Source organism: Priestia sp. TGN 0903 (assembly GCF_050846855.1).
Classification (GTDB): domain Bacteria; phylum Bacillota; class Bacilli; order Bacillales; family Bacillaceae_H; genus Priestia; species Priestia zanthoxyli.
In genome coordinates, this window is sequence record NZ_JBOZGL010000002.1 from 402485 (window position 1) to 459808 (window position 57324).

The following is a 57324-nucleotide window of genomic DNA, read 5'->3' on the forward strand; positions in this document are numbered from 1 at the left end:
AGAAGTTCTAACATGAAATATGGAACTTTGTAGAAAGTGCGAATTTCAGAAGACGCAAATTAGAGAATATACCAATAAAAAAATTTAAAAAAGCGCTTCCTAAATAAATTTAAACGTGATATAATTTTCCAAGACGCTGGTGTAGCTCAGTAGGTAGAGCACTTGCATGGTAAGCAAGAGGTCGCAGGTTCGATCCCTGTCGCTAGCATAAACTATACGTATCAAGGGTTGAAGGCACTTTTGAAACTTCATATTCTGATGTGGTCGCTGCTAAAATTAGTACGACTGAACAAAACCTCTTCATGGTTCTCATGGGGAGGTTTTTTTGTTTGCTCTTAAAATTTGCTCTACAAGATTTTATAGACGATAGAGAATTTAAAAATTTATCGCCTAAGACAATTATTGGCTATAAAGATATTCTTGGACAGTTTGTAAACTACTGTAACGATAATGAAGTAGTTAATGTTCAAGATATTACCCAAAACACCATAAAGAAATATCTCATGTACTGTAAGAATGATCTTGGAAACAATCCAACGAGTTTGAATCACAAATTAAACCGTTTAAATGCTTTCTTAAATTATTTAGTGGAGATTGAGGTACTTGATAAGAATCCTGCAAAGAAGGTTCAAAGGGTAAAAGAGGACATTCGTATAGAAGTTTTTACGGATTATCATATCAAACAAATGTTGAACTACTACAGGCGGATAAAGCAACGTGAGAAGGCGTTTTATGCTTATAGGGACTATTCAATTATTGTCACGTTTATTTCAACAGGAATTCGATTAAGTGAATTATGCTCTTTAAAATGGTCAGATATTAACTTTAAAGATAAAAGCATTAGCATCTATTCCACTAAAGCACGTAAAAACGAAACTATTCCTGCTACCGATAAATTGATTAAGGAATTAGCTAGTTATAAGGTTTATTGTGAGCAAGAATTTCAAAAGCTAAATAGTCATGTATACACTAACCGATTAAATCAACCATTAACGACTAATGCGGTTCAAAATGTATTCAAACGTTTGGCAAAGGTGATGAATTTTAAGGATGTAAGGTTAACTGCACACACTTTTAGACATTCTTTTTGTCAACGCTGTATTCAATCTGGTATGAGTACATTTGCTGTTCAACGACTTATGAGACATTCATCAATCAAAATGACAGAAAAGTATGCTGCTATGTGGGGAAATGATCTACGTGAACAAAACGAAAAGCATAATCCACTAAACGAATTAGAAATTTAAGGAGGAATTCATTATGAAATTATCATCCATTAATCAAAAGAAATTAAAAGAGATTACGGATCACCACAATAAAAAACTTCATATGCCAGAAGAGGGGTTTACGGAAGAACAGATGTTGAATTTTTGTGTTAACTTAGCACATCAAATTTTTGTTACTGAAGAATTTAATTTGCAATCAAAAAAATAAATTTAAGCACAAAAATGGGGAGTAAGATGTTGCGAGCATCCTACTCCCCGATATGGCATAGCAAATACACCATACAACTAGATAGATTAAGTATAGGATACCTATAGAAAAAATTCAAGGGTTCTGTACTTGTGTTTGTTATGCCCTCAAATATACTGAGTGGGGGTATATAAATGAAAACGGGGAAAATTGAACAATTTAAGAAGTTGAGTCAGTTTAAGAGTTTAAAGGAGTTCAATAATCACGTAGAACAACATCTTCTTGATCTGAAATCAAAATTAACTAAATCAGAACGTATCGCTATAAAGGTTATTGTCCGTCATGCTGCTAAGGTATATGGCGTTGCTAATGCTTCAATTAAGAAGTTTGTTGTGGCTTCGCAGAAGTATGATGGAATAGGTGTAAGTAGAAGTACGTTTAAAAGAGCCATTAAGAAAGCAATTTCTTATGGTTTATTTGTCGTATATGAAACTGAAAGAGACAATGGTTCACAGTCAACCAACGTGTATGTATTTAATCGTATTGAAATTGTTTCTTTTTCTTCTTCAAATGAACCACGCCCTGAAAATAGAAAAGTGGAACAAAGCCCAATAAAACAACAAAAAGAAGTTGAGCAATTGAACCTCCTTAAAACTGATAACCAAACTAAAACTAACAATATTATAGATATACGTAAAGACAACGCTATTAAGGATATTCCACTTGATTATCAAAACTGGTTAAAAGCATATGGATACACTGGCAAGCAGATTGTTGAGTTCTATAAGTGTTTAAAGTATACAACTAAATATTTAACTTTCTACGATGAGCAGGATAAAGTACAACTAGGCATACGTGCTTTTAAGCAAATGGTCATTAACAAAAAGTTGGGATATAAGGTGAGAAATATGTTTGGCTATTACACACAGGTTCTTAATAATTTTCTTGATATGGACTACTTAGAACTTGTTAGAGAAGGTTAGGTTCAATGTGAACCAGACCCCGTACTACGCTTATATTGGAATAACGATAGACGTTCGCCTGTAATGTCCTAATTTTCGCCCTATCATCGCCGATGTCTCCGAAAATCATCGCCCAAACGCTCTGGTGACAATCTGGCGACAATAATCGTCGCCCACAATATCAGGCGAAGTTTTTGGGAGACCATTAAAAGTGGGAGATTATCCTTTGAGATTTATTTTTCTCTAAAAATTTCTCCTATAAAAATGAGTTTTATTTTAATTGAATTTTAGAGGATAATTCAACAGAATAAATCACCAAAATTTAATCAGCTTTTCTAATTGCTTTTATCATCAATTCTTAGCTTAGAAACATAATAAATAATTAATGAAAAATAGTACTCCTATGCTAACAGAAGTATTTGTATTTAAAATGAGTCATATATAGTTTTATAGTTATTATATATAGTAATTTTTTAAAGAGTATTTAAAGGAGACAATGTAATTTTGGTAGCGAAATAGAATTTCTGTTGTTTGATTTAGCTTTTTTTTTGAATTTAAAAACGTGTATAATTGAATTTTTCTTTGTGTAATAAGGGTTCAAAGTGTCGATAAAATAGAAAAAGTTACTGTTTTTACTAGGGGAAAGATAAGCTAATTTAAAAAAAACGAACTCTCGTAAACTGCATGGTTAAAGGTTTTACTATTTATTGTTAAAAAGTTCCGTGGTCTCTAAAGGGGATGTGTTTATTTTCCTAAATATAGGTAATTTATGTTCGAAGCAGCGAGAAAGCTGTAGAAACAGTATCTATGACTGACTTCGTGGCATGTTGAAGAAAAAACTGAGCGTTCTAAAAAATTGCTGTAAGCATTGTTATTAGAGGATTTCTTAAAATTAAATGTAAAAGTTGGAACGTATTATAGGGAAGTTGGAGCGTATATAAAGGAGACACACCTTAAATTATAAAAAATGTCCTAAAAATAAGAAAATCTTGAAAGCTAGTCATAGCAAGGGATACGGAGTTGGAAAAAATATGTCAAATCGCTATAAGTAGTATGGTTATAACATTTACCATATTTTACCGATGGTATTATAGGGCGCATGCCTATTTTGAAAAATGTTAAGGGTTTGGAATTTTTTCTGAACACCGCATAAATACTGGACTCATAAAACACTAAAAAACTCAGCGTTCCAGTCACATGTCTTGAACATGCTTAAAATGGGCGTTTTTAAAAAATTAGAAAAATAATTGAATGGTCTCTAAGGGAAACAAAGAATGTTAAGAAAATAGAAAACTCTCGAATCCCTTGTGGCTCTAAGGTTCAAGAGGTGTCCTGCAAAATGCTTATTATGATAAAGTGAAATCCCTTATTATGAAGGAAGAAAAATAGAAATTAAATGTCCAACTTTAGAAACCCTTGATGCGACTAGTATTCACAAGGCATTCAGGACATGACTGCAAATTCCTTATTATGAATGTAAACACTGCTACCGTTTTAGAAATTAAACTTTACCACTTAGAAACCCTTGTGAAATCTACATTTATCAAGGTGTCTGGAAGATGAGTGCAAAATGCTTATTATGAGAGAAAATAAATGTTACGTTTTTTGGAACTCTCGAATCGCTTGGGGGAGTAAGGGTGAGAGCATCCCCTGCAAAATACTTATTATGAGAAGAAAATAAAATGTCACGCTGAGATGACGATGAGTTTCAATTAAACAATTGACGAAGCCCATTATAGTCATGCTTTCAGTAATTGGAGATAATCGTCTTTAAGGGAAGCAGTATGCGTGGACAGTAGTAGAAGTTTTTGTGAAGGTTTAGAAACCCTTATAAACACTAGTGTTATCAAGGCATACAGAAACCTTCTGTAAAATGGTTATTATGAAAGAGAGTAATTATAAAATAGAAAATGGTCACTAGCGTTTTAGAAACACGATGAAACCTTAGCTATTATGAGGTGTTCAAGAAAAAATTTAAAAATTGTACTATATGTAGAAAGAAAAATATTAAGTTTTTCATTGATCGTCAATTAGATATTGGCTATGAATGAAGGATTTAATTAACCCTTCAAAACCTTTTTAGATTTTTTGTCATTTTTACTAAGGTTTCATATAACAATCCTCCTAATTGTTATTCTAAACTTCAGAACGGTAAGAGTTGTTCACTTTTACCACCATCCTACTTTGGAGTGAGCTATATGCTTGCTCCTTTCTTCTTTAAAAAAATAGTCATATTTTTGACTGTATTATATCTATTGCCAATGAAAGGAGTTGAGAAAATGGATATAACAGCTATACCAATTGAGCAAATAGTATCACAAGGTATCTTTTGTTTATTATTTGTATGGTTATTATTTGATACACGTTCAGAAGCCAAGAAACGTGAAGAGAAATTAACTACACAGATTGAAAAACAAAATGAAGCACAAGACAGAATCGTTCATTCATTAGAACGTCTTGAAACTCAAATTAGCCAATTGAAGGAGGTAAAATAATGGATATTAGCACACAAGGTTATGATAATCTACGCTCATACATTCAAACAAATTGGAAATACCTCGAATTACAATCCTCTACAGGTACTCCTATTCTACGTATCACAACTACTGACAGTAGAGTAACCATTACTAATGCCAATGGGAAAATCACTTATACGCTAGTTTTAAAGGGTTCTGACAGTGGTATCACAGTTGGAAGTACTGAAGTAGGTAAAAGTGCTATTTTTAATGCGGCAAGTGGTGGAACTGCATTCTCTACAGAAACATTCACATCATTTACATTTGCAGGAACACAAGATGAATTAACTGTTACTCATGAATTACAAGTTCCAAAGGTGAACTAATATGCTAGGGCTAGGTACAGTTGAAATTCCTTATATCATTGAGAATATACAGGATTTACAGAATGTACAAAACAACTTAACAGCAAACTATGAATTAGCAGGAGATATAGACGCAAAAGGATTTAATTTTGTTCCTATTGGTGGAACTTCATTAATAGTGGATCAATCTTTTAGAGGTGCGTTTGATGGTAAAGGTTATAAAATTATAAATCTTAAAATCAATCAAACGGTAAACTATGCAGGGTTATTTACTTATTTGAATGGTGCTACTGTTAGTGGTTTAGGGTTAGAAAATGTAGATGTTACAGGCGGTCAATATACTGGGGCATTGGCTAGTTATGTGGGAACAGGTTCAACTGTTCAACAATGTTATGCAACAGGTAAAGTAACTTCACTACAATATATCGTTGGTGGGCTGATTGGCGGTACATCTACTGCAATAGTTCAAGATTGTTGGACTAATGTATCTGTAGTAGCCAATACGACTAATACAACATACATGAAGTATACAGGTGGATTTGTAGGGCGTGACGCTTCCAGTACTAAATTTAAACAATGCTACTCTTTAGGTACTTCTAAGAATAATAGCACAGCAGCCAAAGGATTTATCGGATTTCCTAACACTAATACAGGTACAGCAAAAACAAGTTTTTATGCTTGTTTTTACAATAAAATAACAAGTGGATGTACAACAGATGGTGAAGCAGGTTTAGGAGCAACAGGGTACATTACATCACAGATGCAAACTGCTTCTACTTACTTTGCTTATGATAAGGTAATTATTTGGTATGTATCAGATGGCTCTTATCCATCATTACAAGCATTTGACCATACAGTTATTCAAATTGTATCTGCAAATGTTCAGAGTTCAGTCGAAACCATTTTCGGACAGTCGAACACAGTTAGAACTAGTCGAAGACAGCCGAGCACATCCTTAAATATCGGTTCTTCTAATTACGTTGTAAGAAACGTTAAAAGGTTTGGTAATGGTTTTATATCTAAATTGTATTCAATATCTACACAGGAGAATAGAAGTGTAAGAAGCATATATGTAAATGTTTTGTCTGGAATAAGCCCTATCTTTGCTACAAACACGCGTAAAGCAAAAGTAAAGAGGGTTAATGTATCTAGTGTAAATAGTATAGCAGTAATTTCCTCATATATCTCCAATCAGAAACCTAAACAAATAACTATTGATGTGTTCTATAAAGACAATCCTTCTAACATCAATTCTAAGGTCAGAAACGTTAATAATTTATTAAAAGAAAATACCTCACATGTTTCCCTAGACCTAAACTGTTCAGATTCATTTTTAATTGAAAATTACTCTTTTGTGGAGGTGATTTGATGGCTTTTAGTGGTGATACAGTTCGCCTTCAAGTGAACTTTAAAGATTTTGATGATATTGCAGTTAACCCATCTAATATCAAGTTAACTATCTTTGATGTTAATAAAAATCAAATAGATCAATATGATATTGACGACACCAACAAAGTAAAAGAGGGTGTCTATTTTTATGACTATGTTTTACCAGATAATAAGACAGAGATTGTCTTTGAGTTTAAAGGAGTACATAAGGAAAAACCAATATTAACAAGAGGTATCATACCCATCAAATTTTAAGGAGCGATAACATGGAAGAAAATAATCAGAATCAACAAGAAGAACAAGTTGAAACTGTTTCAAAGGCAGAGTATGACGTTATTTTGGCAGAGCGTGACGACCTTCTTCAATATAAACCTAAAGAGTTATCAGAAGAAGAAAAGGTGTTTCAAACTAAACAAGAAGCGTTTAATAAGCAAGTATTAGAGTTTGCTATTAAAGAAGCAGGTCTAAGTGATTTCGCTGACTTTATTCAGAATCAAGAAGAAATTGAAGCATTCAAAGGGCTTGTTAAGAAGATTGAAGATAAGGTTAAGAAAGACCTTGCCTATAAGCCAGAGAATCATAAACAAACAGATGAATACTCACAATTTGAACAAAAAGGTGACACAAAAGGCATGATTGGTTCAAAATTAGCAAGTTTATTTAAGTAAGATCTGTCTTTATGACAGTTAATATAAAATAACTCAAACCTAAAGGAGAAATGAAAACATGTTTAAATCTACTAACTTCACAAAATTAGAGCAAGTATCATTAGCGAAAGAAATTGCAGTAATTGGTATCCAAGATACGCCTTTAACGTCTATGCTTATGGCAAAAGGAAATATTGAGAAAGCATTATCTACTGTGTACACATGGAGAGAAAAAACTCTTGATACTACCAATGATTTAAGTGCTGTTGAGGGTTCAGACGAAATTCAATACTTTGAAACAGCAAGAGCAGAATTAAGCAATATCCTTGAGATTTTCAAAAAAGGTGCTCAAATTTCTGGTACAGCTGTTGCAATGAAATCAGGTCAATTTGCTGAAGAGGTTGCTGACAGATTGCTAGAACTAAAAGTGAATATGGAAAAGAAATTCATCGTTGGTATTAAAGCAGACGGTTCTACAGCACCTTACAAACGTCAATTATCAGGTTTATTAGAGTTTGCTGACCCTACAAATGCAGTACCAGTAACAGGTGCAGTAACAGAAGCAGACATTAAGAAAGTAATGCGTAACCTATGGGAAAAAGATTTAGCAGCAGGAAATTACTATGCATTTGTTAATGCTGATATTAAAGAACAAATTGATGAAATCTACAAAGATCGTTACGGTTATAACCACGTAACAACTTCTTTCGGACTATTAGTAGATGAAATTGCTACTAACTACGGTAAAGTACAATTCGTATTATCTAAACATATTCCAGCAGATAAAATGGTTGTATTCAACGATGCGTACCTTGATATTGTTCACCTGCGTGCTCCACACTTCGAGCCACTTGCTAAAACTGGTGATAATGTGAAGGGGCAAGTTATTGCCGAATCTACCTTGAAATTTGCTTCTAAGAAAGCATTCGCAGTCGTAACAGTTTCAGAATAATACATAATCCAATAAGGGGGGGGCATTTGCGTAGTGCAGTGTCCCCTTATTTACTTTAATTAAAAGGAGAGAAAGATGGTGATTACAAAAAAAGAAAAATACTTCCTAAAACGGAAACAGCTAAAAATTAGAATGAATAAAATAGCACAATATGTTGGTTGTTCTCAGTCGCTAATTAGTAGGTATGAGAACAATGAGCGTGGAATGACAAAAGAAAAGATAAAGAGATATAGAGAATTTATTGATAACTATAAAATTTAAAAATTAATCAAAGGATGGTGTCAAAAAGTGAATAAGACGTAAATCGTCTCCTTGCTTACCCTAAGTATAAATAGGGTTTCAAGGAGATTTTTTTATGCAAAAAAATCGACAGTACTTGAATCAAGGAGCGAATTAACGATATTCGCTTCTATTATGAAAAAAGAAATCAAAGAATTATTCCCAACATGGATTGATGAAACTCATTTAGAGTACGATTTAATGTTAGGTAACGATGTAGATTCATTATTAAGTTGTAATTTGTTAGAGGAGATAACAGATGGTAAGTGGAAAACAAACTACTTTTATGATTTCAAAAACTTCTATAGATATGAAAAAACAGGATTAAAACCAATAGGAGTAGATATGGCATTCACTAAAAAAGCTAGGTGTTTTGATAATCACCTTACAAAAATGAGTCATGATGATTCATACAACAAACTTTGTGCAAATCCAAATCTTCCTTTCAACATTAGTCGTGATAATTATAGTAAGAAGTACGGCATGAGTACACTCCTATTAATAATGTCCCTTTATGATATTCCTCTACCCCAAGATCCACATGCAAGAGAAATCCTCTTAGCTGTAGATACAGCATTCAAAGGTCACTTTGTTTCAGCGTTTAATAAAACTCACACAGATTGGTTAGAAAGATTAGGTTACACAGAACTAATTGATACATTAAAAAGTCGTGATATGGACTACTACTATAAAGTCCTAACTTATTATGGCTTACAGAATGAAATTACTATTAAAAAAGGTGGCGAATTATTTTCCATGATTAATTATGAAGTTTTACAAGAAAAGTTTGATTGGAAGATTTATTTGCCTGAGCAAGATTTTAAATTAATTAAAAAGTGTAAGAGAAAAGGAAGTAAGTTAGAACAGGGATTACCGCCTAAAGATAAACTTATTTCCTTAGCTTTTACAGGGAAAAATTATGCTTCATATACATATGTCGACTGAGGGCTACGTGCAAACGTGGCTCTTTTATTTTAAGGAGGAATTTAATATGGCAACAAATAAAAATTATTTCTTTTGCTATTCGAAAAAGGTTTCAGATTTTCTAAGTTACAAAGGCATTCGTTTTATTACAGTGGCTCAAGATATGAAAACTCAAAAACCATTTAGCTTATATGAAATTAGTGCTGATTTACAAAAGGCACTTGATGAGTACAAAACCCTAAATAGTAAGTGAAAACCTTATTTTATATAAAAAATCATACCCAAAATAAAATCTAAAAGTTAATCGGAGGTATTCCTTATGCTAACATACGAGGAAATTAAAAATTATTTAAAATATCACGGCAAGGAGAGCAATATTTACTTACCAAATAATATTTTTGAAGAACTAAAAGTGATAGAAAACGTACAACATAGAGCATTTGCTTACTCATATATCTATTTAACAACGTGGATTTGGAGAAATGGTAAGTATGGTGAAGTTAAGCCGAGTGAGCTATCACAATCTAATATTATGAACTTATTAGGCAAGAAAGGTAATACACGTTTAAGATACATAACTGCTAAAGGTGGGCTACTTGAAGAGATAAAGTATCTTGAAACAAGTAAGGATTACCCTTTACATAGTTCTCTTACAGAAGAAGGACTTGAATTTACATATCTCAGTGACTATAGCAATGATAGCGAGGTCTATGAGTACCTTCGACCACCCAGTAATTTTGAAGCTAAACGTCCAATTAGAGGGCATCATAGAAATATACTTGATCCTGAATGGAAAGTTGAATATGAGAATGGTTATGAAGATGGTACATTCTTTGAAATTGAAAATACGTTTGAAGTTCCTTTTGAAGTATTTATGTATTGCATGTCCAATAAAAACGTTGGTGAAAAAGGGTTCTATATTTATTCATTCTTAAAAATGAAAAATCAGATGTTCAATGGATATGATGTACCGATGAAAGGTCTAGCTGAACAATTAAAAATGCCTGAGAAAACGGCTTTCACATGGCTGAAAACTGTAAGACAGTACAATATGGTTCAAGGAATACATAATCAAGATGCTTTCGTGGTAGGGCTACCAAAAGAGCAGCGTAAAAGTAATACTTACATAACAAATGACATTGAACATTTTACTAATAACCCCATTGAATACGCAAAAATGACAGTTGTGAAACGTTCAGTATATTTGGAAAAAGTTAAAAAAGAACAAGAAAAACGTGAACAAGAAGGCATTAAAAAATATGGTGTAACTATAACACTTGACCAATTACCATTTTAACAAAATTCAAAAGGTGACAGAATGACTATACATATAATATAGATTAATTAACCTTTGATTAATAATTAAATATATACATATGAAAATAACTATCTATATTATATATACGGTCAAATTGTCACCTTTTAAGAAATGTATCTTTAACATTATTCCTGGAGGTAATCATATGCAAAATACAATTAATCAATTACAAGAAAATATATCAAAACTACAATCCCTCATTGATGATATGAACGAAAGTCGCAAACAAGCAAGGATACAAGAGGAACTACATAATGAGCGTACAAAATTACTATGTGATTCGGCTATTAGTTTAATTAATGATAAAAGAACTTTAAATGAAATATTGGATGATATTGAAAAATCATTAGTTAAGAGAGGAGAAATAGCATGAATATTTATGACGCATTGAAACAGGTAGAAGACAAGAAAGCAGAATACTTCAAATGGAAGCATGATTTAAGGTTTGACCGTACAGCACTTAAGAAAACAGAGGGAGAATTTTTGAAAGCTGTAGAACGTAAAACAATGAATGGATTCATTAAATGGGAAAAGTCACAGGAGTATAAGGCATTGTTATTGTTAATGTTAGGTACTCAAACAGCTAACGATTTACATGAAGTGTATCAAGCAGTATTGGAGAAAGCGAAGCAGGGTGAGGATGTAAATAACTTTATCAAACTACATAAGGAAATTAATGAGAGTGCTAAGATTGCAAATGAGGTATTCAAACCTATGGTGAAAGAGGAAGGGACGAAACCTAGTAGAAAATTAATTCTTGATTAAGACATCCTTTTGGGTGTCTTTTTCTTTTTAGAAAGGAGTAATAGCATGTTTCGCGGACTTAAAAAGATTCTCGGTGACTTTCGGTTATTTTCAAAGAATTTCATTGAGATAATTGATAATGAAAATAATTCAATACCATTCGTATTAAATGCAGAGCAAGAACAGTTTTTAAATGATAAACAGAAATTTAATATTATCCTAAAGGGACGTCAAATTGGATTCACAACCTTCTCATTGGCGTACATGCTTTATCTAGCGTGTACTAAGCCCAATACATCATACATAATCGTTACTCACCATAATAACGTTACAAAATCATTGTTCACTAAGTTAAAGAAAATGTATAGATCATTACCGCATAAAGATTTTGTAGATGAAGGAATTTTTCCAGGCATTGAGATAAATAACAGGGATGAATTGTCATTAGATAATGGGAGTCGTATTGTAGTGGCTACAGCACAAGGAGAAGACAGTTTTCGTGGTAACACTTTTCAATTAATTCACTTCTCGGAAATGGCTTTCTATCCAGAGAGTAAGCAAGCAGAAATTATTGGTGCTGCTATACCTGCACTGGCAAAGAATCCAGATTCAGCAATTATTATTGAATCCACAGCCAATGGTTTAAATGAGTACCAGAAAATGTTTACAAAAGCATTTAGAAGTAAGGAATCAGTATGGAAAGCACATTTCTATAGTTGGTTAGCAGAAGCGTACCATAAACAATTTAAACACCAGTTTGATGAAGCTGAAGCATGGTATAAGTCACATAATGGTGGAAGACGTTTAAGTAAGAATGATTTAGAGTTTGAAGAACTATATCTACATGAGCAACAAGAAGCGTCATTCAAACAATTAATGTTTAGACGACATTATATTGAATTAAACTCATTGGATAAGTTCAAACAGGAATTTCCTTCTAATCCAGACGAAGCATTCTTAACTACTCATAAATCTATCTTTGACATGGAAAAGATTATGCAACGTATACAGAGTGCTATCCCCCCTATGGCTACGAGAGAAGCAAAACTAAAGATCCCTCATAAATTACATAAATACCTCAATAAAAACTTATTTATCTTCCAATTACCGAAAGAAAAAGCAAGACATTATGCAGGAATCGACGTTGCAGCGGGTGTTAAAGGTGATAATTCAACATGCGTAATCTTTGATAATGATGGACAGCAAGTGTGTTCTTGGTATTCAAATGATATTCCTACTTATCAGTTTGCAGAATTAATGGATGAACTATGTCGGTATTACAACTATGCCTTTACTTGTGTGGAGCGTAATAGTTATGGTCTACCTGTATTAGAGAAAATGCGTAAAGATCATGACTATATGAATCTATATAGACAACGTTTATTTAATGAACAAGGTAAAAAAACATCACAATTTGGCTTTCAAACGACTAATGTATCTAAACCTATTGCCATCGAAGATTTTAAAGAACAATTTGAGCTAGGTTTCATTAATCTTGAATGTATTACATTGTTAGAAGAAATGAAAATATATCAAGACAATGGCGGTAAGATGGGTAACAAGAAAGGCGATGGTCTACATGATGATTTAGTAATCGCTACAGCTATGGCAGTACAAGCAATGAAACGAAACATTTATTATGTAGAAATTTGATAAGGAGTTGAAACAATGAACTTAAGAGAATATGCAAACACCTATTATGAAGGTGAGCCACATTGGTACATTGATGAAGTGTCAAAGTATCAACATCAACAAAGAATACATAAGGTAAATAACTTAAAAGAGTATTTGAATGGAGACCATAAGATTAACTATCTACCGTCATATAAGTACAATGGTAAAGATATTGAGCCAAAGAAGATTATTCTCCAATATGCAAAAACTATCCTCAATTTTCAATCCTCATTTCTTTTGAAGAATCCAATCAGCTTAACAGGTGATAAGGAAGTAGTTGAAGAATTCCAGAAGGTTAATAAAAAAGCGAAGTACAACCGACTGAATAAGAAGATACTTGAAAAGGTTGCTAAGTTTGGTGAAGTATATGAGTATCTGTATTTAGATGGTGATGATGTTAAGTCATATATTATTGATCCATCGGAAGGTTATCCAATCTATAATCATGAGAATACGTTAATTGGTTTTATTGAAGCATATGTGCATGATAATATCTCGTACTATACTGTTTATTCTGGGGAATATGTAGAGCAATATAGCAATGAAGGAGGGGAACATCATTTAGTTAGTCGTAAGATTAATTTAAGTGGGCTACCTGTTGTATATCGCAATGATAATAATGAATTGAGTGAGATTGAAGGACGCTCTGACCTAGAAGATTATATTACTATTTTGGATAACATGGAGGAACTAATTAGCAAGTTCACAGATAGTGTACATAAGTTCCACAATCCTATTCCTGTAGTAATTGGTCAAGATTTGAAAGGTGAAGGTATAGATAAGAATATAGTAGGTGGCGGTATTCGTCTGGACTTAGACGGAGATTTTAAATTCGTCACAGGTGAGGTGGATACGGAATCATTCGAGTCAGTGTATAAGACATTACTACAATCCTTATTAGATGTGAGTAGTACACCTGCTGTATCAATGAATAAGACAGATATATCTAATCTTAGTGAAGTATCTATTAAGTTATTGTACTCATTGGCTGAGTTGAAAGCTGGATTGAATGAATCATTTATGAGAGATGGTATTGAAGAACGTCATGAGAAGGTACGTGTGTTGTTATCTTATGTTGGTGTTGTGTTCAGTGATGATGTGTATGAGTCGCTTGATATGGTGTTCCACTATGCAATGCCACAAAATGAAGGTGAAATTATAAATAACCTTAAAACGTTAAGAGAGATTAAAGGTATCAGTCAAGAGTCAATGCTTGAACAATCTCCTTATACTGCTAATGCTAAACAAGAGTTAAAAAGGTTAAATAGTGAAAAGGACAAAGAAGATAAAGTAAATATGGTAAATGGGGAAAGTGGTAAAGCAGATAATAGCCAGAGTAATAATGAGGATAATGTGACTAATAAAGATACTGCATAAGTGGTATTGTGATGATTAGGTAAATAAAGGTAGTCGTGAGCGTGTAGGATTTAATAAGAATGCTGATATGATGAGAATTGTGTTAGATAGTATTATGTTGTCTTGCACGTTCATGTTACCTAGTAGGATATATTAATAACAAGAAAGAGAGTCACAAGATGAAACTCACTTTTTGAATTTTTTTTAATAAATTATCCCTGTTTATCGTTTATGCATTGTTTTATTCATCGTATTCAATCAAATGTATGTAATGTGTAGCAAAGGGTAAAAGTTTGGTGTTAGAGGTAATATACAGTTAGGAACGCTGTTATATCAATGCTCGTAAGGTATATTGTATAAATCTTATGAAGAGTTAGAAATGATGTGTATTAGTGTCAAGGTAATATACTGTACATGAAAATGTTGTAATATCAAGGGTTCAAATAGCATTTTATTAACTATTAGTTTACATAATGCATCTTATCGGAAGCAATTGTGGGATGGAATGCATATTCCATTTGATTTATAGAGAGTACATATACATCATTATTCATAATACGATACCCCTTTTTGAAAATAAATCGCCATAGCACATCGTTTTACACACCCACGAAAAATCTCCTAGTATTGTCCTAGATAATATTTTACAATTTAATAGGGTGATAAAAATGAAACAGTTGGGAAAAAAAGTTTATTGTTCGATGTGTAAACAGAAAACGAAACATAATATTGTTCAAACCTATGAAGAAAGATCAAATCCTGATGATGATTTTCAATGGTATGAACGTTATCACATAGTGAAATGTGCGGGATGTGATAATGCGGCATTTGTAAAACAATATAGTGATGAAGATACTTGGGAATATATTAATAATGACATAGAATGGACAGAAACCATTGAAGTTTATCCAGAAGAACCTCCAAAAACCAGTGAAAAAGATATACTGTATAAAATGTGGCAGACAGGAGAAGCAAAGAAGAAAGCTTTTAAAAATTTGCCTGAAAATCTTTCAGCATTATATAAGCAAATTATCCACTCTTTTTCTATGGGATATAATATTCTTTGTGCATCTGGATTAAGGACGCTTATAGAAGGTATCTGTAAACACTTAGGTATCAACCAAGGTTACATATACAATCAAGATGGAACAAAAAAACTTAATCCAAAAAACAACCAAGAAATCTTAGCCAAAAACCTTGCAGGCAGTATATTTGGGTTATTTGAATCTGGGCACATAACATTTACACATGCCTTAATACTACAAAAGATAAAAGTGATAGGTAATGATGCTATTCATGATATCGTGACGCCTTTATCCAGTACTCTTGAAGAGGTCATAAAAATAGTTGAAAGAATAATTTATGATATCTATGAATTGAGAAACCACAAATTGTTACAAGAATAGGTATTTATTAGCAGGGAATTACTCCTTTCTGTCGAATTGTGTTGGGTAGAAAGGAGTGTTTTTTTATGGGCTTTTTTGACGAACTTGAACAAAAGGAAAAAGAATTTAAGGGATTTAGTGAGTTAAAGTTAGAAGAAAAGAAATTATATGAGGAACGTTTAGAACTGTTCGAAAAACTAAAAACTCAAACCTTGGAAATAAGAGAACATTTAAGAAACGAAGCTTTTTCAGAAACAAAAAATTATTTTGAGGCAATCCATCTTTATACTTTAAAAGAATATGAAGAGAAGAAAGTTTTATTTGAGTCCTTAAGTACAATTTTTAAAGCGGAAGTTAGAGCGGGAGATGAATTGTATTGTTCTCTACAATTTAAAGAACCTGCTGAATTTCATAAAAGTAAGTTTTTCTCTATCTATATAGAGGAAGCAGATGAAGACCAATATAAGTGTCAATACTCTGGTTTTATCCATGAAAATGGAGAATTCACTTATGGGGGTACTCAAAGAGGAGATACCCTGTTTTCTGTTAAACAACAGGTAGAAAAATTAAAACAAGATATAAACGTTTTAGTGAAGAAAATAGAGAATGCAGATGCAATAGTTTACCGTTACAAATTATATGATGGCAAGGGATACTATTTGGACAAACAATTTAAAAATGCTACGGCGTTACTTAATGATGTTTTTAAATAAAAATGTTTTTGATATTATTTTATTTCTAAAGGGGAATGAAAATTATGATGTTACAAGAATTTAAAAACAAAATTATTGAATCTGCACCACAAGAATGGACTTATGATGATGAAATGGGGTTATATGTATTCGAAGGTGATATTTCGATTACGATTGAAGCTGTTAGAAACAATGATGAAGATGATAGCTTCTTTGAACCTTGGGTAGAAACATATCCTGATACTCAAGCTTATAGAAAGATATTTAATTTGCGATATAATGGCTCAACAATTGAACAATTTTATACAGCTGCTGTAGACGGATATAGAATGTATATACCTTATCCCAGAAGAGCAGACATGACTATTTCTCAAGAACAGTATAGAATTGGTCTTGTAATTAATCAAATTAATACAGGATATAGTATGGAAGATTATTTAAGTACAGGTGGAATTACTGTTAGACCTGAATTAACAGTAAATAATTAATTTTAATTAAATGTATCAAAGCGTTCATTGAATTGAGCGCTTTTTATTTTGATAAAAAGGAGTGTGTTTTATATGATTACAAACTTACAACGCTTAGAAATGGAAACCAAAGGTATTAATATCGAACAGAATGAGTTAACTGTACATTTGTTAGAGAACGGGTTGCAGCCACATGACGAATACAATGCTACATCATCTACATCTAAGCGTAATATCTACAAATCAGCATTATCTATACTAGAAGGTATTGCTAATAACCCTCAAACTATGAAGAACTACACTATTGATGATACCTCTGTATCTTATTTCCACAATAACCTAATCACACGTATCCATGACTTAGAACGTAAAATTAGAGTGATGCAAGATGATGATACTAAAGACAGTGGTAACTTCTTCTTGCTGTTTAGTAATTAAGGGGTGAGTATATGTTTAATTTATTCGATTTCCAAGATGAAGATTTATCATTTCTGATTAACGAAACAGGTCAATCAGTAATAGTCAACGGTATTGCAGATAAAGTATTAATTACTAATAAGTCAATTGGGGAATTTGAAGAGCGTTACATACATTCACCTGAATTAATTAGTCGAGGTTCGTTAGTAGAATGGAATACTAATAAATATCTGGTAACCAGTGAAGCATTAGAAAAACGTGGTGGCAAGTATAAGGTTATTATGAGGAATTGCAATGGTTATATTGAAATCCCTAAATTTGAACAAGTATTAATTGGAGCTGATCCATACACAGGAAGACCAGTGTACGAAGAACAAGTAGTTGGAACTGACTATATATCAGCAATTGTAGATAAGAAAACATTATCCGTTTCAACAGATGAAGCAATTAATACAATTGATAATCAATTTATTATAAAGGTACAGGATAATGAAACTAATCGGGAGAAGTTTGTTTTAAACAGTGAATTTACTATGTATGATGAAACATGGACAGTTATGAATCTTAATTATTCAAAAGTTGGTATATTAGAAGTTAACATCAAATCTTAAGATAATAAATAAACCTCTTTACTTCCTAAAACAACCATATTATACTTGAATTAATCAAATTGAATCGTGAAGAGGTTAGTGAGTTTTAGGACTGCTAAACTTCTTGATACATAAGTATTTATGCTCGTCCTTGCATGGTAAGCAAGAGGTCGCAGGTTCGATCCCTGTCGCTAGCATACTCAAAAACCTTCTTTCTTGTTGAAAGAAGGTTTTTTTATTTGGATTGGCTTTAAATTTATTCTCCGAATTATTCTTCCCCGCCTTGTGAAAACTTTAACAGTTTGATAGCCTTATTAGGAGGCTGTTAGAAAACATGTGTATCTTTTCCACTATGTCTTATGAATCATATTTAGAAATATTCTTAAAAGAATGTTTATTGCCTCTAAGTATTGGGTACACGAAACTAGGGGTTAAATTTCAACAGGGAGTGTGAACGATAATTTGATTACGTTTAAGAATGTGTCAAAGCAATATCCAGACGGTACGACCGCCGTGAAAAATATTAATCTAGAAATAAAAGAAGGAGAGTTTTTCGTTTTAATTGGTCCGAGTGGATGTGGGAAAACAACCACCTTAAAAATGATTAACCGTCTTCATGATATTACCGAAGGAGAACTATACATAAAAGATAAGCTCGTATCGGACCACAACATACATGAGCTACGCTGGAACATTGGTTATGTGCTACAGCAGATTGCTCTTTTTCCTCATATGACCATTGCTGAGAATATAGCCATTGTACCGGAGATGAAGCATTGGAAGAAAAACAAAATCAAAACGCGTATTGATGAACTGCTTACCTTGGTAGGACTAGACCCAAAGCAATATCGAAACCGAAAGCCGTCTGAGCTCTCAGGTGGCCAGCAGCAACGTGTAGGTGTAGCACGTGCCCTCGCAGCTGATCCCCCCGTTATTTTAATGGACGAACCCTTTAGTGCCCTCGATCCGTTAAGCCGCGAACAGCTTCAACAAGATGTTATTAGCTTAAAAGAAAAAATCAAAAAAACATTTGTGTTTGTTACGCATGATATGAGCGAAGCCATGACGCTTGGAGATCGTATCTGCCTGATGAAAGATGGGGAAATTGTTCAAGTTGGCACCCCGGAGGAATTCATTCAAAAGCCTAAAAATGAGTTTGTAAAAACATTTATTGGAAATCAAGGAAATGCTTTATTTGAGACATTGGATATGTTTGTCAAAGAAAGTGAACAGCCAGACGTAGAACCTACTGAAGAGCTAGCTTCAACCGCCACTGTTCAGCAGGCAATGGACGCCCTTTACAACCATGAAGCAATAGCTGTGAAAAAAGGGAGCAAACGCATTGGCGTTGTAACGCGCAAAACTCTATTAGCGTTTCTTTCTGATAAAACGAAAGAAGGAGGAACGCTGTAATGAATGCACTAAGCACATTATTAGATCAACGAGGAGATGCCCTGTTTCAAGCTCTTCTTGAACACATTCAAATTTCAGTACTGGCTCTTGTGATCGCCGTATTAATTTCAGTGCCGCTTGGACTGTACTTAACGAGGCATGACCGCATTGCTGAACCGATCATTGGCGTAACAGCCGTACTGCAAACCATTCCTTCACTCGCTTTATTAGGATTACTGATTCCTCTTGTCGGAATTGGAACCTTTCCCGCGGTTATTGCACTGTTTTTATATTCGCTTCTTCCTATTGTACGAAATACATATACCGGAATTAAAGAAGTGGACCCATCTTTAATTGAAGCATCCAAAGCCATGGGGATGAACTCGTGGAGACGATTAATCAAAGTAGAACTTCCTCTAGCGCTTCCTGTCATTATGGCCGGAATTCGCACAGCGATGGTACTCATTATTGGTACAGCGACAATCGTGGCTCTTATCGGAGCGGGCGGACTCGGAAGCTTAATTTTGCTTGGTATTGACCGAAGCGATAATAGTTTGATTTTATTAGGAGCTATTCCAGCAGCATTATTAGCGCTTATTTTTGATGGAATTCTGCGAACGATTGAACACTCAGCAAAAAAAGGGTCCAAAAAACGCTCGTTCATTATGATTATCGTATTAATACTCATTCTTGTTTCTCCGTTTGCAGCGATGAGCGCAACAAAACCAGACCTTGTTATCGGAGGGAAAATTGGCGCAGAACAAGATATTTTAATTAATATGTACAAAGAATTAATTGAAGATCAAACCGACATGAAAGTAAATCTTCGTTCGTCGCTTGGAAAAACGGTATTTGTATTTGAGGCTCTGCGTAACAAGGAAATTGATTTGTACCCTGAATATACGGGTACAGCCATTGTGACGCATCTAAAGGAACAGCCGGACAGCAAAGATGAAACACAGGTGTACAAGCAGGCAAAAGAAGGATTTCAAAAGAAATTCGGCCTTGTCTATTTAGATCCAATGAAGTTTAATAATACGTACACATTGACCGTTACAAAAGAATTTGCTAAAGAAAATAATCTAACGACCATTTCAGATTTGGCAAATGCAACAGATAAAGTAAAAGCAGGATTTACGCTTGAGTTTAAAGATCGTGAAGACGGCTACGTAGGCCTTCAAAAAGAATATGGCCTTACCTTCCCGAATATTAAGACGATGGAGCCGAAGCTTCGCTATCGCGCTGTAGAAAAAGGCGATATTAACATGCTTGATGCTTATGCAACGGATCCTGAAATCAAACAGTTTGGTTTAAAAGTCTTAAAAGACGACCAGCAGTTCTTCCCACCGTATCAAGGAGCGCCTGTGCTTCGTGAAGATACGCTAAAAGAGCACCCTGAACTGAAAAAAATCTTAAATCAACTGGGTGGTAAAATCAGTGACGACGAAATGCGTGAAATGAACTATCAAGTAAACGCAAAAGGAAAAACGGCTGAAGAAGTCGCTCATCAATTCTTAGTGAAAAAAGGATTAATTAAAAAATAAAAATGAAGACAAAAAGATCCGAACGATTTATCGTTCGGATCTTTTTTTAGGCGTGATTTCGTTATGTTTCAATCTCTTTTTAATGTGAGAGAAGCGTTAATGAAAATGAGGTCTTATGAACAAGCTAAAGGTACCAAATTTGTTTTCTGATGGAGAGGAGGCGCCGTTATGAATTCATTTTTTACGTGTCATCCTGTACAACATTCTTTTCAGCTTTTTTCAGTTGAACATCTTGTAACTTTAGCCATTATTGTGATCATAGGAGCATTTATTTTTTTATGTCGAAAGCAGCTGCGAAAAAAGAGGTTTGCGTTCGTTTTGCTTTCACTCGTTCTAATTGCTTCAGAAACGGCCTACCAGGCTTGGGAAATCGGATGTCATCAGTGGTCCGTTGAAACTTCTTTGCCTCTTCAGCTGAGTGATATAGTCGTGCTGCTGGCTGCTGTTATGCTGATAACCAAAAGCAGATTTCTTTTTTATTTTGTGTACTTCGCAGGAATCAGCAGCTCTGTTCAAGCGATGATTACCCCAGACCTTGGCGGCTATGCGTATGCCCAGTTTCGCTATGTGCAGTTCTATGTATCGCATGGCGGTGTGGTACTTGCTTGCTGTATGCTAATTGCTGCCTGCAGATATGAGCCGACGTTTCGTTCTTTATGGGTAAGCGTAGTATTTGTTAATCTGTACGGAGGTTTTGTCTATGTCATGAATCGTTTACTTGGTGCGAATTATTTATACATGATGAAAAAGCCAGAGCACGCTTCCTTGCTGGATGTTCTTGGACCTCATCCTTGGTATTTAGTATGGATTGAAGGAATCATGATTCTTAGTTTTCTTGTCCTTTATCTTCCGTTTTGGGTACATAAAAAAATTAAAGGTGATAAAAGCAAAGTCAATTTTATTGAAGCAGAATGATAATACTGGTAATTTATAAGTGTAAACGAACTCGGATTTCCTGAAGGAAAAGGAAAGAATGAGTGAACAAGCCGTGAGAGGCAAGCGTAAAAAATAGAAAAGAAAAAAGCAAGCACAGACATCAGAAGGAGAGTATCAAAATGAAAACACTGGTTATTTTAGCGCATCCAAATCTAGCATCTTCTCGTATTAATAAAGCGTGGGCAGAGCGAGTAAAAAAAGAGGAGGATGTGTACGTTCATGATTTATACGCAAACTATCCCGATTTCAAAATTGATGTAGAAAAAGAGCAGGAGTTAGCTGTTCAATTCGATCGTATTGTTTTTCAATTTCCATTTTACTGGTACAGCTCACCAGCACTCTTAAAAGAGTGGCAAGATGTTGTTTTAACATACGGATGGGCTTATGGAAGCAAAGGTACTAAACTTCAGGGAAAAGAGTTTGTCGTAGCTACTTCGACAGGAGGCCCTGCAGAAGCTTATCAAGAAGGGGGATACAACCGTTACCCAATGAATCATCTGCTTCTTCCTTTTCAAGCTATGGCAAATTTAACAGGTATGAAGTTCCAAACTCCATTTTTATTTCAAGGAGCAGGCGGTGACCTGAGTGACAAAGTTATTCAAGATAGCGCAGAAAACTACGCTCAATTACTAAGATAATAAAAAAAGCCGCGTCAAAGCGGCTTTTTAATTTGCGTTTGTTCGTGAGAAAGAAGTAAGCAGCTTTTGAGGAGCAATATCTAATCCTTCAATCAGTAGTCCTGTCATAGCCGTTAGACTCCCGACTTCAAAAGATTCCCCAGCTCTCCAAAATGCTGATTCACCTTGTTTGATATAAATTTTCAGTCCGTTATCGCCAGCTACCCAGCCTTCCCCGTGAACGACTAAAAGAAGCTGTGGAATCGTAGCTTCTTGACGGGGGGTATAATCATTTTCTTGAAAAGATAAAAAGCTGATTTTGACATCTCCAGTATGAGAAAGTAATGGGTTTACTTTATAGGTAGAATGAAGAAAGGAACGCTCTTCTTCAGATTGAAAACCATATAATTTCATCATTTCATCTCCTTGACTAAAAAATATAAAAAAGAAGTCCTTCTCTTTTCATATACGCATACAGGAGAAAAAATAGAACTCCAAAGAAACAGCTGTTTTCTAGAAAACAACTCCATTTTATCTCCATTTTTTGTCGAAGCTGAAAATTTTTTGAAGGATAGGGAGGAAAAACAGAAGTTTTTTTGAATAGTATAAAAAAAGGTGTCCTCTAATGGACACCTTTTCCTAATTTAAAAATGACTGTAACGCTTGTTTGTTTTCTTCAAGGTCGATGCTTAAAACAGCACCAATACCGGATATTCGTTCATTTGAATAGGAACCTTCAACCGGTAAACGAAGAGATTTTAAATCTGGCTGATTTCCAACTAAAAAATCTTTTCCTATCACAATAAATGTTTTTGGCGGAATATTTGTATCCACATATGGATCAATGACACCCCATAGCTTAGGAGCTTTCGCCAGTGTCTTTACTTGAAGAGCTTCATCCATTAATTTACCAATCACTTCTTGTTGACGCTTCACGCGCCCGAAATCACTTTGGCTATCATGGCGGAATCGCACGTATCCTAGTAATTTATCTCCGTGAAGAGTTTGTTTTCCAGGTTTTAGCGTCATGCCAATTCCTGACGACATTTCATGTGGCACGGTAACCGTAATTCCCTCAGGGGCAATCGTATCGGCAACTTTAGAAAAACCTTTAAAATCAACAACGGCATAATAGTTTACATCTACGCCGAAATTTTCTTTAATTGTCTTACGCATTAATTCGGGCCCGCCAAATGCATAGGCTGAATTTAATTTGTTTTTGCCATGTCCAGGAATATCCACATATGAATCACGCATCAAAGAAACAATTTTAGGCTGATTGCTGTCTTTGTCATAATGAGCAATCATGATTGTATCGGCACGCGAATGTTCTTCACCGCGAGAGTCAATTCCGAGAAGCAGCACATTCATGCTATCTAAATTGGCACTTGCACCATTAAAATCAAACTGTCCATCTTTCCCAAAAGCTCCGTCTGCTTCTGCTAATCCTTGTTGGTATTGATAATACACATATGCACCAGCGGCGATTACAAGAATGAGAAAGAAAAGAAGTAGCTTTCTAAAGCGTTTCTTTTTTCTTTGCTTTTTTCTTTGCTTTTTTCTTTTATGTTGTTTACGTTCTGTACGTTCTTCCAAATGTCTCACCATCGCATTCAAAAATATTAATACTTTTTTGTCTAAAACCAATTATGCAAAAAATTATAAAACGACATAATAAAATTAACACTAAGGAATTAGATTAGCAAGTACGTTCACTAGTAAATCTGCGAAGACAGCTAAAATAAGAGAAGTGTACAAATAGAAGAAAGAGGAAATAAAGGTTATTTTTTTCGAGGATATTTGTTATAATCTATCATAGTTAGGGAAAAAGTTCTGTCTTTTAAGAAGGGTATAAGAGAAAAGTCTCTGTTTGTTGAGAATTAAATATAGGTCTAAGTGTAGAAAAAAGGAGTGAAGCGAATGAGTATATATGTGTCATCTTCGAACCTTGTGCTGATTCCAGAAGCGGCGTTAAGTCATTGGAAACCTTATGGCGCGGGGGAATTGACCGGAGCTATTATTTCAGGTAAGGATAGTGCTGAAATAATTAGAGAGCTTAATCAATCGTCTATTCTGCCTTTTACAAGTTTTTTCTATCGAAAGCATTTTGTTATTCTATTTGATAAAGAACAAGTGAAAAATCATTTTGAACAGCTGCTTTTATTATATAAATCTCAGGGCTATATTTTTTATTCTTCTACTTTATACGATGATCATTGGTCCCAGGTCCTTGAAGGAACCAAGCAGCTGCTAACGGTAAATGGACAAGTGGTACCGGTGCTTGAGCTTGAACAAAACGGTGAATTTGACGTTGTGCGTGATGAAGGTGGTCTTCACATTGTGATAGATGATGACGAAGACGAAGAGAAGCAGCTAGAAAAAAAAGTTCATGAGCTCCCGCTTGAAGAAGGTAGCTATTTTATTGGCGATCCGGGATTTGTTGAAAACCGAGACATGCTGGTAAAAGAATATTTTCCTAAAGGTACGTACGAATTTATTTATAGATACGGAGAAAATGGCTGGCTGATGAAAGTAAGTATTCAGCGAAAAGCGATTAAAGAGCAGCTTACTACTCTTCACGCGGCTTTGTCTTAACCTCTATTCATTGTACAATATTGCTAAATAACTATGTTATAATAGTAATATTGCACAATGAAAGGGGTTTTTTTAATGGAAGCACGTTTGCAAAAAGTCGTATCATGGCTGAAGGAAAAGAATGTAGAAACGGCCTTTATTTCGTCAACTGAAAACGTATTTTATTTAACTGGATTTCACACGGATCCGCATGAGCGTCTGCTTGGTTTATTTTTATTTAATGAAGCGGAGCCGATGCTTGTTTGTCCATCAATGGAAGTGGGTCAAGCAAAAGAAGCCGGCTGGAAATTTGACGTGATCGGATATGAAGACCATCAAAATCCTTGGGAACTTATTAAAGAAGCTTTACATAAACGAAACGTAATGGATGTGAAAAAAGTTGCTGTAGAGAAAGAGCAGCTGCTGTATGCGAGAGCTGAAGAACTGCTTAATTTATATCCAAATGCTGAGCTAGTCGGAGCAGAAGAGAAATTAAATCAGCTGCGTTTAATTAAAGATGAGCGTGAAGTTGAGATTCTGCAAAAGGCAGCTGCATTAGCTGATTTTGGCGTGGAAGTAGGCGTAGCTGCCTTAAAAGAAGGCGTTACGGAAATGGATGTTCTGGCTAAAATTGAATACGAGCTAAAGCGAAAAGGAATTCGTGAGATGTCGTTTTCAACGATGGTGTTATTTGGTGAAAAAACGGGAGAAGCGCACGGGAACCCAGGTCTTCGCACGTTAAAGCCAGGAGATATGGTTCTCTTCGATTTAGGTGTAGTGCTAGATGGATACTGTTCAGATATTACGCGTACAGTCGCGTACAAGTCGATTAATGATAAGCAAAAAGAAATCTATGAAACGGTACAGCGCGCCGAGCAGGCAGCTCTTGAAGCTTCCAAGCCTGGCACTCGCATTGGCGACTTGGACATGGTAGCACGCAATATTATTACAGAAGCAGGGTATGGAGAGTATTTCTTGCATCGTCTTGGTCATGGCCTTGGTATCAGCGTGCATGAGTTTCCTTCAATGAGCCGCAACAATGATGATGTGCTTCAAGAAGGCATGGTGTATACGATTGAACCGGGTATCTATATTCCAGGACTCGGAGGCGTGCGTATTGAAGATGATGTAATCATCACAAAAGATGGATACGAAACGTTAACGAAGTACCCAAAAGAATTACAAATTATTTCATAATAATGTCATGAAAAATAGAGGCTGCCATGGTGCAGGCTCTATTTTTTTATGGGAAAAGAAAAAATTGGTTAAGGTTTCTTGTTTGCTTCTTGAGACAATTTCATAGTATGTTACGAAACGATAACATTTCTATCACATTTTCTAAAAACTATATCGTAAGCGAGTGCGGTAGTATATGCTGTACAGTAGGGGACTTTTTAAGGTCGCAAGCAAGGAGGTTTTTTATGAGTAATTTTACAAAAGATGAAGAATTAATTATACATAAAGCAATAGATGTATTTGGTCAAAAGGACCGAATTGAAGATTATTCAGATGAACGAAAAAAGCATGGTATTCACGTTGTGGCATGTGAAAATCATCCGCGTCAAGACGTAACCGCGTATGCAACGCTCGGTGGATATCAATGTCCGACAGGTTATACAGTTGGAGGAATCCCGCTTCGAATTGAAATCGTTGGGGCTTGTCATGAGGAGTTCGGTATTTATTCTGCTATTTTAGCAAACTGTATTTTCCATATGATGAAATCTCATGTCTCCATTTTCCCAGGAGCTATTTATAAAGACGTTATTGCAGTCCTTGATGACAGCTTTCATATGCAGCACATTTTGCTGATTCCGCCGTTTTTATGGGATAATTTTTCAACGATTGAACTATCTGATAAAAAAGTAACGTTCCTGCAGGCCGTTCCGATTTCAGAAAATGAACGTGCTTTTGCACTTGAGTACGGAGTAGATTCGTTGCTAAGCCGCTTTGATGCTGAGCAGGTTAATGTCTTCAATTTAGAAAGAAGATCTGTTGTATAAACGAAAAGAGCGCCGACTGAGACGCTCTTTTTTGTTATTGATTAGTAGGTCAATTCTTTTTGAGGTATAGCTTTTTTATGACTCGTTTGGTAGCTGTGAAGCACCATGCCTGATACGATAACTCCCATTCCAACCCAAGAAAGAATCGATGGCAAAGGACTTGATAGAAGGAAGACCTCTCCTAGCAGGGCAAATAAAACTTCCATCGATTGTGTAGCTTCAACTGCACCTAACTTGTGAGAATCTTTTTTCACAAGGTCAGTTGCCGCAAAAAATAAAACCGTTGCACACACTCCTGAAAGTAAAGCAACTAAACTGCTTTGATACATCTGAGTTGGTTTTGGTAGTCCATCGGTCAAGTAGGCATAGACAGAAAGAATAATCCAAAACGGCAGGCTTGAAAGCGTCATTCCAAGCACGCGCTGAAACGTATTAAGCGACGACAGCTCCATCATCTTACGGTTGCCAAGCGGATACGCAAAAGACGCAATTAAAATGGGAATCGTACAAAGCAAGGCAGTAGCCGCCGACAGTTCAGTCGCATGCTCAAGCTGCATGAGCACAACTCCTATTAAAATAATAAACGAAAAACCTAGCTGCTTGAAAGGAATGGCTCCTCGCTTTTTTCCTTCCTTGTAAAACAAAGGAGCTAGGAGAGACCCCGATAAAATCGTGATTTGCCAAGTTCCTGCAATAAGCCAGCCGGGACCGTAGGCGGAAGCAAAACAAAGAGGAGCGTAAAATAAGCCAAATCCGACCGTGCTCCATAGCAGCCATTTTTGCGGCTGGGCTTTTATTTCTGCCACCACAGGTTTGATGCCACCCCAAAAATAAACAAGCATAAGCAAAAGAGGTACCATAAAAAAATAGCGCAGAGATGCGCTCCACGCCCAGCTGCCTCCAGATAAATCCATCGCTCGATTTAAAACGAATGTAAAAGCAAAAAAGAATGATGCAGCAACGCCTAATAAAAGAGGCTTCACTTTGCTTCCTCCTCACTTGTCAGCGCTTCACCTAGTGTCAGCCAGTTTGTTTCGACAAGCTGTGATGTCAGTGCGGAATCTTTTTGACGGCAAGCATTTATGATTTCTTTGTGCTGATCAACGGAAGCAAGGCTAGCAAGAGAAGAAAAGCGAGCGATTTCCAGACGTTGAATTTTGGCGCTTGTTTGTTTTACAACACGTTCTAGCTCTAAATTATTCGCTCGGTTTAAAAAAACGGAATGAAATGCTTCATCCGCTTCGATCGCTTTCAGTACATTTCTTGTTTTGATTGCATGTTCTAGAGATTGATTATGTTTGATTAGTTCGCCCATATCTTCTTCTTGCAATGAAGTACAAGCCAGCTTAGCAGCAAGTGCATGAAGAGCTGCGACGACAATAAAGGATTGTTTTGCCTCCTCAAGGTTTAATGGAGCCACTTTTGTAGAAGAACCAGGTGTCGTTTGTACAAGGCCTTCATCTTCGAGCCTTTTTAATGCTTCTCGAACAGGAGTGCGGCTAACTCCAAATTGCTCAGCCAGTTCTTTATCCTGAAGCTTTTGTTCCGGCTGAAATTCAAGCATAACGATATTGTGTTTAAGTGTTTGATAGACTTCCTCCCGTAGGGAAAGTCGTTTGAGAGGTTGAATGTTATTTTTCATAAAACCAATATATCGCATATCACATTAAATAACAATGTGAAATCTAAAAAACTTCGTCTAAAAAGCAGACAGCTGCTTTTTAGATGAAGAGCTTAATTACTGCTGCGCAAAGATTTAGATAAGATGCGCGCAATTGCTTTGCTGTGCTCAACCTGCGTTTTTTTGGACTCTTTTCGTTCAAGAGCTACTTTTTGAAGGCTTTTTTCTTCTTCAGTTTGAGCAATAACTTGAGGAACGGGAGCAGGCTTCCCATTTTCTAATGCGACGAAGGTAAGAAAAGAAGTAGCAGCAATACGTTTAATGCCCGTTAACAAATTTTCGGCAATGACTTTAACAAAAATAATCATGGAACTTTTTCCTGTGACAACAACGAATGCCTCATATGAAATAAAATCTTCTTCTGTGACGGGCTCGATAAAGTCAACATGATCAATGGAAGCTGTAACACACGACTTTCTGGAATGTTTAGCTGCTGAAAGAGAAGCCGTCATGTCCATGTCAGCGACAATTTTGCCGCCAAAAAGGGTGTGGTGATTGTTTAGGTCATTTGGAAAAATGTGCTGTGATTTGACTACTCGTGAGACGCTGCAAAGTACTGCTTTTTCACTCATTGAAAACACTCCTTCAAACTGTTTATATGGTTTAATGTATGTTGACTACTTGTTCTTATGTATACAAGTTATAGAAAGCCCTTTCGTAAAAAGCTCTTCAAAAGCTTCTATATGGTAAAATAGAACAAATATGAAAGAGAGGATGAGAGCATGAACTTAACGCAATTTTCTAGAAGAAAATATACGGATTCCCCTACACCTTTAGAAAAGCTATCGGTTTTATCTCAGCAGTTAAACGGACCTTCAATTTATATGAAGCGCGATGATATGCTTGGACTGACAGGGGGCGGAAATAAGACGCGTAAGCTTGAATATCTAGTAGCTGATGCAAAAGCACAAGGGGCAGACGTGCTTGTAACGTGCGGTGCGATACAATCCAATCACTGTCGTTTGACGCTTGCTGCTGCCGTAAAAGAGCAAATGAAATGCGTGCTCGTATTAGAAGAAGGGGAAAATAAAGCAAGTGATCAGCCGACGGGAAACTATTTTCTTTATCATTTATTAGGAGCTCATGACATGCGGTTTGTCGCTGAAGGTTCGGATTTGACAGCGGAAATGGAAAAAGTAGCGCGCGAGCTAAGTGAAAAAGGTCATAAGCCGTACCTAATCCCCGTAGGAGGTTCAAATGTTATCGGTGCAACAGGCTATGCTGCCTGCGCACAGGAGCTGCTTATGCAAAGCTATGAGCAACAAATAAAGCTTAGCCACGTAGTTTGCACAAGCGGAAGCGGAGGCATGCACGCAGGGCTAGTGGCAGGCTTTCAAGGCCTTCAAAGCGGGGTGTCTGTTATTGGAATGAATGTGAGTCGTGCTAAAGAAGAGCAAGAGATGAAAGTTGCCAAGCTGACGAGTGAACTTTATGATCATTTACATAGCAAAACGCCTTTTAAAAAAGAAGATATTGTTTGTATGGATGAATATGTCGGTCCAGGCTATGCTGTTCCAACAGAAGAGATGGTGGAAGCAGTCAAACTTGTGGCCGGTACGGAAGGAATTTTATTGGATCCTGTGTATACGGGAAAAGCGATGGCCGGCCTGATTGATTTAATTCGAAAAGGTTATTTTAAAAAAGATGAGAATGTGGTGTTCATTCACTCGGGGGGTTCACCAGCTCTTTATGCATATACATCGGTTTTTTCATAAAAAAGCAAGGGAGTCGACTCCCTTGCCTTTTTAGTTTATATAGGAATAGTAAGTGAAAACGTCACTCCGGCGTCTGTGTTTTCAGCCGTAATGGCTGCATCGTGCATCGTAACAATACGCTTTACGATACTTAGGCCAATACCGAATTCACCGTTTGCTCCTTTTTTAAACGGTTCAAACAAGTGTTGAAGCACGCTTTGATCAATCGGCGGACCATCGTTGCTGATGGTACATTGAACGTTCGTTTGGTGTTTAGCAAGTGAAAGTGAAACCTTCGTATCAGCATAGCGCAGCTGATTGTCGAGTACATTTTCAAGGACTTTTGTCCACAGCTCTTTGTCTCCTTTAATCGTTGCATTTACGTCGTCAAATTCCCACTGTATTTCAGGGCGCCTCCACCGCAAGCGATCCACTACTTCATGAAGAAGTGCAGTAAAATCAAAGTCGTCTTGTGCAAGCTGGTGAGTGGACATATAGTCAAGCTTGGTCAAGTAAAGCAAATCGCGGATTTTTTTCTCAAGATTTTTGGATTCATCTTCAATGACTTTTACCGTTTGGGATAAATCACCTTTTGGATAAATGCCGTCTTGAATCGACTGAGCGTAGCTTTGAATAACCATTACCGGTGTTTTTAAATCATGTGAAATATTTTGAAGCAGCGTTTGCTGTGCTTCATCTTTAGATACGAGCCTTTTGCGCATTTGCTCGATGGACGCGCCTAGCTTGCCGATTTCATCGGAACGGTTGACTGTAACAGGTTCATGCCAATTTTGTTCAGCGATTTTTTTTACATCTTTTTCAAGCGATACAAGCGGCTTGCTTAAGTATCTTGATAGCCAAATAGATGGAAGCCAGCTGAATAGAAATACAATTGAAATGACAAGAAGCAGCTGTTTAAAAAGAGTAGAAGTGAGCGCGTTGCGATACGTATCCCACGAAAATGAAAGTAAAAAAGCAGGCTGTCCGTTTACGCTTACTTTTCGAATCACATAAAAAAGCGTCCGGTTGCCGAGATCTTTTTCATAGCGAGCGACGATTTTCCGCTGACTGATTGCATCTTCCTGTGCTTTTCTCAAAAAGTCTTGAGGCAACACCCGTGATGAAAAATAAGAGATATCCGCATGTTCAGGCAATAAAATATGATCCACGGTTCGATTGCCAAGCGTTGGTTCACTGTCTTCATTGCTAAAGTAGTATTCACCTGAGCGGCTTGGCAGGCCGTATTCTTTTAAAATATGCTGTTCATTTTCAATAGTGGTATAAATTTCATTCGTGAAGAACTGCCTGAGCGTCGTTGGGAATAAAATAGCGAGCAAAATTGAAATGAGCAGTAAAATACCCGAGATGACGAGCCAAATTTGAAATGCAAGCGACTTGTTTTTCATGCTTTCATCATCCGGTATCCGTATCCGTAAATCGTTTCAATTCGTGCTTGCGGCATTTTTTTACGCACGCGCCTCACTAAATCATCCACCACTCGGTCTGTGCCGAAATAATCTTCTCCCCAAATGAGATTCAACAGCTGCTCCCTTGAAAAAGCCTGTCCAAGGTCTTTTGAGATAGTGACAAGAAAATCAAATTCTTTAGACGTCAAATCAATCGGCTTTCCATTTTCACTGACTGTACGCGTATGTAAATCGATTTCATAAGGAGTCAGCGTAATGGTATCGGTTTTCTTTTGATTGGAACCATATACGAGGTTTAGCAGTTTGTTTGCTCGAATAACTAGTTCACGAGGCAAAAAAGGCTTTGATAAATAGTCGTCGCTGCCCATTTCAAGTCCAAGAACCCGGTCAATATCGGCATCGCGTGCTGAAATGAAAATAACAGGCACATGTGGCGTTTGCTGCTTGATTTCGCGAATGAGCTGATACCCGTCAATATCAGGCAGCATAATATCTAAAATCCACAGGTGCGGAGGAGTTGCAATCATTTCTTTTGCGTCCGTGCCGTTAAAAAATGAGCGAACGTCCCAGCCTTCTTTTTGAAGGTAAAGGGTTAAAACTTCGTTTAAATTTTGTTCATCCTCTACTAAATATAGTGTAAAGCTCAAATTTGACACCTTCCTCTGAATATATGAAAATTAAGGTAAATAAAGCATATTGCGCCATCTATGCGCGTTTCTTTAAAGGTTTATGTACCCGCTATTATACTACGTGTTTGCTGTTATAAAGAAATTTTTCACAATTTCACATATTGTTTTGATACTTATCCCAAACTTTTATTTTATAGTATAGATAACATAAAATTTGCTACGTTAAAAGGAGTGATTTTCATGGATCCACGTGATTATGAAAGAGAGGAAGAACGAAAAGAAGAATATGAAAACCGCCAGCGGCGCTATGATCAGTATCAGCCTGCGTCATCATCACAGCCTCCAAAAAGACGCTTATTTCCAGTGATCGCATCTTCCATCGCGGGAGCAGTGCTAGGGGGAGGAATTGTGCTATACGGCGCTCCGCAGCTAGGGTTAATGGATTCAGCGGATACGCAAACAGCGAATCAAACAACGCAGACTCAAACGGCAACAACAACGAGCACAACGCCTCGAACAGTAAGCACAACCGTGAATCAGTCAGATCTTGTTTCAGTTGTAAATAAAGTATCAGCTGCTGTTGTAGGCGTGAACAATATTCAACAGCAAACAAATCCATTTTCTGGAGATACCCAAACGCAAGAAGCAGGAACGGGTTCCGGTGTTATTTTCAAAAAAGAAAATGGAAAAGCCTACGTTGTGACTAATAACCACGTTATTGACGGCGCAAGCGAAGTAGAAGTGTCACTTTCAAACGGACAAAAAGAAAAAGCTAAAATTGTCGGAGCTGACGCGCTAACGGATTTAGCGGTGCTTGAAATGTCCGACAAAAATGTTGAACAAGTGGCGAAGTTCGGAAAATCATCAGATTTAGTGGCGGGTGAAACGGTTCTTGCAATCGGAAACCCTCTTGGTGAACAATTTTCTCGTACGGTCACACAAGGTATCGTGAGCGCAGCAAAACGCTCTGTCCCTATTTCAGAGAATTGGAACGTAGATGCAATTCAAACGGATGCGGCGATTAATCCAGGAAACAGCGGCGGTGCCTTGATCAATTCTTCCGGTGAAGTAGTTGGTATCAACAGTATGAAAATTTCAGAAGACAATGTAGAAGGAATCGGCTTTGCTCTTCCAAGTGATGAAGTGCAGCCAACAATTGAACAGCTGATGAAAAACGGAAAAATAACGCGTCCATATATGGGGGTAGGTCTTCAAGATGTAGGTCAGCTTTCAGCTGCAACAAAACAAGATCAGCTAGGCCTAACAAGCGATACGTCTGAAGGAGTTGTCGTAACGACGGTTGAACCATTCTCTTCTGCTTCTGATGCTGGTTTACAATCAAAAGACGTGATTGTTGCCATCGATGGAAATGAAGTCAAAACATCCAGTGATTTACGTCAATATCTATACACAAAACGCAAAGTAGGAGACACGGTAAAATTAGACGTGTACCGAAATGGAAAAAAACAAACTATTTCTCTGAAGCTTTCAGAGCAGCAGGATAACAATGGATGAGTTCAGCACCGTTAAAGCTGCTGCTAGCAGTATTAACAGCGTTCGGATTTTTAACAGGCTGCGGAGGGAAGCATTCAAACACGATGTTTCCTTCTGTAGAAATTAGTCAGCTATCTTCTGCTAAAGAAGTGGCAGCGTATGAAGGAGGAAAGGTGACAGGAGCTGAATTCAATCGTTTTTTAGCAGTTGAAGGGTTCTTAAATCCCGATGCTCCGCTAAATGATACAAGCTACCGCAAAGAGTTGTTGCGGCAGCTTGTCATGCAAAAAATCTTAATTTCGCATCTAAAGACAAGTGACAGGGTACAGAAAAAAGTCGAGGATATGTGGAAACAAATCAAACGTTCATATGACGAAGATACAAGAAAACAAGGCTATGAAGTCTTGCACATTCGTTCTAGCGATGTAACTAAACAGCTAATAAATCAGTTTAAATTAGAAGAATATTTCCGTAAACAAATTACGTCTGATGAACTAGACGCTTACTATACACGTATTGAGAATGATGTAACGCGCGTATCTTTTTCGCAGCTAACTTTTACAACTTTACATGATGCTGAGACCGTTGCGGCTGAGCTGCAAAAAGGAACATCGCTTCAAGACGTTCAAAAAAAATATGCTGATGTCCAGACCATCAGCAAAATAGAGAATGATGATAATCTAAAGCTTTCGAATCTATCTCCCTCTTTTATAGATGTTTTAAAAAAACAGCACATTGGAGAGTGTAGTAAGCCCATTAAAATGGGTAAAGTCTATTATATTCTTATTTTAAAACAAAAAGATAAAAAAACGGAATCAGAAGTCAAAGAAGAAATGATGAAAGAACTTGTTTTGAATCATATCAACCGGTATATCCAGGATCAACTGCCAAGGTTTCACGTGACTTTTAACCTTAGGTAGTTCCCTTTTATATAGATTGATTGTTTTCAAAAAACAAGCAGGTAAAAGAGCTTTCTATTAATAGAGAGCTCTTTTACATTTTTAAGTAGACAGAAATGTCGGTACCTGATAGAATGAAGTTGTAAAACTTTCATTATTCGGAAAATTTATACCCTCCAGCTTTGGAGGGTTATTTTTTATGCTTTTGGACGAATAAAAGAGGCTAGGACAGAAGTAGTTTAGTGGAAAGAAGATCCGAACGATGAATCGTTCGGATCTTTTCGTTAGTACGGTGAACGTATGTTTCAATCACTTTTCATCTTTTAAATGACTCAATAATGCAGAAGACATCTCCACGTGAGAAAGGGCGATGTGTGAAATCGTTTTGGCATAAGGTGTAATTTCGTTAATAAATTGCTCGAGTACGTGCAGGTGAGGAAGCTGAAGCTTTGTAATGAAGCAAGCCTGTCCGGCGATGCGTTCACAGAATAAAGCATAGGGATACTGAGAAATAAATCTTTTAAAACGCTCGTGCTCTCCGTTTTTCATGGTTACTTCAATAAAACACGAGACGGGCAACTGCAGCTTTTCATAATCAATATCGATTGTATATCCTTTTATAATACCAAAGCTCTCTAGCTGTCTTACTCGCTCTGCCACTGAAGGAGGAGACAGGTTAATTTGTTTTCCTAGCTCTCTTAAGGAAAGACGGCTGTTTTGCTGCAGTGCCTGCAAAATCGATAAATCAATTTCATCAATTTTCAATTGAAAACCTTCTTTCATATTAATGTTTCATTTGATTAGTAACAGCAGATAATATGTTTTATTTGTTATCTGAAATCTCCATTTTTCTTACTATAATAATTAAAAAGGAGTGAGTAAAAAATGGCAAGAGTTTTGTTAACAAACGAAGAGGGAACAAATTTTGAAAAAGCACTGAATTTAATTCCAGATGTAAAAAGGTTGTATGATGAGCTATACGACAAGCTTTGGAACAGTGATATAGTAAAAAGAGAGACTAAGGAAAAAATCAGGCTTTATCTAGCAGGTGTTAACGGCTGTGAGACGTGTATGAGCATGTCATATGTAGGCGATAAGACGCTTAATCAAAAAGTGTTAAGAGAAAAAGAGCTGGAAGAAAAAGATCGACTGCTGTTTCGATTTATAGATGTATACCGAGTGCGTCCAAGGGATTTGACGGATGCTGATATGGATCAATTAAAGAAATTTTACAGTGATACGCAGCTATTAGAGCTTTTGGCCGTTATTAATTTGTTTGATCAATTTCACAAACTGATTGTCAGTTTAGATTTATATGATTTTTGCAGTTTGCAGCGCAAGTGATGTCTTCCCTAAAAATATCTTGACAGACAAAATCCACAGGAGTAAGATAGCTTTCGTGAAGTGAAACGTATCATGAATCGAATCGATTATTCTAAAAAATAGATCATAGACATTTGAATAAAAATCGCTTAATCCATTACGGAGCGGAGGACCCATTATTTACGCACATATTGTGCTCCGGGGTGAATCCTTAAAAAGGTAGGGTTACTCTTAAAACCCGAACCCGACAGCTAACTTCGCAAGCGTTTTGAGGGGGAAGAGTGTGAAAAAACACAGGAGCCTTCCTGTGTTTTTTTGCGCTTTTTTTAAGAAAAACATGTAATTTTTTAGAAAAAGTATAAGCTAAGAGAACACACAGCAGTTGAAGAAAGGAATAAATACATTATGAAAAAACAGTTTGCTGTATTGGGATTAGGTCGTTTTGGAGGCAGTTTGGTTGAAGAGTTTGCTAATTTGGATGTGGATGTGCTCGCTATTGACCGCAATCAGGAGGTAGTAAAGAAATATAGCAACTCAGCTACATATGTCGTGCAAGCGAACGCAATTGATGAAGCTAGCTTAAAAGGGCTAGGCATTCGTAACGTTGATCATGCTCTTATTTCGTTTGGAGACGATATTGAAGCAAGCGTGCTTGCAACGATGCTTTTAAAAGATATGGGCGTTAAGCAAGTATGGGTAAAAGCGGTGAATATGTATCATCAAAAAGTGCTGGAGAAAATAGGAGCGGACAAAGTCATTCATCCTGAGCGCGATATTGCGAAGCGGATTGCTCATCACGTGGTGTCAGAAAAAATTATTGACTATATTGAACTGTCTAAAGACTATAGTATTGTTGAAATTGTCGCTTCTAAGAAACTTCATAATAAAACGCTGTTTGATTTAAATATTCGTGCAAAGTACGGCTGTAATATTATCGGTTTTCAGCGAAAAGACGGGGAAATGGTGATTTCGCCTACGGCGCATGAAACAATTGAACAAGGAGATATGCTGATTGTTATCGGACATAATCGCGATTTAAACCGTTTTGAAGAAGAAGGAGTTTAACTTATGAAAAAAAAAATTGTTAGGCTTACGCCGCCGCAGCTGCTTGTCTCCATTTTTGGCGGAGGAATTATTATTGGTGCTCTTTTATTAATGATGCCTTTTTCTACTACTGAGCCAATCCGGTGGGTAGACGCCCTTTTTACATCTACTTCCGCTATGACAGTGACCGGCTTAGCCGTCGTAGATACAGGTACGCGTTTTACCGTCATCGGTCAAACGATTATTATGCTGTTAATTCAAATAGGCGGTCTTGGCATTATGTCATTTGCCGTGCTGATTTTTATGATGCTAGGTAAAAAAATTGGATTTAAAGAGCGTATGCTCGTTCAGCAGGCATTAAATCAAACGAGCGTCGGCGGAGTTGTCCTGCTAGTTAAAAGGCTGTTTATCTTTTCATTTTTAATTGAGTTTGTTGCACTTATCTTTTTAGCGATACGCTGGGTTCCGGAATTCGGATGGTCTAAGGGGCTATTCTTTAGCTTGTTTCATTCAATTTCAGCTTTTAATAACGCAGGGTTCGGACTATTATCTGACAGCTTAGTTCAGTATGTAGGAGATCCCGTTATTAACATAACGATTTCCTTTTTGTTTATTATTGGTGGGTTAGGATTTACCGTTCTTGCTGATATGTGGGTAAAAAAATCGTATAAAAAACTAACGCTGCATTCAAAAATTATGATTATCAGCACGTTTGCCATTAACGTGATTGCCATGCTTTTTATTTTTTTCTTAGAGTACGGCAATTCACATACACTTGGAAGTTTGTCATTAGGAGACAAAGTGTGGGCGTCTTATTTTCAAGCGGTAACAACACGCACAGCAGGTTTTAATAGTATCGATATAGGAAGTCTACATGATTCCACTATATTTTTAATGGTTATGTTAATGTTCATAGGTGCAGGAAGTGCGTCAACAGGAGGAGGTATTAAACTAACAACGTTTGTGGTGATTGTCTTTTCTGTATGGGCATTTTTACGAAGCAGGGAAGATATTGTGCTGTTAAAGAGACGGCTTCTTCCTCTTCATGTGTTTAAGGCACTAGCCATTACGATGATTTCGATTATGTTTGTGTTTGGGGCCATCTTCCTGTTAAATATTTCGGAAAACCTGCCGTTTGTAAAAATTATGTTTGAAGTTGTTTCTGCGTTTGGAACAGTAGGTTTATCGATGGGAGCGACTCCTGAACTTTCGTACTTTGGACGCGTGATTATTATCTTTATCATGTTTTTAGGAAAAGTGGGGCCATTAACGCTTGCGTTTTCATTATCTAAGCAAAAGCGTGAAGCCGTTCGCTATCCAAACGAAGATATAATGCTAGGATAGAAAAATCGCCTTCGATGAGGCGATTTTTTTATATTATTTATACGTTCAAGACATATAAGAGGTTACGCACAAAACAGTTGCGATGAATAAAAAGAAGGCAAAAACAAGAACAATGGGCAATTTGGAATGTCGGCGCATTAAAGCCCCTCCTTTTTTATAGTAAAAAAATCTCTTACTATATATAACGAAAGAAACAAAAATATGATTCACTTTTTTTGGCGAAATTTGAAGGTTTTTCTCATTGGAAAAATCCGCACCCCTGTCCTAAACATTTTGCCAAGCTGTTGCATACACTAAAAGCAGATAACAGGAAGTGAGGGATGGTACGTGGGAAAACAAAATTTTGCGTTAATCGTCGTGTTATTTGTTTTACTTGTTATTGTAGGTGCGTCTGGCTTTCGCTTTTAAACGTTAACTTTATTTGCGCATAGCCCCCGTCAAAAAGGGCATACTAGGCGGAAGTAAAAACCAAAAATTTCTTCAATATTGCCGAACAATGAGTTCCTCTACTCATTCATCTAATCGGTATGTAGCCATGCGAAAGCATGGTTTTTTTGAAATAGGAGAGGATGAATGATGTTCATCCTCTCTAGAAATTAGTAGTAGCAAGAACACCCTACGATTACTAATAGGATAAATAAAACAACGATAAATGAAAAACCAAAACCGCCTTTTGCGCCCATATGTGTAACCTCCTTTAATAAAAGTCTCTATATCCTATGTACTAATTGGGTTAAGTGATTGAGAAATTTGCCTATTTTTTAATGGTAACGTTTTTTGTGAAGAATGAAGAACACTTACTTTTTTCATTTGCGCAGAAATCCTTTATGATAAAGAGGAAAAGGAGGGCAAATAGGTGGGAATACATGCACAATACGTCATGAATCAGCTAGAAGAGGGAAAGTGGAAAGAGATCAAGCGCGAAATTCAACAAGAAATGAAGAAAAAACCTCAAGCATCTGATTTGTACTGTTACTTAGCCGTTTGTTTAGCAAAGCAAATCGAAGAATCAATTATCTTTGAAAAAATGGTATTGAACTTAGAAATGGACCGGGCTCTTCATCAGGCATTAACATTAAATCCATCTTCAAGTTTGGCGCACTTCGTTCGAGGAATAAAATATCGGGAAACTCCGCTCATGTTTGGAGGGAATTACGAAAAATCGCTGTTTTATTTGCAGAAGGCGCAAGATCTTGGTTTTGAAGGGATTATGCTGCCGCTCGAACTCGCCAAAACCTATATTCAATTAAAAGAAATGGAAAAAGCGAAAGAACAAATCGCCTATGCTCGGGAAATCAATCCTACGCACGCGGACATTAAAAAAGTCGAAAACATGCTCCAAACAGGACGATGAATCTAAAGTCCTGTTTTATTTTTGATTTTCAGAAAACGTATGCTGATTTTCATAAAGGATTGCTTTTTATATAACAATAAGAATATTTATAAAAAATTTAAGAAGTGCATGTAAGTCGAACGACTTCTTAACTGCTAGATTTTCTACATTATTAGAGCGTTCAGTCTACATAGTTCCAAAAATAGTAAGAAACTATCAGCCTATGGATAAATTGTTAGAAAATATAGATAATTGTAAATGAATAGAGAGAAAAGTTAAACATGCGATTAACTAAAAAAGCAAAGGTATGATTTACTTTGCTTTTTATTTATACGCATATGTAAAAAATATCATAATAAACCAATTTATTCTTCGTGAAATCCATCGTCTCAGGCGATGTGAAATAATGTATTTGAAGGAGGAGACCCAGATGAAGGTTATGAAGATGTTGGCTATTACGTTATTTAGTTTATGTTTAGTTGTCACACCAGCTGCTGCTGAAGTTCCGGGTGTCGACCATTCAATGAAACGGGGTGCTACACAAGGAATTGTAGCGGCATCTCACCCGCTGGCTGCTGAAGCGGGGAGGAAAGTGTTAGCTGAAGGCGGAAACGCTGTAGATGCGGCAGCGGCCATTCAACTATCTCTAAACGTTGTGGAACCGATGATGTCTGGTATCGGCGGCGGCGGTTTTATGATGATTTATGAAAAAAAGAAAGATAAAATTACGATGCTAGACAGCCGTGAAATGGCACCGGCTGATGTCACGCCTAAGCTGTTTTTAGATTCAAAAGGAAAAGTCATTCCTTTCAGTAAACGTCACATAACAGGAAAAGCAGTTGGAGTTCCTGGTACGTTAAAAGGAGTAGAAACAGCCCTTGAAGATTATGGAACCATGGACTTATCAGATGTTATTAAACCTGCGATTACTCAAGCGGAACAAGGAATTAAAGTGAATTGGTCGATGGCTCAGTATATCGATGAAAATGCGGACAAGCTTGAAAGATACCAAACGGCCGGTAATGTATTTGTACCGAATGGCAAGCCGTTAAAAGAAGGAGATAAGCTTGTTCAGCCTGATCTTGCGAAAACATTAAAGCTTATTCAAAAAGAAGGGTCAGACGCTCTTTATAAAGGAGAAATTGGAAAAGCGCTTGTTAAAGAAGTTCAAAAACGCGATGGAAGCATGACCATGGATGATTTAAAAAATTATGTTGTAAAAGAACGCGAGCCGGTAAAAACAACTTATCGAGGCTACGATGTGGTTAGTGCGGCTCCTCCTAGCTCCGGCGGATTAACCGTGCAGCAAATTTTAAAGCTAATGGAAGGTTATGATGTAGAAAAAATGGGTTCCAATACGCCACAGTATTTGCAGCATTTAACGGAAGCGATGCACTTAGCTTTTGCGGACCGCGCGGCGTATATGGCAGATGAAGACTTTTACGAAGTGCCGAAAAAAGGCCTGTTAGATGAAGATTATATTAAAGAACGTCGTAAATTAATTAATCCAAATAAAGCAACGCCTAATGTTAAAGAAGGAGACCCTTGGAAATATGAAGGAAAAGAAAATCCAAATAAAGCAACGGTAACGGAAGAAAATCCAATCGGCCAAACGACTCATTTCTCTGTTGTAGACAAATGGGGAAACATGGTTTCTTACACGACTACCATTGAACAAGTTTTTGGTTCAGGAATTATGGTTCCTGACTACGGATTTATGCTCAACAATGAAATGACGGATTTTGATGCCACTCCGGGAGGCGTGAACCAGGTTGAGCCTAAAAAACGCCCTCGAAGCAGCATGTCTCCAACGATGCTGTTAAAAGACGGAAAGCCGTTCATGGCAATTGGTTCACCGGGAGGCCCAACCATTATTGCGTCTGTAGCAGAAACGATTATGAATGTTATTGACCATAAGATGCCGATTCAAAAAGCGATTTTAACGCCTCGTATTTATTCAAGCGGCTATCCAACCGTAAGATGGGAACCTGGTTTTAGCCAAGATACACTCCTTGAAATGATGGCTAAAGGACATGCGTTTGAAGAAAAGCCAGAGCATATTGGAAATGTCCAAGCGGTTATCTATGACTATGAAACGGGGAAAATGTACGGAGGTGCTGATAATACGCGCCAAGGCACGGTATTAGGAGTAGACGCAATTAAATATGTATCCAAACAGCCAAAACCAATTAAAGAAGAGAAAAAAGGAGAGTTTACGGTCGAAGTCAACCGTGCCGTGTATCCATTTACTGATAAGCAAGTAAAACTGATTGATGGAAAGCCTTACGTTCAGTCCGACCGCCTGCTGCTAGGGTTAGGCGTCATTGATTCGAGTGATTTAAAGCTGTATAAGCCAAATCACCACTCCTATTTATCGGTTATCAAAGTAGCCAAATCACTTGGCTACAAAGTGAAATGGGATGAAGAAAAGAAAGTAATCTCATTAGAAAAAGATCCTGGTGAAAACGATACCGGCGATGATGAAGAAGGAGACGTTATTACAAATTAAATGGGATAAAAGTAGCTTAGTTGAAGGAAGATCCGAACGTGTTTGATTCTTGATAGAGAATCTAAAGCGTTCGGATTTTTTATTGCGATGGTAAACGTAGGTTTCATTTATATATTGGCTCACTCCTTTTTAAGAAAGCAAATAAAATTGGCGATTTTAAACCAAACGACAAAAAAATTTGCGTAGTTTGCCAAAAAGTTGTAGAAATCGACAGTTTTTTTGGCATGTGTAAGAAAAACTGTGATAAAAAGACTGATAGAATGCTACAAACAAAGTTGGCATCATTTTTGCATAAGAAATAGACGAGGGGCTGTATCAATGAAAAAATACATAGTTAAATAAACGCCTATGTTTACTTCACACAGACTAACATGCAACGGAGGTATAGAAAATGAAAAAAGAAATTTCAATTATCGGTGTACCAATGGATTACGGGCAAACAAGAAGGGGCGTAGACATGGGGCCGAGCGCAATCCGCTATGCGGGCATGAATACACGCTTAGAAGCTCTTGGCTATACCGTACATGATGAAGGCGATATTAAAGTAGAGATTAAAGAACGGGCAGACGTGGATAAAAATACGAATTTGAAAAACTTAGCGGCTGTAGCCAGCGGAAATGAACAGCTTGCTGCAAGAGTTGAAGAAGTGAAAGAGCAAGACCGCTTTCCGTTAATATTAGGCGGAGATCACAGTATTGCAATTGGAACGCTTGCAGGAGTCGCGAAAGGTTCAGAAAATTTAGGCGTTATTTGGTATGATGCTCATGGTGATTTAAACACCGCTGAAACATCTCCATCGGGCAACATTCACGGCATGCCGTTAGCGGTGAGCCTGGGTATAGGACATCCTGTACTTTTAAATATTGGAGGGTATACACCAAAAATTAAACCTGAAAATCTAGTTATTATCGGTGCACGCTCGTTGGATGATGGTGAAAAAGAGTTAATTAAAGAAAAAGGAATTAAAGTGTATACCATGCATGAAATTGATCGTTTAGGTATGACGCAAGTGATGAAAGAAACGATTGATTATTTAAGCGGTACAGACGGTGTGCACCTGTCGCTGGACTTGGACGGCTTAGATCCAGATGATGCACCAGGCGTAGGTACACCTGTAAAAGGCGGCATCAGCTACCGAGAAAGTCATTTAGCAATGGAAATGTTAGCGGAAGCAGACATGGTGACATCCGCTGAATTTGTAGAAGTGAACCCCATTTTAGATCAGCATAACAAAACTGCAGAAGTAGCGGTTGCGTTAATGAGTTCATTGTTTGGTGATAAGCTTTTATAAGAAAAAGCTACTTACAGGTATCGTGTGGAGAAAATCTTTTATGATCCAAGAAACGGTCATACAGGACTAAGCGGCTGCCATCCTCGCTACGGGGGTGGCGCCATTTGAAAATCATCCGGCATCAATTGACTTCAGTCAGGAAGAGCTGCTTAATAAGCGGCTATAAAAACAAAATAAACCTAAAAAAATGAAAGCGATTTCATTTTTGTGCAGCAAAGGGAGGAAATGGGATGAATATTCCACAGGGACAGCCAGGAGAATTAAAAAGAACGATGAAAACAAGGCATCTTTTTATGATATCACTAGGGGGATGTATTGGTACCGGTTTTTTCCTTGGGTCAGGTTATACCATCAATGAAGCAGGTCCGATGGGAGCAATGATTTCCTACTTAGTAGGAGGGATCATTATGTATCTAACGATGCTGTGTCTTGGAGAATTATCCGTTGCTATGCCAGTTGCAGGATCGTTTCAAACGTACTCCACTAAATTTATCGGCCCTGCAACCGGTTTTGCGATTGGATGGCTGTACTGGCTAGGATGGGCAGTAACGGTTGCACTTGAGTTTTTAGCTGCCGGACAGTTAATGCAAAGATGGTTCCCAGGCTCGCCTGTTTGGTTATGGTGCGCCATTTTTGGAGCGTTAATTTTTTCACTAAATGCACTTTCAGCTAAAGCATTTGGTGAAACAGAATTTTGGTTTTCAAGCGTTAAAATTTTCGCCATCATTATGTTCATTGTGGTAGGTGGAGCGGCAATGTTTGGACTTATTGATATGAAAAGCGGACAGGAAGCACCGCTTTTATCAAACTTCTTTGCCGAAGGGCTGTTTCCAAACGGTGTAACGGCTTTGCTGATTACAATGATTACGGTGAACTTTTCGTTTCAAGGAACAGAATTGATTGGAATTGCGGCGGGAGAAAGTGAAAATCCGGAAAAAACAATTCCAAAAGCGATCAAGCAAACGGTTTGGCGTACGCTTTTCTTTTTCGTCTTATCCGTGTTTGTCTTAGCAAGTATGATTCCTCGTGAAAAAGCAGGCGTTGTAGAAAGCCCGTTTGTTGTTGTGTTAGACAGTGTAGGTGTACCTTACGCGGCGGATATTATGAACTTTATCATTTTAACAGCTCTTCTTTCAGTCGCAAACTCTGGGTTTTACGCGGCTACACGTATGCTTTATTCTCTTTCAAGAGAAGGAATGGCAAGTCCTGCGCTTGGAAAAGTCAACAAAAGAGGTGTACCGTTTAATGCACTATTAATTACGCTTGTGATTTCATGTTTTTCGCTGCTTTCAAGCGTAGTGGCAGCTAAAACCGTTTTCGTATGGCTGATTTCACTCGCTGGACTTGGCGCTCAAATTGGCTGGATTGCGATTACAGCTTCACTGCTTGCGTTCCGTCGTGCTTACGTGGCTAAAGGTGGAAAAGTAGAAGATCTGAAATTTAGAGCACCTCTTTATCCGGTTCTGCCTATCGTAGCGCTTATTACGAACTGTATTGTTATGATCAGTCTTGCGTTTGATCCTGAGCAGCGAATGGCGCTATACTGCGGAGGTATCTTCTTTATAGGCTGCTATGTTTATTATTATTTGAAAATTCGAAAACAAAATCAGTCAAAACAGGAGCAAGAAGTTCAGCTTGCGGAAAATAAACGAATGATTATTTAACATAAAAACCCGGAAAATCATGATTTTCCGGGTTTTTTATGTACTTGTCTTTAGCTATCTAGTGTTGTCTCTTCATTTTTACGGCGGCGAAGTCTCCATAGCGTGATAAGGGCAAGCAGTGTAAGAACGATACCGCTGCCGAGCAGGATATGACTCACTGTTTTATCCTGCTTTTTTTGGCCTTGTTCAAAATATTTCTTGTACATCGCCACCGCAGCTTTATTTTGCTTGTATTTTTTCGGAACGCTCATTTCTTTTCCTAGTTTCCAGCCATCTTTATAAGCTTTTTGCTGTAAAGATTTCACATCTTTATTCGAATAAAAACCTGCTTTGTACCATTTTTCTAGTTGAGGCTTGTCCTGAAGACTTTTAGGCGCTCTATAGGTCTGATAAGTGAAAGCTGAGTCGTATCCATCTGCTTTTACGTCTTTTTGTTTTTGTTTTTGTCCTTTTTCATATCCTTGTTCAAAGGCTGTTTGCAATTCGCCCTCTGCTTCTGCAGGTACTTCGAGTGGAAGGTCGTGATAGCCTTGTACGTAGCCTTGCTTTTCAAACTGCTTTTTTTGCTGATTCAGTACTTCGGCTTGAGAGGTTTCGAAGCCTTCTGTAAAAGCCTGACGTGTGACATCCTCATCATCATACATGCTGGGAACACTCATCGAATCATTTTCAAGACCTTGTTCATAGCCTTCTTTTTTTGCTTTAACAGATAGGTCCATTAAAGAAATAGCTTTTTTGTAGCCTTGAACATAACCTTTATTCCAGTCGGATGACTTAGAAGGGAAGGGGTCGATTTCTGATTGAATAGTAGCATGTTTGTAATCAAGGACGCCTTGCTGATAGCCTTCCTCTTCGCCGGCAGCCATTTCATTTTCTTGTTCAGTCTTGAGTTCTTCCTCTTTTTGCTGCTGTCCTTTTTTATATCCTACCGTATACCCCATCATAAACCACGTGAATTCTTCAGAAGATTTGTCCAGTCCTGTTGTTTGATCGAACTGCTCGAATTTTTTCTGTGCGTATCCATCTTCTTCTCCGAGGGAATAGCCTTCTTGATAGAGAGAGTCAAAAATAGCTTTTACATCTTCAGTTTTATCCACGTCCGTTGACTGGTCCACAACATCGGAAGAGGAATCCGGGGAATCAGGAGTAGCATAAGAAGAGATGGGTTCACTTGCAAGAATAAGTAAGCAAGCTGTACTAATAACGGCTAATTTTTTTTTCATCATTTCTTCACCTTTTAGTTCAAAGTTAATATTTATTTTGTAGTTTAAGCGTACAGCTTTCCATGAAGAAAGGCGTGTAAAAGTTTCTCCAATTATGAAAATTATAACATTTAAATGGAAAGGAGAATAGGTGGTAAAAAGGAGAAATATGTGTTTTTTACGGAGTTTTATTTTTGCTGCTGTTTTGCTTTTTTTACTTTAAATGAGCGGTAAAATACTTCAACTACAAAACAGAACAAAAGGAAAAAAAGGACAAATAATTCAGCAAACTCCATAACACGAAACGGACTGTAGGCATTTTGCAAGGCCATGGAAAAACTAAATCCTTGCATCATATCCACGCCGATAGAAAATCCCATTAAGCATCCTAACAGCAAAGCTGATATCCAAACGATTTTCATATGTCTCACTCTCCGTTTTTATTTTTTTTTCAAAAACATTCTACTGATAGTTTTTGTTATTTTTTTGGTCTTACGCTTTGATTGCTCTATTAAAAATTGCATACAAAGCATTTATTTGGAAAAAGCTAAAAAAAAGAAAAGAAAGGTGTTTTTAATCGTGCCTTCTTTATTTAAAAATAAAAAAAGCAAAGACAATAAAAAGGAAACAGAAGGTTCGCTACCAGAGGAACAAGAACTGCTGATGCAGTCGCTTGAAGGTAATATAGCTAACATAAAAAAGCGAACGGGGAACAGCTCGGATATGGTGATCCGCTATATAAAAATTGGGGAAAGGGCAGCCATTCAAGCGGCTGTTATCTATATAGACGGAATTGTAGACAATCAGTCTATCCAAGAGCTTTTAGTAGACACCATGATGAAAGATGACGTGTTTTCTGAACCAATAACACCTCAAAACGCCTTTACGTTATTAAAAGAAGATGTAGTAGGAATTGGAGACGTTGCGATTTTACATACGTGGAGTGAAGTGTTTCCCGCCTTGATGTCAGGAGACACGCTTATCTTGATAGATGGAAACAACCATGCGATGAGTGCAGGTACGAAAGGCGGGGAGTGGCGTTCAATTCAAGAACCGACTACACAGCTTGTCGTTCGAGGTTCTAAGGAAGGGTTCACGGAATCGATTGCTAAAAACATGCCCATGGTCAGGCGAATTATCAAATCGCCTGACTTATGGGTAGAAACGATGAAGATTGGGAAAGTAACGCAGACAGACGTTTCGATGATGTACATTAATGGGATTGCCAATGACAAAATTGTAAAAGAAGTAAAGCAGCGTCTTAACCAAATTAATATCGATAGCATTTTAGAATCAGGCTATGTAGAGCAGCTTATTGAAGACCAAACGTACACTACTTTTCCTACAATGTATCACACGGAGCGTCCCGATATCGTTGCAGGAAATCTCTTAGAAGGGCGTATTGCGATTTTTGTAGACGGAACGCCATTCGTGCTGATTGCACCTGCTGTCTTCATTCAGTTTTTTCAGTCTCCTGAAGATTATTATTCGCGCTTTGATATTGCCACGTCGATTCGTTTTTTACGCATTCTTATTTTTTTTATTTCACTGATTGCACCGGCTACGTATGTAGCGATCACAACTTTTCATCAAGAAATGGTTCCGACGAAGCTGCTCATCGCCATTGCTGCACAGCGGGAAGATGTTCCGTTTCCTTCCTTGGTTGAAGCGCTCATTATGGAAGTCACATTTGAAATTTTGCGAGAAGCTGGTATTCGACTTCCAAGGGCGATCGGTTCTGCAGTTTCAATTGTAGGAGCGCTCGTGATTGGGCAAGCATCGGTTCAAGCAGGGATTGTATCTCCAGCGATGGTTATTGTTGTAGCGATGACGGCGATTGCAAGCTTTGCGACGCCTTCATTTGCCATTGCGATTTCTGCTCGGCTCATTCGCTTTGTTTTTATGATTGCAGCGGCTACTTTCGGGTTTTATGGCATTATCCTGTGCTTTTTAATGATGATTGTTCATCTCTGCAGTCTTCGTTCATTCGGTGTTCCATACATGACGCCTCTTGCTCCATTTATTCCGAGCAATTCAGGTGATACCATTGTTCGCATGCCGTGGTGGACGCTTAGACAAAGACCAAGGCTCATCAGTAGTGGAAATATGGTGAGAGAAGGAGACAACCAGCAGCCAATGCCTCCTAAAAGCCGGGGAATGGCAAACACTACGGTGAAAGAAGGCGATCAAAGTGATGCGTAAAGGGCTTTTATGTACAGTTATGGCATTTTCGATTTGCATCCTTTCAAGCTGCTGGAGCAGTAAGGAATTAACCGATTTAGCGATTGTCGCAGCGATGGGAATTGATAAAACAAAAGATGGTCAGTATCAAATCACGCTGCAAATTATTAATCCAGGTAACGTAGCCGGCGGTCTTCAAGGCGGCGGGGGTGGTACCCAAAGTCCGTCTGTTTCCGTATACGGAGCAAAAGGCGCAAACTTAGTAGAAGCAAGCAGAAGAGCATCGAGCACGGTATCAAGAAGACTGTACTACGCTCATACAAACTTAATTGTGATCGGAGAAAGCCTAGCGAGAACGGAGGGCATTGATGTTATTATTGATGGCATTGACCGAGATCCGGAATTTCGAATTACATCTGATATGGTCATTGCAAACGGCGTAAAAGCTTCCAGTTTTGTAAAATCTCTTACGCCAATTGATAAAATTCCAGCTAATAAAGTCCTTAAAACGCTGGAGCTCACCGAACAAAAGTGGGGAGAACATATGAAAGTATCGGCTCAAGAAGTTATGAAAAACCTTGAATCCCCGGGAAGTCAAGCGCTGATGTCAGGGTTTGGAATAAGAGGTAGCGCTCAAAAAGCCCAAACGCTGCAAAATCTTCAGCAAACTGCTCCTGAATCGACTCTTCGTGCAGAAGGACTCGGCATGTTTAAAGATGGGAAGTTGATTACATTTTTATATGGAAAAAAAGCGCGAGGCGTGATGTGGCTGCGGGATAAAGTGCAGGGAACAGATGTGAATATTTCATGGAAAGATAAAAAGAAAGCCATTGCTTATCAAGTCGTCCGTCAGCGAACAAACGTGAGTGCAAATATGGTAAACGGCAAACCAAAGATGATTGTACGAACTAGAGTAGAAGGAGATATTGGTGAAATGGAAGTACCTATAGATATTAAAAATCCATTTGTGATTCTTGATATTGAAAAAAAAATAGAAGCAGCGATTGAAAACGAAATAAAAGAAGCGTTTGCTTTTGCTCAAAAAAAACAGACGGACGTTGTGGGATTTGGAGAAGTCGTGCACGAAAATTATCCGAGGCAGTGGAAAAGGCTTCAGCATGAGTGGAGCGATGTGTATTTTCCTGAAGTGGAGATGGATGTGAAAGTAGAAGCGTATGTAAGACGAGCAGGTTTGCGAAACAAGTCGTTTATGTCTGATGCGGTAAAACAACGCCAGTAAACAGGAGGGAGCAATGAGTGGAAAAAGTGAAAATTAGCTCTGTGCAGTTTTTTATTTTAATTGTCCTTTTTGAACATGGAAGCGCATTGCTCATTCCGCTTGCAATGGATGCAAAACAAGACGCCTGGCTTGCTATTTTACTCGGTATGTTTGGGAGCTTATTGCTTTACCTCATTTACTACCGGCTGTATAGGTACTATCCTAACATGCTGCCGACAGAATACATGCAAAAGCTGCTAGGGAAAGTCTTGGGATCTGCACTTGCTTTTTTATATTTGCTTCATTTTTCATATGCTGCCGCTCGCGTACTTCGTGATTTTGGAGAAATGCTGCTGACATTTGGCTACCCCGACAGTCCTTTGTTTGTCGTGAACGCGATGTTGATGCTGTTGATTATTTATACCGTGCACAAAGGACTTGAAGTAGTGGCTCGGGCAGGAGAGCTCATGTTTATTTTGATGTATATCTTGGCTGTAGCAGGATTTGTGCTTATTTTTGTTTCAGGATTAATTGATTTTACTTCTTTAAAACCAATACTTGGAGATGGGATTTGGCCGGTTTTAAAAACAGTCGCCACTCAGACTCTGTATATTCCGTATGGAGAAGCTGTTGTGTTTACGATGATTTTTCCATATGTAAAAGATCCTAAAAAAGTAAAGCTTGTAGGCCTTTGCGGTATTGTACTAAGCGGCATTAACTTAGCAATCACCATGGCGATTAACGTGAGTGTATTAGGGATAGGGTTGACTAACAGGTCGGTCTTTCCGCTTTTAAGTACGGTAGAGAGCATTAGAGTAGCTGATTTTTTAGAGCGGCTAGACGTGTTTTTTATGATTGCGTTAGTCATTGGAGGGTTTGTTAAAATCAGCGTCTTTTTTTACGCGGTAATTGTGGGGCTTTCCACGCTGTTTAAGGTAAAACGACCTTCTGCGCTGACATATCCTGTTGGCACGGTGATTTTATTTTTTTCTCTGACGATTGCAAGTAATTTTCAAGAGCATTTAAAAGAAGGCTTAACGATTATGCCGGTGCTACTTTTTATCCCTTTTCACGTAGTGATTCCGCTTACGCTGCTCTGTATAGCCTTTATTAAACATCGCATAAAAAAAACAAAAGCGCTGCAGCCATCCTAATGGCTGCAGCGCATTCGTCTGCGATCCTCTACTGCAAGTGCAGCTGTTCCCGCTCTTTTTTTACTTGTTCTAGCTGTGAAATCGTAACAAGCTGATATCCTTGTGCGTGAAGCTGCTTCATAATTTCAACCGCTGCTTCGGCACTTGTTTGATAAATATCATGCATTAAAATAACTTTTCCGTCTCCGACTTGGCTCATAACTGCTTGAACGGAGTGAGGAACGTTTCGATATTTCCAGTCTTCAGGATCGATATCCCATAGAGTCACGCCAACATTTCCGACATAACGTCTTACATTTGCATTCACAGCTCCATAAGGAGGACGTACATGCAGTGGTTCATAGCCGCTCACTTGTTTAATAAGCGCTTGGGTATCGCCTATTTGGTGTTTGACCTGCGCTTCATTTAAACGTGTGAGCTGAGGGTGGTCCCAAGAGTGATTTCCGACTTCGTTGCCTTCCTTCACCATACGTTCGATTGTTTCAGGATAATATTGAACGCGGCTTCCTAACACAAAAAAGGTAGCGTGTCCGTTCACTTCTTTTAATCCATCTAAAATCACATTGGTAGATGCAGGGTTAGGTCCATCATCAAAGGTCATCGCAACGACTTTTTTAGTTGGATCAATAGGCGCTCCTTGCTGCGGCATTTCGTTAACGATATGTTTTGGAGGCGTTTCTTTGACTTTATTTTTATTTGCTGCTTCGTCTTTGTAAGCATCACTCAGCATGTCTTTAAATAAATCTTTTTGGATAGCGATTGTTTTGGTTTTCGTTTGTTCAGCACCTAGCTGATAAGGCTTAAAGTAGATCACAATACTGTTTTCAAGCAGCGCAAACTGACTGAAATTTTGATTGGCTGCCTGAGTTCCTTTTTGAAGGCCCGGGTCAAAATCAGCTTTTTTCATTTGTTTTTTTAATTCAGCATATGAAATAGCCGAAAGGCGATCTAAATAGTTTGCATTCTCGTTAAATAAATCCTTTAACGTCATTTGTTTTTGAGCAGGCAAGTCAAATGTAAAGGTTTTGAGAGAAGACGTTCCTTTCTCTCCATTTATAGATTCATATTCATCAAAGACAACGCTTAGCGTTTGCTTGCTGTAATGGACGATTTTATATGTAATCGTTAATTCAGATTTTTTCTTTTTTGACTGCTTCTTCAGCTTTTTTTCATAGTGTGCCACTTGATCTGTTACGTAAGCTTGAATGGATTGATCAATTTCTTTTTTACCAAAGGAAGGGTAGCTAATGGCATAGCCTCCGTCGGTAAGGTCCTTAACTAGCGTTTGAATTTCAACGTCTGGATAGGTTTGATCTGTTTGAATACTTGCCGTTTTTTTCTCTGTACTGTTTGCTTTGACGATATACCCTGCTGTACCAAGAAACAAAATACAGCATCCAAGCAGTGTCAAAATACGTTTGTAGCCCATGGTTTTCATGTAGTAATATTCCCCTTTTTGTATATATCTACCTAATAGACGCATGAGACCATCATTTAGTTTTACTTTTTTTTAAAAAAAACCAAACTATTTTTCTACTCATTCCGTCTACCTTATAGATGTACTTCAGCAAGAGAAAATAGAAGGGGTATGAAAGACAATGAAAAAACACGATGCACATCAGATGCTCGTAGCATGCATAACCGAGCATAAAGCAGATTTTTACCGGCTTGCTTTTAGCTATGTAAAAAATCAAGAAGATGCGCTTGATATTGTGCAAGAATCGATTAAAAAAGCACTCATTTCAATAGACAGTATCAAAGATATTCAATCGATTAACAGCTGGCTTTATAAAATTGTTGTACGAACAGCAATCGATTTCCTGCGTAAGCATAAACGTTTAACGCTTATGGGCGATGAAGAGCTTGAGTATCTGAGCAGCGGACGTGAAGATCAGTATGAAGATATTGATTTAAAGCAAGCAATGGATCAGCTGCCGATTAAATATAAGACCATTATTATTCTGCGGTTTTTCGAAGATTTAAAAATGGACGAAATTGCGGAAATCATTGAGGAAAATGTAAATACAGTAAAGACAAGGCTATACAGAGCGTTGAACCTGTTGCGGATTACGATGACGGAGGAGGACTTAGAACAATGAATGAAAAAATAGAAAAGTTAAAGAAGCAGTATCATGACATTCCTATTCCAGACGAATTAGATGGTGTTGTTGCACAGGCACTTTCTTCACACCCTCGTAAAAAGAAATTCTATATTTGGCCGAGCTCGATTGCGGCAGCAGCGATGATTTTTATCACAACGGTGAATGTAAGTCCAGATGCGGCAAATGCAATGGCAAAAATTCCTGTACTGGGAAAAGTAGTAGAAGTAATTACATTTGAGGAACTGAAACAAGAAGAAAAGCATTCTCGTATTGACGTGAAAACACCATCGATTTCAGGCTTGGAAAACAAAGGTCTTCAAACAAGCTTAAATGAAAAGTATATAAAAGAAAATGAACAGCTGTATGAACAGTTTAAAAAAGAGATGAAAACATTACGAAAAGAAGAGAAAGGAAACGTGGCTGTCAGCAGCGGCTATGATATTATGACGGATACCGATGATTTGCTTGTGGTTCATCGATATGTGGAAGAATCGAGAGCTTCAACGTCGAGCGTTAATCAGTACGACACGATTGATAAAAAACACGAAGTGCTCGTTACGCTTCCAAGTTTGTTCAAAGATAAAAGCTATATAAAGGTCATTAGTGAAAATATTAAACAGCAAATGAAAGATCAAATGAAGCATGAAGAAGGCAAAATCTATTGGCTGACTGAAGAAGATATGGATCCTTTTAAAGAGATTGCTGAAAATCAAAGCTTCTACATTACAAAAGATCACAAGCTTAGAATTGTATTTGATAAATACAAAGTCGCTCCAGGATATATGGGAAACATTGAGTTTGAAATTCCAACGGACGTTATTTCAAACCTTCTAGTTGGTAAAAGGTATATTCATTAAAAACCAGGCGTGAACACTGAACGTTCACGCCTGGTTTTTACATAAAGAAACGTTTAAATTTATTTTTATGCAAAATAAGTTGAAATATATAAGCAATCATGTATAATATTCTGTATATATTTTCATTCTTTTTATTTATAAAGTCTTAGGGACAAATGATGTGAACGGTTGCATTTCTAGAGAGGAAGTGAAGAGGTGAAACGCACGTTAAATCAAGATACGATTAAAGATGCCATGCTGTTTAATCAGCTTGTGATGCAAGTAAGCAAAGCTCTTTGGAAGTCTACTGAAAAGGATTGGGAACAGTGGGTTAAGCCGTACGATCTGAGCATTAATGAGCATCACATTTTAGGGATTGCTTATCAGCTGGAAATTGCGTCGATGACCGACATTTCAAAGCTAGGCGTCATGCATTTATCCACAGCTTTTAACTTTGCAAAAAAATTGCACCTGCGGGGCTATCTTACCCTTTCTAAAAATGAGAAAGATAAGCGGAATACATACGTGCAGCTCACAGAAGAAGGAAAAAAGATGTTTTTAAAAACGATCGAGGATTATAACCCTCTTGAAAATCCTTTGTTTCAAGGAGCGATGCCGCTGCGAGATGTTTATGGAGAGCTGCCTGACTTTGTTGAGCTGACGGCTCTGATTCGAAGCATATACGGAGATGATTTTGTCCAGTTCATCGAACGTTCTTCTCAAGAGCCCGCTAGCTTGAAAAAATAAAAAAGCCTTCTTGTGCAAGCTGAGAAGGCTTTTTTGCATATCAACTTTTTTCAGTTAACCGTTCAAGTTCTTCTGAGGAATGGGCCATCTTCTCAATCCGCAGAGATAGCTGCTTCATTGCGTTAGCGATTTTATCAAGCTCTTTTTTTGTTAGAACGGTTTGCTGTTTGTTCTCGGTTGTTATGCTAAGGACGTTCGTGAAAAAAGAAGTAATGTTGTTCATATTGTCAGCCGTATCTTTTGTTAATGTAGCGACTTCTCCACCTAACGCCGAAACGCTTTCGATTTGTTTTTGAATGTCTCCGATAAAAGTAGAAATATTAGAAATCGATTTCTTCGTTTCTTCTGCAAGCTTCCGTACTTCCTGTGCTACCACTGCAAATCCTTTTCCATGCTCACCTGCTCGAGCAGACTCAATTGAAGCGTTTAATGCCAATAAATTCGTTTGCTCCGCAATAGAAGTAACAATCGAAACGATTTGATGAATTTGCTGTGATGTATGTTCGAGCGTTTTCATTTTGTTTTGAATGAGCGACGTATTTTTTTGTATGCTTTCCAGCATGTTTTGTTCTTCTTTTAATTTTGCTTGACTCGTAACGGATTCTTTCTCAATGACTTCTGCCAATTGGGAGCTTTTGTTTGCATAAGAAACGACGTCAGAAGACTGATTGTGCATTTGATTCATAAATTTCTTCGTTTCTTCAGATAACGAAGAAAGGATAGATGATGTACGAGAGATTTCTAGCTGAATTTTCTCTTTTTGAGTCTGAAGTCCAGCGCGCTGCTCGTCATATTCAAGCTCATAGGCTTTTAACACAATTTGCTGTTCTAGACTAATAAGCTTTGTCATACTTGCAATAAAAGCAAGACAATCTTCTTTCGATTCCATCGTACGTTCACATACTGAAAGAAGCGACGTAAATAAATTTTGAAATGCGCACAAATACCAGTTTGGCTCAAGTCCAATTTTAACGTGCATCTTGGAAATTTTTTGACGTTTTACCACAAAAGCGTCGTCTATTTGTCCATCAAACATTTCTAAGATGTGCTGTTTTAACGTTTGTTTTAATGCATGGACGCTGCTGTGCTTTTCGATAATCGCAACCAAATGAGCCTGTTCGCCAATAGCTTTATAAAAATCATTCACGATTTCTTCGATGGCGTTCAGCGCGTGAACTTGAAATCTGGCAATGCGTTCGAGATCCTCTGCCGTTAAGGAAATCATGTTAATCTGCTTTTTTATCATCGGGTCCGATACATGAAGCTTTACAGTGATGGATTCGACAGCCGCGGCTTCGGGGTGCACGTTGTTTCGTTTAAACCAATTCATGTTTATCACCTTTATTTGCTAGAATAGTTGTTTTTCTCTTCTTCTTATATTTCGGCGTTTTACGTCCAAGAGTTGAGGCTGTTTAAAAAGATTGTTATCAAATTGTTATCTTCTATTAATTGAATTGTTATCCGCAGATGGTATGGTTGTACGGTGCTTAAAACATGATTCGGGGAGGAAACGAAATGAAAAAAATGCTATCGGCGCTTCTTGTAGGAGGAGCTTTATTTGCAAGTCCGGCAATGGGACATGCTGCGTTTGGCGACACGGTTTTAAAACAAGGGATGACAAATGATGATGTTGAACAAGTTAAAACGGTGTTAAAAGATAAAGGATTTTTAAAAGGCGAAGTATCGCGTTATTTTAATTATGAAACAAAAAAAGCGGTTATGGCTTTTCAAGAGAAACATAACCTAGAAGCAGATGGAATTGTTGGAGAGAATACATACAATGCATTAGGTAAAGGCGGCGTTGTAGAAGGCGAATCAGAAGTGAATACGGATAAAGTAATCAGCAAAGCAAAATCCTTAATGGGCACCCCGTACAAATGGGGCGGCACTACACCTTCGGGATTTGACTGCAGCGGATATCTTCAGTATGTATATAAAGAAAGCGTAGGCGTTGATATTCCAAGAACGGTTGAAGATATCTATAAAGCAGGTGAAAATGTAAGTGAACCGCAGGTAGGAGATCTTGTTTTCTTTGAAACGTACAAAGAAGGTCCTTCTCATGCAGGCATTTATCTTGGAGACGGACAGTTTATTAACGCATCGTCTTCTAAAGGCGTTACAATTAGCGATAAAAATTCAAGCTATTGGAAAGAGCGCTATATAGGAGCAAAGCGTATTGCAGTCAACTGATTCATAATTTAATAAATAAACAAGGCAAAGCTTAAAGGCTTTGTCTTTTTTTGTTTTCGTTTCAACAGGACTAGGTAACAAGGATCCTGTGTAAAATGGGCTAGTCATGTGCGTATTTGTATGAAAATACGACAAAAGTTCTGTCACCTTTACGACAGAGCTTGTATATATTGATAAAGTAATCTCTTAAGTTAAGTCAATTGTTGTAGGTAATTTGAAGGGATAACAGTATAAAAAGGAGGAACAAACTTTATGTTTTTTTGTTGTT

General features: G+C 37.3%; 61 protein-coding genes, 2 tRNA genes and 1 riboswitch (1 of these 64 running past the window's edge). Of the genes, 50 read left to right on the plus strand and 13 right to left on the minus strand.

Going from position 1 to position 57324, the window contains the following annotated elements; translation table 11 throughout:
- The first annotated feature begins 135 nt into the window (after positions 1–135).
- The 28 genes from ACRPLY_RS08425 (at position 136) to ACRPLY_RS08560 (ending at position 22540) form a co-directional block, all read left to right on the plus strand.
- Positions 136–208: transfer RNA gene (locus ACRPLY_RS08425), tRNA-Thr, on the plus strand.
- Between the two features lie 121 nt (positions 209–329).
- On the plus strand, positions 330–1247 hold the full coding sequence (locus tag ACRPLY_RS08430) for a tyrosine-type recombinase/integrase (RefSeq protein ID WP_432231711.1): 918 nt from the start codon (positions 330–332) through the stop codon (positions 1245–1247).
- A gap of 13 nt (positions 1248–1260) precedes the next feature.
- Positions 1261–1434: a hypothetical protein gene (locus tag ACRPLY_RS08435; RefSeq protein WP_214984528.1), complete on the plus strand. Its 174-nt coding sequence runs from the start codon at positions 1261–1263 to the stop codon at positions 1432–1434.
- Positions 1435–1607: 173 nt separating this feature from the next.
- The gene (locus tag ACRPLY_RS08440; protein ID WP_432231712.1) at positions 1608–2396 is read left to right on the plus strand and encodes a hypothetical protein; all 789 of its coding nucleotides are present in this window, start codon (positions 1608–1610) and stop codon (positions 2394–2396) included.
- A 2258-nt stretch (positions 2397–4654) separates the two neighbouring features.
- On the plus strand, positions 4655–4870 hold the full coding sequence (locus ACRPLY_RS08445) for a BhlA/UviB family holin-like peptide (protein ID WP_432231713.1): 216 nt from the start codon (positions 4655–4657) through the stop codon (positions 4868–4870).
- Positions 4870–5217, plus strand: coding sequence for a hypothetical protein (locus ACRPLY_RS08450; protein ID WP_432231714.1), 348 nt, complete (start codon positions 4870–4872; stop codon positions 5215–5217). Before ACRPLY_RS08445 ends, ACRPLY_RS08450 begins: the two co-directional genes overlap by 1 nt.
- A 1-nt stretch (position 5218) precedes the next feature.
- Positions 5219–6565 (plus strand): ZmpA/ZmpB/ZmpC family metallo-endopeptidase-related protein, encoded by a 1347-nt coding sequence (locus ACRPLY_RS08455; protein WP_432231715.1) that lies wholly within the window; start codon positions 5219–5221, stop codon positions 6563–6565.
- The gene (locus tag ACRPLY_RS08460; protein WP_432231716.1) at positions 6565–6840 is read left to right on the plus strand and encodes a hypothetical protein; all 276 of its coding nucleotides are present in this window, start codon (positions 6565–6567) and stop codon (positions 6838–6840) included. The genes ACRPLY_RS08455 and ACRPLY_RS08460 overlap by 1 nt, the downstream gene beginning before the upstream one ends.
- Positions 6841–6851: 11 nt before the next feature.
- Positions 6852–7253, plus strand: coding sequence for a hypothetical protein (locus tag ACRPLY_RS08465; protein WP_432231717.1), 402 nt, complete (start codon positions 6852–6854; stop codon positions 7251–7253).
- Positions 7254–7311: 58 nt separating this feature from the next.
- Positions 7312–8184 (plus strand): SU10 major capsid protein, encoded by an 873-nt coding sequence (locus ACRPLY_RS08470; RefSeq protein WP_432231718.1) that lies wholly within the window; start codon positions 7312–7314, stop codon positions 8182–8184.
- 75 nt (positions 8185–8259) lie between these two features.
- Complete coding sequence (locus tag ACRPLY_RS08475; RefSeq protein ID WP_432231719.1) at positions 8260–8445, plus strand: helix-turn-helix domain-containing protein; 186 nt, start codon at positions 8260–8262, stop codon at positions 8443–8445.
- 153 nt (positions 8446–8598) lie between these two features.
- Positions 8599–9408, plus strand: coding sequence for a hypothetical protein (locus ACRPLY_RS08480; protein ID WP_432231720.1), 810 nt, complete (start codon positions 8599–8601; stop codon positions 9406–9408).
- A gap of 46 nt (positions 9409–9454) precedes the next feature.
- Positions 9455–9640: a hypothetical protein gene (locus ACRPLY_RS08485; protein ID WP_432231721.1), complete on the plus strand. Its 186-nt coding sequence runs from the start codon at positions 9455–9457 to the stop codon at positions 9638–9640.
- A 66-nt stretch (positions 9641–9706) separates the two neighbouring features.
- Positions 9707–10684, plus strand: a complete 978-nt coding sequence (locus tag ACRPLY_RS08490; protein WP_432231722.1) for a hypothetical protein — start codon at positions 9707–9709, stop codon at positions 10682–10684.
- Between the two features lie 166 nt (positions 10685–10850).
- On the plus strand, positions 10851–11078 hold the full coding sequence (locus ACRPLY_RS08495) for a hypothetical protein (RefSeq protein WP_432231723.1): 228 nt from the start codon (positions 10851–10853) through the stop codon (positions 11076–11078).
- The gene (locus ACRPLY_RS08500) at positions 11075–11470 is read left to right on the plus strand and encodes a hypothetical protein (RefSeq protein WP_432231724.1); all 396 of its coding nucleotides are present in this window, start codon (positions 11075–11077) and stop codon (positions 11468–11470) included. The genes ACRPLY_RS08495 and ACRPLY_RS08500 overlap by 4 nt, the downstream gene beginning before the upstream one ends.
- 45 nt (positions 11471–11515) lie before the next feature.
- Positions 11516–13102 (plus strand): terminase large subunit domain-containing protein, encoded by a 1587-nt coding sequence (locus tag ACRPLY_RS08505; protein ID WP_432231725.1) that lies wholly within the window; start codon positions 11516–11518, stop codon positions 13100–13102.
- A 15-nt stretch (positions 13103–13117) separates the two neighbouring features.
- On the plus strand, positions 13118–14500 hold the full coding sequence (locus ACRPLY_RS08510) for a phage portal protein (protein WP_432231726.1): 1383 nt from the start codon (positions 13118–13120) through the stop codon (positions 14498–14500).
- Between the two features lie 647 nt (positions 14501–15147).
- Positions 15148–15885: a DUF4145 domain-containing protein gene (locus ACRPLY_RS08515; RefSeq protein ID WP_432231727.1), complete on the plus strand. Its 738-nt coding sequence runs from the start codon at positions 15148–15150 to the stop codon at positions 15883–15885.
- Positions 15886–15950: 65 nt separating this feature from the next.
- On the plus strand, positions 15951–16577 hold the full coding sequence (locus tag ACRPLY_RS08520) for a hypothetical protein (RefSeq protein ID WP_432231728.1): 627 nt from the start codon (positions 15951–15953) through the stop codon (positions 16575–16577).
- Positions 16578–16621: 44 nt separating this feature from the next.
- Complete coding sequence (locus ACRPLY_RS08525) at positions 16622–17044, plus strand: hypothetical protein (protein WP_432231729.1); 423 nt, start codon at positions 16622–16624, stop codon at positions 17042–17044.
- Positions 17045–17116: 72 nt separating this feature from the next.
- Complete coding sequence (locus tag ACRPLY_RS08530) at positions 17117–17461, plus strand: hypothetical protein (protein ID WP_432231730.1); 345 nt, start codon at positions 17117–17119, stop codon at positions 17459–17461.
- An 11-nt stretch (positions 17462–17472) separates the two neighbouring features.
- Entirely contained in the window at positions 17473–18051 is a 579-nt protein-coding gene (locus ACRPLY_RS08535) for a hypothetical protein (RefSeq protein WP_432231731.1), read from the plus strand.
- Positions 18052–18125: 74 nt separating this feature from the next.
- A tRNA-OTHER gene (locus tag ACRPLY_RS08540) sits at positions 18126–18227 on the plus strand.
- A gap of 265 nt (positions 18228–18492) precedes the next feature.
- Positions 18493–19443, plus strand: a complete 951-nt coding sequence (locus ACRPLY_RS08545) for an ABC transporter ATP-binding protein (RefSeq protein WP_432231732.1) — start codon at positions 18493–18495, stop codon at positions 19441–19443.
- On the plus strand, positions 19443–20966 hold the full coding sequence (locus ACRPLY_RS08550) for an ABC transporter permease/substrate-binding protein (RefSeq protein ID WP_045295022.1): 1524 nt from the start codon (positions 19443–19445) through the stop codon (positions 20964–20966). Before ACRPLY_RS08545 ends, ACRPLY_RS08550 begins: the two co-directional genes overlap by 1 nt.
- Positions 20967–21134: 168 nt before the next feature.
- On the plus strand, positions 21135–21881 hold the full coding sequence (locus ACRPLY_RS08555) for a TIGR02206 family membrane protein (protein WP_432231733.1): 747 nt from the start codon (positions 21135–21137) through the stop codon (positions 21879–21881).
- A 140-nt stretch (positions 21882–22021) separates the two neighbouring features.
- On the plus strand, positions 22022–22540 hold the full coding sequence (locus tag ACRPLY_RS08560; protein ID WP_028415029.1) for an NAD(P)H-dependent oxidoreductase: 519 nt from the start codon (positions 22022–22024) through the stop codon (positions 22538–22540).
- Between the two features lie 27 nt (positions 22541–22567).
- Here ACRPLY_RS08560 and ACRPLY_RS08565 read toward each other — a convergent pair whose 3' ends face one another.
- The gene (locus tag ACRPLY_RS08565; RefSeq protein WP_028415028.1) at positions 22568–22933 is read right to left on the minus strand and encodes a hypothetical protein; all 366 of its coding nucleotides are present in this window, start codon (positions 22931–22933) and stop codon (positions 22568–22570) included.
- 225 nt (positions 22934–23158) lie between these two features.
- A complete protein-coding gene (locus tag ACRPLY_RS08570; RefSeq protein WP_432231837.1) occupies positions 23159–24127 on the minus strand; it encodes an LCP family protein in 969 nt (322 codons plus the stop codon).
- Positions 24128–24439: 312 nt separating this feature from the next.
- On the opposite strand from ACRPLY_RS08570, the gene ACRPLY_RS08575 reads away from it, so the two are divergent.
- From ACRPLY_RS08575 to ACRPLY_RS08585, 3 genes are all read left to right on the plus strand, one after another.
- Positions 24440–25114: a hypothetical protein gene (locus ACRPLY_RS08575; protein WP_028415026.1), complete on the plus strand. Its 675-nt coding sequence runs from the start codon at positions 24440–24442 to the stop codon at positions 25112–25114.
- A 75-nt stretch (positions 25115–25189) separates the two neighbouring features.
- The gene (locus tag ACRPLY_RS08580; RefSeq protein WP_033579912.1) at positions 25190–26290 is read left to right on the plus strand and encodes a M24 family metallopeptidase; all 1101 of its coding nucleotides are present in this window, start codon (positions 25190–25192) and stop codon (positions 26288–26290) included.
- Positions 26291–26514: 224 nt separating this feature from the next.
- On the plus strand, positions 26515–27093 hold the full coding sequence (locus ACRPLY_RS08585; protein WP_325076613.1) for a suppressor of fused domain protein: 579 nt from the start codon (positions 26515–26517) through the stop codon (positions 27091–27093).
- A gap of 41 nt (positions 27094–27134) precedes the next feature.
- On the opposite strand, the gene ACRPLY_RS08590 is transcribed toward ACRPLY_RS08585, so the two are convergent.
- The 3 genes from ACRPLY_RS08590 to ACRPLY_RS08600 all read right to left on the minus strand — a co-directional run bounded on the left by ACRPLY_RS08590 (position 27135) and on the right by ACRPLY_RS08600 (position 29346).
- Entirely contained in the window at positions 27135–28076 is a 942-nt protein-coding gene (locus tag ACRPLY_RS08590) for a DMT family transporter (RefSeq protein ID WP_033579913.1), read from the minus strand.
- Positions 28073–28753: a GntR family transcriptional regulator gene (locus ACRPLY_RS08595; protein ID WP_028415023.1), complete on the minus strand. Its 681-nt coding sequence runs from the start codon at positions 28751–28753 to the stop codon at positions 28073–28075. Before ACRPLY_RS08595 ends, ACRPLY_RS08590 begins: the two co-directional genes overlap by 4 nt.
- A 74-nt stretch (positions 28754–28827) precedes the next feature.
- Positions 28828–29346, minus strand: coding sequence for an acyl-CoA thioesterase (locus ACRPLY_RS08600; RefSeq protein WP_028415022.1), 519 nt, complete (start codon positions 29344–29346; stop codon positions 28828–28830).
- A 150-nt stretch (positions 29347–29496) separates the two neighbouring features.
- Here ACRPLY_RS08600 and ACRPLY_RS08605 point away from each other — a divergent pair, with 150 nt between their 5' ends.
- A complete protein-coding gene (locus ACRPLY_RS08605) occupies positions 29497–30489 on the plus strand; it encodes a D-cysteine desulfhydrase (RefSeq protein ID WP_028415021.1) in 993 nt (330 codons plus the stop codon).
- 35 nt (positions 30490–30524) lie between these two features.
- Here ACRPLY_RS08605 and ACRPLY_RS08610 read toward each other — a convergent pair whose 3' ends face one another.
- Positions 30525–31874, minus strand: a complete 1350-nt coding sequence (locus tag ACRPLY_RS08610; RefSeq protein WP_033579914.1) for a sensor histidine kinase — start codon at positions 31872–31874, stop codon at positions 30525–30527.
- A complete protein-coding gene (locus tag ACRPLY_RS08615; protein ID WP_028415019.1) occupies positions 31871–32542 on the minus strand; it encodes a response regulator transcription factor in 672 nt (223 codons plus the stop codon). The genes ACRPLY_RS08610 and ACRPLY_RS08615 overlap by 4 nt, the downstream gene beginning before the upstream one ends.
- Before the next feature lie 222 nt (positions 32543–32764).
- On the opposite strand from ACRPLY_RS08615, the gene ACRPLY_RS08620 reads away from it, so the two are divergent.
- Both ACRPLY_RS08620 and ACRPLY_RS08625 read left to right on the plus strand, forming a co-directional pair.
- On the plus strand, positions 32765–34039 hold the full coding sequence (locus ACRPLY_RS08620) for a S1C family serine protease (protein ID WP_034270556.1): 1275 nt from the start codon (positions 32765–32767) through the stop codon (positions 34037–34039).
- Positions 34036–34938, plus strand: coding sequence for a peptidyl-prolyl cis-trans isomerase (locus ACRPLY_RS08625; RefSeq protein ID WP_033579916.1), 903 nt, complete (start codon positions 34036–34038; stop codon positions 34936–34938). Before ACRPLY_RS08620 ends, ACRPLY_RS08625 begins: the two co-directional genes overlap by 4 nt.
- Positions 34939–35226: 288 nt before the next feature.
- Here ACRPLY_RS08625 and ACRPLY_RS08630 read toward each other — a convergent pair whose 3' ends face one another.
- Positions 35227–35682 (minus strand): Lrp/AsnC family transcriptional regulator, encoded by a 456-nt coding sequence (locus ACRPLY_RS08630; protein ID WP_028415016.1) that lies wholly within the window; start codon positions 35680–35682, stop codon positions 35227–35229.
- A gap of 120 nt (positions 35683–35802) precedes the next feature.
- Between ACRPLY_RS08630 and ACRPLY_RS08635 the strand changes: the two genes are divergently transcribed.
- The 4 genes from ACRPLY_RS08635 to ACRPLY_RS08650 all read left to right on the plus strand — a co-directional run bounded on the left by ACRPLY_RS08635 (position 35803) and on the right by ACRPLY_RS08650 (position 39036).
- Positions 35803–36261 carry a carboxymuconolactone decarboxylase family protein gene (locus ACRPLY_RS08635; RefSeq protein ID WP_028415015.1) on the plus strand — a complete coding sequence of 153 codons (459 nt, stop codon included), beginning with the start codon at positions 35803–35805 and terminating at the stop codon, positions 36259–36261.
- A 115-nt stretch (positions 36262–36376) separates the two neighbouring features.
- A riboswitch (cyclic di-AMP (ydaO/yuaA leader) is annotated at positions 36377–36521 on the plus strand.
- A gap of 124 nt (positions 36522–36645) precedes the next feature.
- Positions 36646–37305 carry a potassium channel family protein gene (locus ACRPLY_RS08640; RefSeq protein ID WP_098999628.1) on the plus strand — a complete coding sequence of 220 codons (660 nt, stop codon included), beginning with the start codon at positions 36646–36648 and terminating at the stop codon, positions 37303–37305.
- A 3-nt stretch (positions 37306–37308) separates the two neighbouring features.
- Positions 37309–38628 (plus strand): TrkH family potassium uptake protein, encoded by a 1320-nt coding sequence (locus ACRPLY_RS08645; protein ID WP_432231734.1) that lies wholly within the window; start codon positions 37309–37311, stop codon positions 38626–38628.
- A 327-nt stretch (positions 38629–38955) separates the two neighbouring features.
- The gene (locus tag ACRPLY_RS08650) at positions 38956–39036 is read left to right on the plus strand and encodes a YjcZ family sporulation protein (protein WP_016765202.1); all 81 of its coding nucleotides are present in this window, start codon (positions 38956–38958) and stop codon (positions 39034–39036) included.
- Between the two features lie 188 nt (positions 39037–39224).
- On the opposite strand, the gene ACRPLY_RS08655 is transcribed toward ACRPLY_RS08650, so the two are convergent.
- Positions 39225–39311 carry a YjcZ family sporulation protein gene (locus ACRPLY_RS08655; RefSeq protein ID WP_016765201.1) on the minus strand — a complete coding sequence of 29 codons (87 nt, stop codon included), beginning with the start codon at positions 39309–39311 and terminating at the stop codon, positions 39225–39227.
- Between the two features lie 173 nt (positions 39312–39484).
- Here ACRPLY_RS08655 and ACRPLY_RS08660 point away from each other — a divergent pair, with 173 nt between their 5' ends.
- The 4 genes from ACRPLY_RS08660 (at position 39485) to ACRPLY_RS08675 (ending at position 45425) form a co-directional block, all read left to right on the plus strand.
- Entirely contained in the window at positions 39485–39982 is a 498-nt protein-coding gene (locus ACRPLY_RS08660) for a tetratricopeptide repeat protein (protein ID WP_028415012.1), read from the plus strand.
- Positions 39983–40391: 409 nt separating this feature from the next.
- Positions 40392–42470, plus strand: coding sequence for a gamma-glutamyltransferase (ggt, locus tag ACRPLY_RS08665; RefSeq protein WP_325076609.1), 2079 nt, complete (start codon positions 40392–40394; stop codon positions 42468–42470).
- Between the two features lie 391 nt (positions 42471–42861).
- A complete protein-coding gene (gene rocF / locus ACRPLY_RS08670) occupies positions 42862–43761 on the plus strand; it encodes an arginase (RefSeq protein WP_034270538.1) in 900 nt (299 codons plus the stop codon).
- 230 nt (positions 43762–43991) lie between these two features.
- Positions 43992–45425 carry an amino acid permease gene (locus ACRPLY_RS08675; protein WP_432231735.1) on the plus strand — a complete coding sequence of 478 codons (1434 nt, stop codon included), beginning with the start codon at positions 43992–43994 and terminating at the stop codon, positions 45423–45425.
- Positions 45426–45475: 50 nt separating this feature from the next.
- On the opposite strand, the gene ACRPLY_RS08680 is transcribed toward ACRPLY_RS08675, so the two are convergent.
- Both ACRPLY_RS08680 and ACRPLY_RS08685 read right to left on the minus strand, forming a co-directional pair.
- Entirely contained in the window at positions 45476–46648 is a 1173-nt protein-coding gene (locus tag ACRPLY_RS08680; RefSeq protein ID WP_432231736.1) for a hypothetical protein, read from the minus strand.
- Between the two features lie 167 nt (positions 46649–46815).
- The gene (locus tag ACRPLY_RS08685) at positions 46816–47049 is read right to left on the minus strand and encodes a hypothetical protein (protein WP_028415008.1); all 234 of its coding nucleotides are present in this window, start codon (positions 47047–47049) and stop codon (positions 46816–46818) included.
- Positions 47050–47206: 157 nt separating this feature from the next.
- On the opposite strand from ACRPLY_RS08685, the gene ACRPLY_RS08690 reads away from it, so the two are divergent.
- From ACRPLY_RS08690 to ACRPLY_RS08700, 3 genes are read left to right on the plus strand one after another with little or no spacing between them, the layout of a single operon-like run.
- A complete protein-coding gene (locus tag ACRPLY_RS08690) occupies positions 47207–48829 on the plus strand; it encodes a spore germination protein (protein ID WP_047749992.1) in 1623 nt (540 codons plus the stop codon).
- Positions 48819–50048 (plus strand): Ger(x)C family spore germination protein, encoded by a 1230-nt coding sequence (locus ACRPLY_RS08695; protein WP_028415006.1) that lies wholly within the window; start codon positions 48819–48821, stop codon positions 50046–50048. The genes ACRPLY_RS08690 and ACRPLY_RS08695 overlap by 11 nt, the downstream gene beginning before the upstream one ends.
- 17 nt (positions 50049–50065) lie before the next feature.
- Positions 50066–51181, plus strand: a complete 1116-nt coding sequence (locus ACRPLY_RS08700; protein WP_028415005.1) for a GerAB/ArcD/ProY family transporter — start codon at positions 50066–50068, stop codon at positions 51179–51181.
- A gap of 28 nt (positions 51182–51209) precedes the next feature.
- Here the strand turns inward: ACRPLY_RS08700 and ACRPLY_RS08705 are convergent, their stop codons facing one another.
- Positions 51210–52619: a polysaccharide deacetylase family protein gene (locus ACRPLY_RS08705; protein WP_432231737.1), complete on the minus strand. Its 1410-nt coding sequence runs from the start codon at positions 52617–52619 to the stop codon at positions 51210–51212.
- 160 nt (positions 52620–52779) lie between these two features.
- Here ACRPLY_RS08705 and ACRPLY_RS08710 point away from each other — a divergent pair, with 160 nt between their 5' ends.
- The 3 genes from ACRPLY_RS08710 (at position 52780) to ACRPLY_RS08720 (ending at position 54866) form a co-directional block, all read left to right on the plus strand.
- Complete coding sequence (locus ACRPLY_RS08710) at positions 52780–53280, plus strand: RNA polymerase sigma factor (RefSeq protein ID WP_028415003.1); 501 nt, start codon at positions 52780–52782, stop codon at positions 53278–53280.
- Positions 53277–54140 (plus strand): RsiV family protein, encoded by an 864-nt coding sequence (locus ACRPLY_RS08715; protein WP_034270511.1) that lies wholly within the window; start codon positions 53277–53279, stop codon positions 54138–54140. The genes ACRPLY_RS08710 and ACRPLY_RS08715 overlap by 4 nt, the downstream gene beginning before the upstream one ends.
- 195 nt (positions 54141–54335) lie before the next feature.
- Complete coding sequence (locus ACRPLY_RS08720) at positions 54336–54866, plus strand: HTH-type transcriptional regulator Hpr (RefSeq protein ID WP_028415001.1); 531 nt, start codon at positions 54336–54338, stop codon at positions 54864–54866.
- 40 nt (positions 54867–54906) lie between these two features.
- Here ACRPLY_RS08720 and ACRPLY_RS08725 read toward each other — a convergent pair whose 3' ends face one another.
- Entirely contained in the window at positions 54907–56196 is a 1290-nt protein-coding gene (locus tag ACRPLY_RS08725) for a protoglobin domain-containing protein (RefSeq protein ID WP_432231738.1), read from the minus strand.
- 185 nt (positions 56197–56381) lie between these two features.
- Between ACRPLY_RS08725 and ACRPLY_RS08730 the strand changes: the two genes are divergently transcribed.
- Both ACRPLY_RS08730 and ACRPLY_RS08735 read left to right on the plus strand, forming a co-directional pair.
- Positions 56382–57056, plus strand: a complete 675-nt coding sequence (locus tag ACRPLY_RS08730) for an NlpC/P60 family protein (RefSeq protein WP_033579928.1) — start codon at positions 56382–56384, stop codon at positions 57054–57056.
- 252 nt (positions 57057–57308) lie between these two features.
- Positions 57309–57324 carry the start of a DUF2642 domain-containing protein gene (locus tag ACRPLY_RS08735; protein ID WP_274862864.1) on the plus strand. 332 nt of this gene lie beyond the right edge of the window, so 16 of the gene's 348 nt are visible here — the first part of the coding sequence; it begins with the start codon at positions 57309–57311; its stop codon lies beyond the right edge, outside the window.

Excerpts from the sequence above, each read along its gene's own strand:
- ACRPLY_RS08530 (WP_432231730.1), top strand. The coding sequence starts at position 17,117 with ATGATTACAAACTTACAACGCTTAGAAATGGAAACCAAAGGTATTAAT.
- ACRPLY_RS08465 (WP_432231717.1), top strand. The coding sequence starts at position 6,852 with ATGGAAGAAAATAATCAGAATCAACAAGAAGAACAAGTTGAAACTGTT.
- ACRPLY_RS08475 (WP_432231719.1), top strand. The coding sequence starts at position 8,260 with ATGGTGATTACAAAAAAAGAAAAATACTTCCTAAAACGGAAACAGCTA.
- ACRPLY_RS08515 (WP_432231727.1), top strand. The coding sequence starts at position 15,148 with ATGAAACAGTTGGGAAAAAAAGTTTATTGTTCGATGTGTAAACAGAAA.
- ACRPLY_RS08570 (WP_432231837.1), bottom strand. The coding sequence starts at position 24,127 with ATGGTGAGACATTTGGAAGAACGTACAGAACGTAAACAACATAAAAGA.
- ACRPLY_RS08460 (WP_432231716.1), top strand. The coding sequence starts at position 6,565 with ATGGCTTTTAGTGGTGATACAGTTCGCCTTCAAGTGAACTTTAAAGAT.
- ACRPLY_RS08455 (WP_432231715.1), top strand. The coding sequence starts at position 5,219 with ATGCTAGGGCTAGGTACAGTTGAAATTCCTTATATCATTGAGAATATA.
- ACRPLY_RS08510 (WP_432231726.1), top strand. The coding sequence starts at position 13,118 with ATGAACTTAAGAGAATATGCAAACACCTATTATGAAGGTGAGCCACAT.
- ACRPLY_RS08485 (WP_432231721.1), top strand. The coding sequence starts at position 9,455 with ATGGCAACAAATAAAAATTATTTCTTTTGCTATTCGAAAAAGGTTTCA.
- ACRPLY_RS08490 (WP_432231722.1), top strand. The coding sequence starts at position 9,707 with ATGCTAACATACGAGGAAATTAAAAATTATTTAAAATATCACGGCAAG.
- ACRPLY_RS08435 (WP_214984528.1), top strand. The coding sequence starts at position 1,261 with ATGAAATTATCATCCATTAATCAAAAGAAATTAAAAGAGATTACGGAT.
- ACRPLY_RS08620 (WP_034270556.1), top strand. The coding sequence starts at position 32,765 with ATGGATCCACGTGATTATGAAAGAGAGGAAGAACGAAAAGAAGAATAT.
- ACRPLY_RS08655 (WP_016765201.1), bottom strand. The coding sequence starts at position 39,311 with ATGGGCGCAAAAGGCGGTTTTGGTTTTTCATTTATCGTTGTTTTATTT.
- rocF (WP_034270538.1), top strand. The coding sequence starts at position 42,862 with ATGAAAAAAGAAATTTCAATTATCGGTGTACCAATGGATTACGGGCAA.
- ACRPLY_RS08440 (WP_432231712.1), top strand. The coding sequence starts at position 1,608 with ATGAAAACGGGGAAAATTGAACAATTTAAGAAGTTGAGTCAGTTTAAG.
- ACRPLY_RS08585 (WP_325076613.1), top strand. The coding sequence starts at position 26,515 with ATGAGTAATTTTACAAAAGATGAAGAATTAATTATACATAAAGCAATA.
- ACRPLY_RS08705 (WP_432231737.1), bottom strand. The coding sequence starts at position 52,619 with ATGAAAACCATGGGCTACAAACGTATTTTGACACTGCTTGGATGCTGT.
- ACRPLY_RS08625 (WP_033579916.1), top strand. The coding sequence starts at position 34,036 with ATGAGTTCAGCACCGTTAAAGCTGCTGCTAGCAGTATTAACAGCGTTC.
- ACRPLY_RS08535 (WP_432231731.1), top strand. The coding sequence starts at position 17,473 with ATGTTTAATTTATTCGATTTCCAAGATGAAGATTTATCATTTCTGATT.
- ACRPLY_RS08610 (WP_033579914.1), bottom strand. The coding sequence starts at position 31,874 with ATGAAAAACAAGTCGCTTGCATTTCAAATTTGGCTCGTCATCTCGGGT.
- ACRPLY_RS08580 (WP_033579912.1), top strand. The coding sequence starts at position 25,190 with ATGGAAGCACGTTTGCAAAAAGTCGTATCATGGCTGAAGGAAAAGAAT.
- ACRPLY_RS08685 (WP_028415008.1), bottom strand. The coding sequence starts at position 47,049 with ATGAAAATCGTTTGGATATCAGCTTTGCTGTTAGGATGCTTAATGGGA.
- ACRPLY_RS08725 (WP_432231738.1), bottom strand. The coding sequence starts at position 56,196 with ATGAATTGGTTTAAACGAAACAACGTGCACCCCGAAGCCGCGGCTGTC.
- ggt (WP_325076609.1), top strand. The coding sequence starts at position 40,392 with ATGAAGGTTATGAAGATGTTGGCTATTACGTTATTTAGTTTATGTTTA.
- ACRPLY_RS08560 (WP_028415029.1), top strand. The coding sequence starts at position 22,022 with ATGAAAACACTGGTTATTTTAGCGCATCCAAATCTAGCATCTTCTCGT.
- ACRPLY_RS08575 (WP_028415026.1), top strand. The coding sequence starts at position 24,440 with ATGAGTATATATGTGTCATCTTCGAACCTTGTGCTGATTCCAGAAGCG.
- ACRPLY_RS08555 (WP_432231733.1), top strand. The coding sequence starts at position 21,135 with ATGAATTCATTTTTTACGTGTCATCCTGTACAACATTCTTTTCAGCTT.
- ACRPLY_RS08680 (WP_432231736.1), bottom strand. The coding sequence starts at position 46,648 with ATGAAAAAAAAATTAGCCGTTATTAGTACAGCTTGCTTACTTATTCTT.
- ACRPLY_RS08445 (WP_432231713.1), top strand. The coding sequence starts at position 4,655 with ATGGATATAACAGCTATACCAATTGAGCAAATAGTATCACAAGGTATC.
- ACRPLY_RS08595 (WP_028415023.1), bottom strand. The coding sequence starts at position 28,753 with ATGCGATATATTGGTTTTATGAAAAATAACATTCAACCTCTCAAACGA.
- ACRPLY_RS08480 (WP_432231720.1), top strand. The coding sequence starts at position 8,599 with ATGAAAAAAGAAATCAAAGAATTATTCCCAACATGGATTGATGAAACT.
- ACRPLY_RS08600 (WP_028415022.1), bottom strand. The coding sequence starts at position 29,346 with ATGAGTGAAAAAGCAGTACTTTGCAGCGTCTCACGAGTAGTCAAATCA.
- ACRPLY_RS08450 (WP_432231714.1), top strand. The coding sequence starts at position 4,870 with ATGGATATTAGCACACAAGGTTATGATAATCTACGCTCATACATTCAA.
- ACRPLY_RS08550 (WP_045295022.1), top strand. The coding sequence starts at position 19,443 with ATGAATGCACTAAGCACATTATTAGATCAACGAGGAGATGCCCTGTTT.
- ACRPLY_RS08730 (WP_033579928.1), top strand. The coding sequence starts at position 56,382 with ATGAAAAAAATGCTATCGGCGCTTCTTGTAGGAGGAGCTTTATTTGCA.
- ACRPLY_RS08640 (WP_098999628.1), top strand. The coding sequence starts at position 36,646 with ATGAAAAAACAGTTTGCTGTATTGGGATTAGGTCGTTTTGGAGGCAGT.
- ACRPLY_RS08605 (WP_028415021.1), top strand. The coding sequence starts at position 29,497 with ATGAACTTAACGCAATTTTCTAGAAGAAAATATACGGATTCCCCTACA.
- ACRPLY_RS08500 (WP_432231724.1), top strand. The coding sequence starts at position 11,075 with ATGAATATTTATGACGCATTGAAACAGGTAGAAGACAAGAAAGCAGAA.
- ACRPLY_RS08505 (WP_432231725.1), top strand. The coding sequence starts at position 11,516 with ATGTTTCGCGGACTTAAAAAGATTCTCGGTGACTTTCGGTTATTTTCA.
- ACRPLY_RS08645 (WP_432231734.1), top strand. The coding sequence starts at position 37,309 with ATGAAAAAAAAAATTGTTAGGCTTACGCCGCCGCAGCTGCTTGTCTCC.
- ACRPLY_RS08710 (WP_028415003.1), top strand. The coding sequence starts at position 52,780 with ATGAAAAAACACGATGCACATCAGATGCTCGTAGCATGCATAACCGAG.
- ACRPLY_RS08470 (WP_432231718.1), top strand. The coding sequence starts at position 7,312 with ATGTTTAAATCTACTAACTTCACAAAATTAGAGCAAGTATCATTAGCG.
- ACRPLY_RS08525 (WP_432231729.1), top strand. The coding sequence starts at position 16,622 with ATGATGTTACAAGAATTTAAAAACAAAATTATTGAATCTGCACCACAA.
- ACRPLY_RS08715 (WP_034270511.1), top strand. The coding sequence starts at position 53,277 with ATGAATGAAAAAATAGAAAAGTTAAAGAAGCAGTATCATGACATTCCT.
- ACRPLY_RS08495 (WP_432231723.1), top strand. The coding sequence starts at position 10,851 with ATGCAAAATACAATTAATCAATTACAAGAAAATATATCAAAACTACAA.
- ACRPLY_RS08675 (WP_432231735.1), top strand. The coding sequence starts at position 43,992 with ATGAATATTCCACAGGGACAGCCAGGAGAATTAAAAAGAACGATGAAA.
- ACRPLY_RS08565 (WP_028415028.1), bottom strand. The coding sequence starts at position 22,933 with ATGAAATTATATGGTTTTCAATCTGAAGAAGAGCGTTCCTTTCTTCAT.
- ACRPLY_RS08635 (WP_028415015.1), top strand. The coding sequence starts at position 35,803 with ATGGCAAGAGTTTTGTTAACAAACGAAGAGGGAACAAATTTTGAAAAA.
- ACRPLY_RS08520 (WP_432231728.1), top strand. The coding sequence starts at position 15,951 with ATGGGCTTTTTTGACGAACTTGAACAAAAGGAAAAAGAATTTAAGGGA.